Below are 54913 nucleotides of genomic sequence, written 5' to 3' on the forward strand. Positions count from 1 at the left end.
TGTTGGTTTGAGTTGCGTTGTTATCGTCATATTGAGTACCCGCCCGAGAGTTGAACAGACCAAGAGTTTTGTCGAGGTACGCAACGCCCATGCCAGCTGCCGCCAATAGCGAGCGGCTGGCGTGGGGGGTTGCGTTTTTAGCTATGCAGAGGACGTTTTCAGCGCCGACAGGCGCTTAAAAGAAGCCCAGCGGGTTGATGTCATAGCTGACCAGCAAGTTTTTGGTCTGTTGATAATGCTCGAGTGCCACTTTATGGGTCTCGCGGCCGACACCGGACTTCTTGTAACCGCCGAAGGCGGCGTGGGCGGGGTACAGGTGGTAACAGTTGGTCCACACGCGACCGGCTTTAATCGCCCGGCCCATGCGGTAGGCGCGGTTGATGTCGCGGGTCCAGAGACCGGCGCCGAGGCCGAACTCGGTATCGTTGGCAATCGCCAGGGCTTCGGCTTCGTCCTTGAAGGTGGTGACGCTGACCACCGGGCCGAAGATTTCTTCCTGAAACACGCGCATCTTGTTGTGACCCTTGAGCAGGGTCGGCTGGATGTAATAACCGCCGCCCAGGGAGCCGGCGAGTTTCTCTACGCCACCGCCGGTGAGCAGTTCGGCGCCTTCTTGCTTGGCGATTTCCAGGTAGCTGAGAATTTTGTCGAACTGCTGCTCGGAAGCCTGGGCGCCGACCATGGTCTCGGTGTCCAGCGGGTCGCCGCGCTTGATCTGATTAACCTTCTTCATCACCTCGGCCATAAAGGCCGGGTAGATAGACTCCTGCACCAAGGCGCGGGACGGGCAGGTGCACACTTCGCCCTGGTTGAAGAATGCCAGCACCAGGCCTTCGGCGGCTTTTTCGATAAAGCTTGGCTCGGCTTGCATGATGTCTTCGAAGAAGATATTCGGCGACTTGCCGCCCAGCTCGACGGTGCTCGGGATGATGTTCTCGGCGGCGCATTTAAGAATGTGCGCGCCCACCGGGGTGGAGCCGGTAAAGGCGATTTTGGCGATGCGCTTGCTGGTGGCCAGGGCTTCGCCGGCTTCCTTGCCAAAACCTTGCACCACGTTAAGTACGCCGGGCGGCAGCAGGTCACCGATCAGCTCCATCAGCACGCTGATGCCCAGCGGCGTTTGCTCGGCCGGTTTCAACACCACGCAGTTGCCGGCGGCCAAGGCCGGGGCCAGCTTCCAGGCGGCCATCAGCAGCGGGAAGTTCCACGGGATGATCTGCCCGACCACGCCCAGGGGTTCATGGATGTGATAGGCGACGGTGTTGCCATCGATCTCGGCGGCGCTGCCTTCTTGGGCGCGCAGGCAGCCGGCAAAGTAACGGAAGTGATCGGCGGCCAGGGGGATGTCGGCGTTCAGGGTTTCGCGCACGGCCTTGCCGTTGTCCCAAGTTTCGGTGATGGCCAGCAGCTCTAGGTTGGCTTCGATACGGTCGGCAATTTTCAGCAAGATGCCCGAGCGCGCTTGCACCGAGGTCTTGCCCCAGGCATCGGCGGCGGCGTGGGCGGCGTCCAGGGCTTTGTCTATATCTTCGGCCGTGGAGCGCGGGAATTCGGCAATCGGCTGGCCATTCACTGGCGAGCTGTTGGTGAAATATTGGCCTTTGACCGGCGCGACAAATTCGCCGCCGATGTAGTTGCCGTAACGAGCCTTGAAGGAAACGAGGGCGCCTTCGGTACCTGGGTGGGCGTAACGCATGCTGAGAATCTCCTGGTTTTTTGTGCTTGTTATTAGGTTGCGGAGGAGTGCGCTCGGTGGCGCTGCCTAAGCCTAGAGCAAGGGCCGGGCCAAGGTTGCAAGACGGCTGGTTTAGAGGGGGGTGGCCAATTGCTTGCGCGCTGCGCTGGGCGGCGTTGTAGCGTCTTCGATACGTGCAGGGTGACAAATTGTCACAGGTATGGCGCGAGCGACGACCGGTCAGTCAGCTGCGCATTGCAAAGCTCTGGAGGCTGGGTAATGCTGGTCGATATTTTAATTCGGCGATGTCCCCGTGATGTGTTGAACCCACCCTGCCGGAGAATCGTAGGGTGGGTTAGGCGCATGACCACGGGCTATCTGCTGATGCTTAGTCAGCTGCGCCGTAACCCACCAGATGGGGTAGGCCGATCACCGCTTGGTGGGTTACGCGGCGCATTAGTTGCGAGGTGAGGTTTTGAACCTGCATGGCGCCGCTAACCCACCCTACAAAACTGCGTGCAACACGTAACTGGGACATAGCCATTAATTAAGGCGGAGAACAATAACAATGCCTGCGAATCATTTTAGTCAGCACACCCAGCAGGTGCTCACGGTTGGGCAAGGCATCCAGCAATTGGCTGGGCCGGCGGCGGACGCATCCATCGCCCGCTCCTGGCTGCGTTGCCTGCAGGATTATCAACTCGATCCTGCGCAACGGATGGCACCCACAGTGCTGGAGCACAGCCGAGTGCTGGAGTCGCGCGAGCGCCTGCAGCAGGTGCTGGAAATCGCCGGCGGCGAGATGACCAATTTACATCAGCAACTGTCCGGCAGTGGTCATGCGGTGCTGCTCACCGATGCTCGCGGGGTGATCCTCAACAGCGTCACCGGTGACGCCGAGCGCAAGACCTTCGAGCGCGCAGGATTATGGCTCGGCGCCGACTGGAGCGAGGCCTGCGAGGGCACCAATGGCATTGGCACCTGCCTGGTTGAGCGGCAGGCCCTGACCATTCACCGCGATGAGCATTTTCGCGGGCGGCACACCGGGCTGACCTGCTCGGCCAGCCCGGTGTTCGATGCTCAGGGCGATTTGCTGGCGGTGCTGGACGTGTCTTCGGCGCGCCGCGATGTGTCGCGCCAGAGCCAGTTTCACACCATGGCGCTGGTCAATCTGTCGGCGAAGATGATCGAGAGTTGTTACTTTTTGCGCCGCTTCGAGGGTCAGTGGCTGCTGCGTTTCCACCTGCAGGCCGAGTACGTCGGTTTGTTCAGCGAGGGCCTGCTGGCCTTCGATGGCGAGGGGCGAATCAGCGCGGTCAATCAGAGCGCCATGAACCTGCTGGGGCTGACTCGCGCGGCGTTACTCGGGCAGCCAGTGGAGAGTTTTTTTGATTGTCGCCTGGATGAGTTGCTCGGCCGCGCCAGCCCGCAACCAAGCGCCAGTTGGCCGCTGCGCACCCGTAACGGCCGGGCCTTGTTCGCCATGTTGCGCGGCGTGCCGCGTGCGCTGCCGACATTCAACCGGCCCGCGCCAGTGGCGGCGCAGAGCACACAGCAGCCTTGGTGCATGGCCGATGCCGCCTTGCAAAACGACTTGCGCCGCGCCGTGCGGGTGTTCGAGCGCGACGTGCCCTTGTTGCTGAATGGCGAGACCGGCTCGGGTAAAGAGGCCTTCGCCAAGGCCGTGCATCAGGGCAGCTCGCGGGCGGCCAAGGCCTTCGTGGCGCTGAACTGCGCGGCGATCCCGGAGAACCTGATCGAGAGCGAGTTGTTCGGCTATCGCGGCGGCAGTTTTACCGGCGCGCGCAAAGACGGCATGCGCGGCAAGTTGCAACAGGCCGACGGTGGCACCCTGTTTCTGGATGAAATTGGCGACATGCCGCTGGCGCTGCAAACCCGCTTGCTGCGGGTCTTGGAGGATCGCCTGGTGGTGCCGATTGGCGGCGAACCGCAGGCCATCGATGTACGCATCATCAGCGCCACCCACAGAGCGCTGGATGAGCGAGTGACGGCCGGCAGTTTTCGTGAAGATCTGTTTTACCGCCTCAACGGCCTGGTGCTGGATTTGCCGGCGCTGCGCCAGCGCACGGACAAGCTGCAATTGCTCGAGCATTTGCTGGCGCAAGAAGCCGCCGGCCAATCGCTGCTGCTGGAGGCCAGTGCCCGTCAGGCGCTGCTGGATTACCACTGGCCCGGTAACGTGCGGCAATTACGCAACGTGCTGCGCACCCTGGCGGCGCTCTGCGACGATGGCTGCATTCGCCTTAGCGATTTGCCCGCGCCGATTCGGCAAGCCCAGGCCTTGCCGGAGCCAGTGCCCAACAGCGTCGCCGGCCCGCTGGATGATGCCGAACGCAGCGCCCTGTTGGCGGCGTTGCAGGCGCAGCATTGGCACATGACCCACACCGCCGAGCAACTGGGCATCAGCCGCAATACCCTGTATCGCAAACTTCGTAAGCATGGCATCGAGCGTGGTGAGCAGGGTTGAGATAAGGAACTGTCGCGGCTAAAGCCCCTACGGGAATGGTGTCTTGCTGCGGATTTGTGCTGGCGGGCAGCGCCTTTGTAGGAGCGGCTTTAGCCGCGAAGCGATGCTGGAAACCCTGCTGATCCCACGGTTGCTGTGGCGACTGAGCGGCCGCCATCGCGGCTAAAGCCGCTCCTACTGGTTGGTGCGTTTGCCAGCGCACCGCGCCATGCTGGCCCCGTACCAGCGCCTGCGGTAACCTGCCGGCCTAGTTTGTGCGGGCCGTGGCGCCCGTTTTTGCGCTCGGCGCAAGGCCGTTTTTTGAGGTAACCCATGCACATCCATATTCTCGGTATCTGTGGCACTTTTATGGGCTCGCTGGCGGTGCTGGCCAAGGAGTTGGGCCACCGCGTCACCGGCTCCGACGCCAATGTATATCCGCCGATGAGCACCCAGCTGCAGGCCCAAGGCATCGAGCTGATCCAGGGTTATGACCCGGCCCAGCTGGAACCGGCACCGGATCTGGTGGTGATCGGCAACGCCCTGTCGCGCGGCAATCCGGCGGTGGAGTATGTGTTGAATAAAGGCCTGGCCTACGTGTCCGGCCCGCAGTGGCTGGCCGAGCATGTGCTGCAGGGCCGCTGGGTGTTGGCGGTGGCCGGCACCCACGGCAAAACCACCACCAGCAGCATGCTGGCCTGGGTGTTGGAGCATGCCGGCATGACCCCGGGCTTTTTGATCGGCGGCGTGCCACAGAACTTCGGTATCTCGGCGCGCCTGGGCGACACGCCGTTCTTCGTGATCGAGGCCGACGAATACGACAGTGCCTTCTTCGACAAGCGCAGCAAGTTCGTCCACTACCGCCCACGCACGGCGATTCTGAATAACCTGGAGTTCGATCACGCGGATATCTTCCCGGATCTGGCCGCCATCGAGCGGCAGTTCCATCACCTGGTGCGCACCATTCCCAGCGAAGGCCTGATTATTTATCCGCAAGCCGAAGCGGCGTTGCAACGGGTAATCGAGATGGGTTGCTGGACGCCCGTGCAGACCACCGGCGAAGGCGCCCAGTGGCAGGCCAGATTGCTCAGCGCCGACGGCTCGCGCTTCGAGGTGCTGTTTGCCGGCACGGTGCAAGGCGTGGTCGACTGGCCGCTGACCGGTCAGCACAACGTCGCCAACGCCCTGGTTTGCCTGGCCGCCGCACGCCACGTGGGCGTGGTGCCGGAGCTGGGGATTGCCGGCTTGAGCGCGTTCAAGAACGTCAAACGGCGGATGGAGAAGGTCGCCGAAGTGGCCGGCGTGACCATCTATGACGACTTCGCCCACCACCCGACCGCTATCGCCACCACCCTCGACGGCTTGCGCAAAAGCGTCGGCGCGGCGCAGTTGATTGCCATCATCGAGCCGCGCTCCAACTCGATGAAGCTCGGCGCCCACCGCGCCGGCTTGCCGGAATCCGTCGCCCAGGCCGATCAGGTGTTCTGGTACGCGCCGGCCAATCTGGGTTGGGACTTGGCCGCCACGGTGGCCAGCAGCACAGTGACGACCCAGGTCTGCGAGTCCCTGGAGCAAATTATCGCCGGGGTTAAAGCCCTGGCCGCCCCCGGCACCCAGGTGGTGGTGATGAGCAACGGCGGTTTCGGCGGCTTGCACGGCAAGCTGGCCGAGGCGCTGCAATGAGCGGCCCGGAACGCGTCACCCTCGCGATGACTGGCGCATCGGGCGCGCAATACGCGTTGCGCCTGCTGGACTGCCTGGTGCGTGAAGAGCGTGAGGTGCATTTTCTGATCTCCAAGGCCGCGCAGTTGGTGCTGGCCACCGAAACCGACGTGTGCCTGCCGGCCAAAGCCCAGGCAATGCAGGCGTTCTTGACTGAATACACCGGCGCCGTGGCCGGGCAGATCCGGGTGTACGGCAAGGAAGACTGGATGGCGCCGGCGGCCTCCGGCTCCGGCGCGCCGACCGCCATGGTGGTGGTGCCGTGCTCGACGGGCACCCTGTCGGCGATCGCCACGGGGGCCTGCAACAACCTGATCGAGCGCGCCGCCGATGTGGCCATCAAGGAGCGTCGGCAGCTGATTCTGGTGCCGCGGGAGGCGCCGTTTTCCAGCATTCATTTGGAGAACATGCTCAAGCTGTCCAATCTTGGGGTGACCATTCTGCCGGCCTCGCCGGGCTTTTATCACCAGCCGCAAACCATCGATGACCTGATCGATTTTGTTGTGGCGCGGATTCTCAATTGCCTGAATATCCCCCAGGACATGCTGCCGCGTTGGGGTGAGCATCATCACAGCAGTGGCGATGAATAGCAGGCCGTTGAGAAACTACTGCGCTCGGTTATGCGGCGTTGAAATCAGCCTAGCCGTCGCTCGCTACATTTTTCAACGGCCTGCTAAGCCACTCGCGCTCGTGCTGGCGGCCTGCTTGCTGCAAGGCTGCGCCAGCGTCAGTACCCTGAATGGGGCTAAGACGGATCTGCCGATTATTTATTCAGGCACCCGCCTAGACTGGTACGCGCTGCATGGCGGCTGCTGTCCGGTGCCGCGCTTTGGCAGCGAGCCGCCGAGCTATCCGGCGCTCGACCTGCCCTTTAGTGCGCTGCTGGATACCCTGGTGCTGCCCTTCACGGTCTTGGCCGAACTGGGCATCGGTGTCGGGGTGAGCGGCGGCTTGTAAGGTGCTTGGTTGGCAAATGGTGCGGTTCGCAAGCTCACCAGCACCCTACGGCGCTAGGGCTGAGCAACAATAAATCATCGCTGCCGACAGCTAAACACCAATCCGTAGGGTGCCGGTGAGCCCCGCGAACCGCACCAACAAACCCAGCCCAAGTGTTCGCTTAGCGAGTCTTGTCGCAGCCTTCGCCAGTGTCTGGCGGCTGACTCTCGGCGGCTATTCCCCAATCCTCCGCATACAGCCCCGCGCGGACGAAGTGCCGGAAGGATGAGTAGGGCCAATCCGCCGCGCGCAGAGCGTGGCCATGCTTGACCGGATTGAAATGGATGTATTCCACGTGGCGGCGATAATCCTCATCGTCGCGAATGCGATGTTCCCAGAAGCGTCGCTGCCAAATACCGCGTTCGCCGCGTGCCCGTCGGCTGCTGCTGATGACTTCGGTTGTCGGTAACGTGCGCGAGAAGGCGGCTTTGATCAAGCTCCAGCGGGTGGCAAAGTCGCTGTCGCCGGCGGGCAGCTGCCACAGGCAATGCAGGTGGTCGGGCAGTATCACCGCGGCCGGTATGCCAAAGGGATGGCGCAATTGCACGCTGCGAAAGGCTGCACGCAGCGGGTCAATATGGCGGGTGAGTAGGTCTGTTTGGCGATCAGCTAAATTGACGGTAAAGAAGTAGCAGGCACCGTTGGCGGGTGAGCGCAGATAGCGGGGCATCCTTGCCTCCTATGGGTGTTGCAATGCGGGTGCGATGGTGCGGTTCGCGGGGCTCACCGGCACCCTACGGCGTCAGCGACCGGCGGCTAGTGCTTAGCGACCCAGCTGGCGCAGCTGCGCCGATTCGATCACCCGCGTGCCTTCTTGCTCTTCCAGCGCCAGGCGCCAGAGGGCGCGGGCCAGGGTGCAGGCTTGAATGCCGCGGTATTTGCCGGGAATCCAGCGGGCCAAGGGCGCGATCAAGCGCTCGCCAAGGCGAAATTCACGGCGCGGGCCGAGCAGCAGCGAAGGCCGGGCGATGGTCAGCTGCGGCCAGTTTTGCGCGTGCAAGGCGTTTTCCATTTCCCCTTTCACGCGGTTGAAAAACACCCCGGATTGGGCGTCGGCGCCGAGGGCGCTGATCACCAGCAAATGCCGGGCGCCGAGGGCCCGCGCACGTTCGGCGAAGGCCAGCACCAGGTCATGGTCGACGGCGCGAAAGGCCGCTTGCGAGCCGGCCTGCTTGAGGGTGGTGCCCAGGCAGCAGAAGGCGGTATCAAAGTTGCCAGACAGCTGTGGCAGCAAAACGGACAGCTCGCCGACCGGGTTGGCCAGGTGCGGGTGACCGGCCAGCGCTCGCCGCGAGGGCGCCAGAACGTGCGCCACGGTCGGCTCATTGAGCAGTCGATCAAGCAGGTGCTCGCCGGTCAGGCCACTGGCGCCGGCGAGCAAAATACGTTGCGGTGTTAGGTACATAGGTAGTGCTCCGGGTAACGACCAGTTCAGTGGCTGGTTTTGCTCTGCTCAAGGTTGATGGCGCTTAGGGCTTGTTCGGCTTGCTGGTGACGCAATTTACGCCATTGGGCGAGTACGCCTTTGGGCGCCCACATTTGTGGCTCGGAGGCTTGGAAGTCACCGGCTTTTTCCCGCTCGGCGACCTTGGCCTTGGCCATCTCGAAGGCGCGCGGCAGGTCGTCGGTTTCGGTGAGCGCCTCGCTCAGCAGGGCGCGGCCAAAGTAGGTGAAGTCGGCTTCGTCCGAGCAGCCAAAAGACACCCGGTCGGCACGGGCGGCAGTCATCACCAGGGTTTTCTCATCTTGTAGCGGCGGGATAAAACCGCCGGCGTAACAGGCGGCAATCACCACCACCTTGTTGCGGTTTTTAAGCGGTTTGAGCAGTTCGGCCAACTCGCTGGCCGGCAGGCTTTCGAGCTCAAGGCGTGGCTGCTGCAGTGACAGTTGATGGTCGCGCGAGCCATGGCTGGTCAGGTAGATAAATATTAAGTCTTCGGCATCACTGCGTTCGCTGATGGTTTGCACGGCGCGGCGCAGGTTTTCGCGGGTGGCCAGCGGCCGGTCGGTCAAATGGTCGCGGTGGTTGATCAGGCTGATCTGGCCGTGGGCGGCGAAGCGTTCGCGCAAGAGTTTGTTGGCGTAGTCGGCCTCGCGCAGAAACACGCTCTGCGAGCCGTCGCCGGCCAGCGTCAGGCTGTACAGCTCGATTGCCGGGGTGGACGGCGGGATGGCCGCCAGGGCGTGTTCGAGCAACTGTCCTTGCGCCAGCAAGCCGAGTTCCAGCGGGTCGCCAAGGCGTTGTGCCTGCTCATCGCGAACCCGCAGGCCATGTTGCCACTGGCCGCCGGTAATGCTGCCATCGGCCAGGGTGAGTTGACCTTGGCCGTGGTACTCGCCGTCGGCAAACTCACCGACGAATCGGCTGCCGTCTGCCAGTTTCAACTGCCCTTTGCCGTTAAAGCGCCAGTGACGCAGTTGGCCTTGGTAGTGGCGCCCGTCATTGCCAATAAATTCACCGGCTCCGGTTAGCGCGCCATGCTTGAACTGGCCGAGCCAGACATCGCCATCGCTGCTGGTGTAGCGGCCTTTGCCGTCAAAGCTGTCGTGTTTAAAACCGCCCACGTATTGCTCACCCTCGGCGCCTATGTAACTGCCTTCGCCCTCGAGCAAGCCATGCTTGAAGTTGCCGCTTAACAGATTGCCCTCGGCGTCTTTGCGCACCCCTTGGCCCTGGGGTTCGCCGCGTTTGAACTGGCCGTTGTAGCTGCTGCCGTCGGCCAGTTTGAGGTCGCCGAGGCCATGGTATTGGTCGGCTTTAAACTCGCCGCGGTAACTCATTTTGCCTTGCTGTAAATGGCCTTCGCCGTCCACCTGACCTTGTTTGAAATGGCCTCGATAGTGGCTGCCGTCTTTGCGGCTGAGGGTGCCTTGGCCGTCGAACTCACCTAAGCGAAATTCGCCCAGATAATGCTCGCCGTGGGCCCCTTGCCATTCACCGGCGCCGTGCGCCTGGCCATCTTTGAATTGTCCGGCGTACCAGCTGCCATTGCTGTAATCCAACCGCCCCTGGCCTTGTAGCAGGCCATTGACGACCTCGCCGCGATAGCGTCCGCCATCCGGCAAGGTAGCGTTCGCCGGGGTCAGGGGCTCGCCCTGGCCGCACGCGACCAGCAGCAAAGCAAGGCTTAAGGGGGCAAGCAAGTAGCGCATCAAAGACATCCAGATCAGCAAGGCAATGGCTGCAGTATGGCGCAAACCAATGCACGGGAGTGCGCTGTTGTTGGCGCTCTAACAGGCTGTTGAAAAACTACCTGCGTTGGCAATACTGCGTTAAAAACGGCCTCAAAATGCTCATTTACAACACGTAAACTGCGCTTTTGACTCGCTGCGCTCGCCCTGCGGGCCAGCCTAAGGCTGTTACTGCGCTTCGCTACGTTGCGGCCGTTTTTGCCTTGTCTTGCCCGCCTCGCTTACGTTTTTCAACGGCCTGCTAAACGCAAACGGGGCGCTCATGGCGCCCCGTTGCTAGTTGTGACTGTTTAAACGAAGCAGAGGGTCAGCATCTCGGCGATATAAGCCGGTTTTGCGGAGCCTTCGATCTCCAGTACGGCCTTGGCTTTGAGCAGCCATTGGCCGGGGTTTTTCTCGGTGGCGTCGATCAGGGTTAGCACCAGGCGCACGTTGGAGTTCACTTTGACCGGCTGAATAAAACGCACGCTGTCCAGGCCGTAGTTGACCGCCATCTTCAAGCCTTGCGGCATCAACATGATGCCTTCCATCAGCTTGGGCGCCAGCGACAGTGACAAAAAGCCATGGGCGATGGTGCCGCCGAACGGGGTCAGTTTGGCTTTTTCCGGGTTGACGTGGATGAATTGGTGGTCGCCGGTGCATTCGGCAAACTGGTTGATCCGCTCCTGGTCGATGTTCAGCCAGGCGGACTGGCCAAGTTCCTTGCCGATGTAATCCTGGAGTTCTACTACGGGTACGAGTGCCATAAATTATCCTTAAATTCGCGGGTGTTGTTGTTTTTAGCGGGTGTTGCTCCAAGGCCTTAGATCAACATCTGGCGCGGATTTGGTCAAGCCACAAACGCGGCGGCCAGACGTAAGTTATAGCCGATATGTCGCTGTGCTTATAATGGCGACGCGATCCTTTGGGAGACTCTCATGCTGTTACGTGGCCTGACTTGGCTGGTGCTGTTTCAACTGTGCGGCAGCGCAATAAATGTGTTGTGGCTGTCGGTGTTGCCGGGGCCGATCATCGGCATGTTGTTGCTGCTTGGCTTTTTGTTGCTGCGCGGCGAGGTGGGCGAACCCTTGAGCGTGGCCGCCACGGGGCTGCTGCGTTATCTGCCGTTGCTGCTGGTGCCGGCGGCGGTCGGGGTGATGGTGTATATGCGGGTGTTGGCGACGGATTTTTGGGCGATTGCCGGGGCCTTGACCCTGTCGTTGTTGCTGTCGCTGGCCTTCGCCGGCTGGTTGATGCAAAAGTTGATTGAGCGCCAGGCGCGCCGCGGCGGTGAGTCGTGATGGCCGCTTGGCAGGCGGTGATTCATCACCCGCTGTTTGGCGTTGGGATTACCTTGGCCGCCTATCAGCTGGCGTTGGCAGCTTATGAGAAAACCCGCTGGGTCTTCTTGCAGCCGGTGTTGTTGTCGATGCTGGCGGTGATCGGTGTGCTGCTGGCCTGTGGGCTGAGCTATGCCGAATACAAACAAAGTGCGCAATTGCTGATCGTTCTGCTCGGCCCGGCCACCGTGGCGTTGGCGGTGCCGTTGTATGTGAATTTACGCCGCATCCGCCAGTTGTTCTGGCCAACCGTGCTGACGCTGCTGGTCGGCGGGGTGCTGGCCACGCTGCTGGGCGTGTTGCTGGCGTGGCTGTTTGGCGCCGAACAGATGATCTTGATGACCATCGCGCCGAAATCGGTAACCTCACCGATTGCTATGTTGGTGGCCGAGCAAATTGGTGGTGTGGCGGCGCTGGCGGCAGTGTTTGTGCTGATCACCGGGGTGCTTGGCGCCATGTGCGGTCCAGAATTGTTACGCCTGATCGGGGTGCGCCATCCGGCGGCGGTCGGCATGGCGCTGGGCTTGACGGCGCATGCGGTGGGCACCGCGCGGGCGCTGCAAGAAGATGAAGAAAGTGGTGCCTTTGCCGCCCTGGCAATGAGTTTGATGGGCATGGCGACGGCGGTATTCTTGCCCTTGATGGTGTCTTTGCTGAGTTAAACGGGTCGACCTATGCAACTGCCGTTATTTCCCCTCGATACTGTGTTGTTCCCGGGTTGCCTGCTGGACTTGCAGATTTTCGAACCGCGTTATTTAGATATGCTCAGCCGCTGCCTTAAACAAGGCACCGGCTTTGGTGTGGTGGCGATTCTGGATGGCCAGGAGGTCGGCACGGCGCCCGACCGTTGCGCCGAGATTGGCTGTGAGGCGCGGATTGTCGATTGGCAACAGTTGCCGAATGGTTTGCTGGGGATTCGGGTGGTCGGGGCTCGGCGTTTTCGCGTCGAGCAGGCGCAGATCCAGGCCGATCAGCTGAGCCTGGCCACTGTGGCTTGGTTAAGTCAGCCGGATGAGTTACCGCTGGCCGAGCAGCATGCCGATTTACAGGCGCTGTTATTAGCGCTGGCCGAGCATCCGCGGATCGTCGCCATGGGCTTGGATGGTGAGGTCGCGGACCAGCTGGCGCTGGCCAATCAACTGGCCTATTTGCTGCCGTTTAGCTTGGCGCAAAAGCTCGAGCTGTTGGTCCTGGGCGAACCGGCGGCCTGCTTGCAGCTGATTCAGCGCTGGCTGGAGCAACTGCAAGGCGAAATGCTCGCGTAGGTCGGGTTAGCGCAGCGTAACCCGACATTTGTTAGCCACAGCGCATCCATCGCGCCGGCGGGTTACGCCGCTGCGCGGCTAACCCGCCCTACAAGTGCGGCGGTTAACCTGTGCATCGTCTTAATTAATAGCGATAGTGCAGCAAGGCCGCCGGCAGCGCCGTGCTGACAAAGCCAATAAAGAGCGCCAGGCAGGCCGGGAGTACCAGCCACCAGACGGACGCGGCCATTTCCGGCAGATGTTGACGGCGCTCGCTCAGGCTCAAGCACGCGGCGCACAGGCTGCTGGCGAGCAAGGCGCCGGCGAGAATGTCGGTTGGCCAATGCACGCCCAGATAGACCCGCGACAGGGCGATGGCGCTGGCTGGCAAGCTGGCCAGTAGCAGCCAGGTCAGGCGCCAGCGTGGCGGTTGACCGCGGCCGGCCAGCACGCCGAGCACCAGGCAGAAGGCAAAGGCCGCCGAGCTATGGCCGCTGGGCAAGCTGAAGCTGTGCAGGGGTTCCAGCAGCACCTCAGGGCGTGGGCGCGCCAGTAGCTGTTTCAAGGCACTGTTGGCCAGCGCGGTCAGCAGCAGGGTGCTGGCGGCGAACGCGCTGGCCCGCCATTTGCGCGCCAACAGCAAAAGCAGGCAGAGCAAACTGCCGGCCGCGAGTTGCGTACTGAAATCGCCGAGCCGGGTCAGTAGCACCATCAGGCTGTCCATCTCGGGGCTGCGCTGGGCTTGCACCAGGCTCATCAGGCCCTGGTCGAAATCGCTTAGGTGACGCCAGCCCAACAGCAGGCTCAGCAGCAGTAAGGCGCCCAGGCCGCTGGTCACGGCGGCGGCGCGGGGGTGTTGGCGCAGGCCGTTGTGGATGCTCAGCAGCACCAAGAGCGCCAAAGCCGCCGCGACTACTGCTGCCTGGCCCCAGAAGCCTTGGCTCAGTGGCAGGCGCATGGCCGCGCCGGTGGCCCAGCCGGGCACCAGATAAGCCACCGACCAGCCGGCACCGGCCAGCAAGCTGACGGCGCTAAAGCGCGCCAGTGGCATCTTTAGCATGCCCGCCACCATCGGCAAAAACGGTCGCAGCGGGCCGATAAAACGTCCCACTAGCAGGCTGCCGATGCCATAGCGCTGCATATAGGTTTCGGCGCCGTCCAGCCACTGTGGATGGCTGCGCAGCAGGGGCAGGCGTCGAATCCGTTGTTGAAAGCGCCGCCCGAGGGCGTAGGACAAGGCATCGCCCAGTAAGCCGCCGCTGTAGGCCAGCAGCAAGGTTTCGCCGAGGCTTAACACTCCGCCGCCGGCCAGTACGCCAACCGCAAAGAGCAAAAGGGCTCCCGGTATCAAGATGCCCACCAGGGCCAGGCATTCGCCGCAGGCCAGTAAAAATAGCGCCAGGCCCAGCCATTCGGGATGGGCGCCGAGCCAGCCGGTGAGGCTGTCGAACCAATGCAACATAAGCGTGTTCTCGGTGGGCGAGGGTGAGTCGTGCAGCTTGAGTGTTTTGATCTGCCGCGCAAGCGCGCACGGGACATTGCTCGGTGACCGTGATTACGCAAACTAAGGGTGGGATAGTTCACTGCGAGCTGTCGCCGGCGGGCGGCGCGGCATAGTCTGGCGGCCATCATAACAATAAGAGTCCAACTCATGGCTGAACGAGCGCGGGTTAGCAGTGCCCATATCTCGCCGAGTGCGCACTACACCGGCTATGTGTGGTATCGCCATCAACTGGCCGATCCGGCCTTCGCCACCGACCTGGGGCGCTGGATTCACGGCGTGCTGCGTCCGGTCACTTGGGGCGCCCGGGTTGGTTTTGGCATCGATCTGGAAAACCTGCTGCTGCAGCGCCATCTGCTGATCGATGCCCGTTTGACCCAGGCCATCGAGCAGGCTGGGGTTTGTCAGGTGGTCGAAATCGCCTGTGGTTTGTCGCCCCGTGGCCGGCGCTTTACCGCCCGCTATCCGAGCCTGCGCTATATCGAGGCCGACCTGCCGGTGATGGCTGCGCGCAAGCGCCTGCTGCTGCAGAGCCAGGGCTGGCTGAGCCAGAATCATCAGGTCAAGGCGGTGGATATTCTTGCTGGCGACGGCCGCGATACCCTGGCCAATTTGTTTGCTGGGCTCGATCACAGCTTGCCGATCTTGGTGATTACCGAAGGCTTGGTGAATTACTTCGAGTTGCCGGTGATTGAGGCGTTCTGGGCGCGCCTGGCGACGCAGTTGCAGGCGTTTCCCCAGGCGACTTATCTGACCGATCTGTACCCGAATCTGCAAGAGCATCCGCGTTACCGGCAATTGCGTTGGGGTGTGGAGCTGGTCGGGCGGCTGACCCGCGGCAGTTACCCGCTGCATTACCGCAATGCCGAGGAGATAGTCGCAGGCTTTACCCGCTGCGGCTTTAGCGCGACCGCAGTGCTCGACCCCGATCAGCACGCCCAGGCGTTAGGCTTGCCGACGCCGCGCTTGCCCGGTTTGGTGCGGGTCATCGAGGCGCGCTGCCAGGGTTTAACAGCCGCGCAGTAGTTTTTCCGTGGTCTGTTAGGCGCAGGCGGCGGTGGGCAGCATTGCCGGGCGCAGCAGTGCGGCCAATGCGGCGCTGGCGTGGGCATCGCTGTGCACAAACACGAAGGCCAAACCGTGGCTGTCGTGGCGCAGGCTGAGCAACGGGTGCTGACTCTGGTCGGCCAGCCGCAGTTGCCAGCCGCGCCCGTCAGTGGCGGGCAGTTGGCCTTGCAGTAGGCCGCCAAAAAAGCCCAGCTCAAGCAGCTCCACCGGCCACTCGCCGGCCTCGGCATGCCACAGGCTGGCACGGCGCTGCAGTGCCGGTGCGCGCGGTTCATGGCGTTTATCCAGTTGCAGCAGTTGGCTGCGGGCCAGTCGGCTGGTGCCGGGGCTGGCGATGGGCAGGGCCTCGCCACGCAAAAAAGGGCTGTACAGCTGGGCGCAGGCTTCACGGCGTTCGAATTGAGCCAGATGGTCGGCGTGGTGAATGATCACGCAGTCGGCATTGCTGCAGGCGGCGGCAAAGCGCGCATGCTCCCAGGGCTGGGTGAAGTGGTCGTGCTCACCGGCCAGCAGCAGCGTCGGGCAGCTGGGGTAGCGCTCAAAACCGTTAAAGCTCAGCAGGCGCCGGGTATTTTGCTGGTAGCGCTCGATTTCCGCTGGAGTCAGGCGCTGCATCTGTCGCAGTAGGGCTTTGCGAAACACCGGCGAAACCCCGGTGTCGTGTTGTTGCAGTGGATTGAGCAGGCCGGTCAGGGCCGCTTGAGCAAAGGCGGCGCTACGGCCCTCGGCGAGCAGCTGCAAACCTTCTTCCAATAGGCGCCGTGCGCCTTGCCGGGCCAGGGCGGTAATCCCCGACAGCAGCAAGCGCGCGCAATGCTGCGGATGGCGTGCGGCAAACAGCGCGGCCAGCGCCGAGCCGTAGGACAGGCCGATCGGCATCAGCGGCGGCAGCTGCCAGTGCTCGGCAAAGGCGGCAATCAGGTCGGCCAGTTGCGCCAGCGACAACTCGGGGGCCAGCTGCAGGTTGCCGCCCTGGCTCGGCAGGTCGAGCAGAATCACCGGGTGCTCGGCGAGCAATTCGCCGACTTCGCCGGCAAATGAGCGAAAACTCTGAAAGGCGCCGCCCAGCAGCAGTACCGGGCTGCGTGGGTCGTCGGGGTGTTGAGCAAAGGCCAGGTAATGCAGGTGCCAGCCGCCCAGTTCGAGAATCTGCGGGGCGCCGGCCAGCAGGCTGGGGTTGTAATCGGTGCGGTAGCGCATGGCGAGTACTCCGGCGGTGCTCCGCCTCTTGTGCTTCGCGCTCGGTAGGTGGCTGCCGGCGCTGGGTATGTTGGCAAGGTAAACATTCGCCACACTTTTGTTTACCTAACCTTCGGGTGGCCTCGCCGGCGCTGCCCTGTCTGAGTGTCACCGTCTCGGCGGCAGGCCCGCGGCGCGGCGCTTTGCCGGGTAACTCAGAGCCGGCGCGGGTGGCAATGTTTACCATCCGCCCGACGCTGCTGGGCTTGCGGTGGCCGGGCGGCTATAATCGGCGGCTTTACTTACTTTTGATCAATCAGACCATGACTGAGTCCGTGCTCGATTACATGACCCGCCTCGGTCGCGCCGCCCGCGCCGCCTCCCGGCAGGTCGCCCACGCCAGTACCGCCCAGAAAAACCGCGCCCTGCTGGCGACTGCCGAGGCGCTGGACGCCGCGCGCGCCGAGCTGGCGGCGGCTAATCAATTGGATCTCGCCGCAGGCCTGGCCAGTGGTTTAGAGGCGGCACTGCTGGAACGTCTGGAACTGACACCTGCGCGTATCGACGGCATGCTGGTGGGTTTGCGCCAAGTGGCGGCGCTGCCGGACCCGGTCGGCGCAATTCGCGACATGAGCTACCGGCCTTCGGGTATTCAGGTCGGCAAGATGCGCGTGCCGCTGGGCGTGATCGGCATCATCTATGAGTCGCGGCCGAATGTGACCATCGATGCCGCCAGCCTGTGTTTGAAGTCTGGCAACGCCACCATTTTGCGCGGCGGCTCCGAGGCGATTCATTCCAATCGCGCCATTGCCCTGTGCATTCAGCGCGGCCTGGCCGTGGCCGGTTTGCCAGCCGCCGCCGTGCAAGTGGTGGAAACCACCGACCGCGAGGCCGTTGGCGCGCTGATCAGCATGCCGGAGTTCGTCGATGTGATAGTGCCGCGCGGCGGCAAAGGCTTGATCGAACGCATCAGCCGCGACGCTCGCGTGCCGGTGATCAAGCACCTGGACGGCATCTGCCACGTGTATGTCGAGGCGCTGGCCGACTTGGCCAAGGCCCAGCAAATTGCCTTCAACGCCAAGTGCTACCGCTACGGTATTTGCGGCGCGATGGAGACCTTGCTGGTCGATCAGGCGATTGCGGCGGATTTCTTGCCGGCCATGGCCGCCCAGTTTCGCGCCAAGGGCGTGGAGTTGCGCGGTTGTGAGCGCACTCGCGCGCTGATCGAGGCGCTGCCGGCCACCGAGGCCGATTGGGGCACCGAGTATCTGGCGGCGATCTTGTCGATTCGCATCGTCGATGGCCTGGACCAGGCGATTGAACACATCAATCACTACGGCTCGCACCACACCGATTCGATTGTCACCGAGCACCAGGGGCAGGCCCGGCGCTTTATCGCCGAGGTCGATTCCAGCTCGGTGATGCTCAATACGCCAACCTGTTTTGCCGATGGTTTTGAGTACGGTTTGGGTGCGGAGATCGGTATTTCCACCGACAAACTGCATGCCCGTGGCCCGGTGGGGCTGGAGGGGCTGACCTGCGAAAAGTATGTGGTGATCGGTGACGGTCAGTTGCGTGGCTAGAAAAGTCGGTATCCTTGGCGGCACCTTTGATCCGATCCATATCGGTCACCTGCGCGGTGCCATCGAAGTTGCCGAGCAATTGGGCCTGGACGAGTTGCGGTTAATCCCCAGTGCCCGGCCGCCACACCGTGATACGCCGGCGGTCAGCGCGGCGGATCGGTTGGCGATGGTCGAGCTGGCGGTGGCCGGATTGCCGCAGTTGCTGGCCGATGGGCGCGAACTGCAGCGCGCGTTGCCGTCTTACAGTATCGACACCCTGGAGTCGTTACGTGGCGAGTTGGCGGCGGACGATCAGCTGTTTTTGCTGCTCGGTTGGGACGCCTTTTGCGGCTTGCCGAGCTGGCATCGCTGGCTGCAGTTGTTGAGTCATTGCCATCTGCTGGTGCTGCAACGCCCGGATGTCGGCGGCGTATTACCGCCGGTGTTGCTTGAGTTACTGGCGGCGCGGCAGGTGCGCGATATCCAGGCCTTGAGCGGGCCTGGCGGACAAATAGTATTACTTGCGCAGGCGCCGTTGGCGGTGTCTGCCAGCCACATTCGCCAGCTGCTTGGCAGCGGCAAGTCGGCACGTTTTTTAGTGCCTGACGCGGTACTGGCCTATATCCATGCGCACGGACTTTACCCTGCGTCGAACTGAACATGAGGCAAGTGAGTTATTTATGAGCAAGCAAAAAAACCAACTGAGCAGCGACGAAGTAGTCAAATTGGCAGTCGCCGCCCTCGAAGACCTCAAGGCCCAGGATATTCTCAGCATCAACGTGCGCGAGAAAACCAGCATCACCGACTACATGGTGATCGCCAGCGGCACCTCTAGCCGTCATGTTAAGTCGCTGGTCGACAACGTCCTGGAAAAAGTCAAAGAACAGGGTGTGCGCCCACTGGGCAGCGAAGGCTTGGACAGCGGCGAGTGGGCCTTGCTCGACTTGGGCGATGTGGTAGTGCACGTGATGCAGCCGTCCACCCGCCAGTTCTACGACTTGGAGAAACTCTGGCAGGGCACCGAGCAGAGCCGTTTGCAGCACAGTCATGAGCAATTCATCGCCAGCGAACACAAACCCGAACACGAATAAGGCCGCGTTGTGCGCCTGCGCCTGATCGCCGTTGGTTCGCGGATGCCCAAGTGGGTGGAAGACGGTTGGCAGGAATATGCCAAGCGTTTACCGTCCGAGTTGGCGCTGGAGCTGGTGGAAATCCCGCTCAATACCCGTGGCAAAAATGCCGACGTGGCGCGCCTGATCCGTCAGGAAGGCGATGCCATGTTGGCCAAAGTGCTGCCGGGGGAGCGGGTGGTCACGCTCGAAGTCGAAGGTAAACCCTGGAGCACCGAGCAGCTGGCGGCCGAGCTGGATCGCTGGCGCCTGGATGCGCGCACCGTCAATTTGATGGTCGGCGGCCCCGAGGGCTTGGCTCCGCAAGTGTGTGCCCGCAGCGAGCAGCGTTGGTCGTTGTCGCCGCTGACCTTACCGCATCCGCTGGTGCGGATCTTGATCGGTGAACAGATTTATCGCGCTTGGACTGTGTTGTCCGGGCACCCTTATCACAAGTGATTGCGACTGACTAAGAATGCCGTCCTTGATAGCCGCATGTTTGCCCTCACGCCAAACCCTTGTCATCAAAATGATTGCGACCGACTAAGATGCCGCCCTTGATAGCCGCATGTTTGCCCGCACGCCAAACCCTTATCATCAATGATTGCGATTGACTAAGAATGCCGCAGCCGATCCGCATTAAGGACCACGAGAGAGACGCCCGCCTAGTACGCAAACGGGTGGTGGTCGGCGCCGTGGCGATTGTTTTGTTGATCGGCGTGTTGATTGCACGGCTGTATTTCTTGCAGGTGGTTCAGTACGACTATCACTCGACGCTCTCGGAAAACAACCGCGTACACGTGCAGCCGATTCCGCCGAGTCGCGGGCTGATCTACGACCGTAACGGGGTGATCATCGCCGACAATCGACCCAGTTTTAGCCTGAGCATGACCCGCGAGCGCTCCGGCAAAGACTGGTTGCAGCTGCTGGACGTGATAGTCGAGGTGCTGGAACTCACCCCCGATGACCGACGCTTGTTCGAAAAACGCATGCGCCAAGGCCGTCGCCCGTTTGAGCCGGTGCCGATTTTGTTTGAGCTGAGTGAGGAGCAGATTGCCCGGATTGCGGTCAATCAGTTCCGCCTGCCCGGCGTCGAGGTGGTCGCGCAGCTGGTGCGCCACTACCCGCAGGGCGAGCATTTTGCCCATTCGGTCGGTTACGTCGGACGGATCAATGAGGCCGAACTGAAAAAGCTCGATCCGATCAATTACAGCGGTACTCACCATATCGGCAAGACCGGCATCGAGCGCTTTTATGAGCCGGAGTTGCATGGCTCGGTGGGCTATGAAGAGGTTGAGACCAATGCCCGTGGGCGCGTTCTGCGGGTGCTGAAACGCACCGATCCACAGCCCGGCAAAGACATTCATCTGGCCATGGATGTCGGCCTGCAGCAGGCCGCCGAGGCGGCGTTGGCCGGCAAGCGCGGGGCCATAGTGGCGCTCGATCCGGCCAATGGCGATGTGTTGGCGATGGTCAGCCTGCCCAGTTTCGATCCGAATTTGTTTGTCACCGGGATTGGCTTGAGCGCCTATGCAGAGCTACGCGATTCAATTGACCGGCCGCTGTTTAATCGAGTCTTGCGCGGTTTGTATCCGCCGGGCTCAACCATTAAACCGGCGGTGGCGGCGGCCGGTTTGGACGCTGGGGTGATCACCGGTGAGTCGCGGGTATTTGATCCGGGCTATTTCCAGCTGCCTAACTACGACCACAAGTACCGTAACTGGAACCGTACCGGCGATGGCTGGGTGAATATGGAAATGGCCATCATGCGCTCCAACGACACCTATTTTTACGAGCTGGCGCACCGGCTTGGGGTGGATCGGTTGGGCTTGTATCTGGGCCGCTTTGGCATCGGCCAGAAGGTCTCGTTGGATATGTTTGAAGAGTCGGCGGGCTTGATGCCGTCGCGCGAGTGGAAGCGTGCCCGCTACCGTCAGGCCTGGTACCCAGGTGAAACCTTGATTCTGGGGATTGGTCAGGGGTATATGCAGACCACGCCTTTGCAGTTGGCCCAGGTGGCGGCCTTGCTTGCCAACAAGGGCAAATGGAATCGGCCGCATTTGGCTAAAGATATCGATGGCGTGGCGCCCCAGGACTTGGTGCGCCCGCCCGAGTTGCAACTGCCCCGCCCGATGGCCGATATCCAATTGCGCGACCCCAAGAGTTGGCAGCAGGTCAGCAATGGCATGCAGCAGGTTATGCACGGAGCCCGGGGCACGGCGCGCAAGGTCGGCGAGTCGGCGGTTTACCGGATTGCCGGCAAGAGTGGTACGGCGCAGGTGGTGGCGATCAAGCAGGGCGAGAAGTACGATCGCTCCAAGGTTCAGGAGCGCCACCGCGACCATGCGTTGTTTATCGCCTTCGCGCCGGCGGACAACCCCAAAATTGCCGTGGCGGTGATGATCGAGAACGGTGAGTCAGGTTCCGGCGTGGCGGCCCCCATCGTGAAACAAGTGATGGATGCCTGGCTGCTGGGGCCTGACGGTCAGCTCAAGCCCGAGTTTCGTTCACCTGCGGATATGCGCAGTAAAACCATGAGTCAGCAACCATGAAGCAGCCAGCATGAGCAGCAGTTTTGATCGCAGTATCTCTGGCGATGACGTTTTGCGCCGCCGCGCCAGCTTGCTGCAGCGCCTGCACATCGACGGCCAATTACTGCTGATTCTGCTGGTCTTGATCGCCGGCGGTTTGTTTGTGTTGTATTCGGCCAGCGGTAAAAACTGGGACCTGCTGTTTAAGCAGGCCGCCTCCTTTGGCATTGGTTTGGTGGCGATGTGTGTGGTCGCGCAACTGGACCCGCGGTTTATCGCGCGCTGGGCGCCGCTGGCTTACGTGCTGGGGGTGGTGTTGCTGGTGGCGGTGGATGTCATGGGGCATAACGCCATGGGCGCCACGCGCTGGATCAATATCCCCGGGGTGATCCGTTTTCAGCCGTCGGAATTTATGAAAATCATCATGCCGGCGACCATCGCCTGGTACCTGGCCAAACGCAGTTTGCCGCCGAAAATTCAGCATGTGTTGGTGGGTTTAGGCCTGATAGGCGTACCCTTTGTGCTGATTGTGCGCCAGCCGGATCTGGGCACTGCCTTGCTGATTCTGGTTTCCGGTTTGTTTGTGATGTTTATGGCCGGTCTGCGCTGGCGCTGGATTCTGGCGGCGGTGGCGGCGGTGGTGCCGATTGCGGTGGGGATGTGGTTTTTTGTGCTGCTGCAGTATCAAAAACAGCGGGTGCTGACCTTTCTCGACCCCGAAAGCGACCCGCTGGGAACTGGTTGGAATATTATTCAGTCCAAAGCAGCTATCGGTTCTGGCGGTGTATTTGGCAAAGGTTGGCTACTGGGCACCCAGTCGCACCTGGATTTTTTGCCGGAAAGCCATACCGATTTTATTATTGCCGTGCTTGGCGAGGAATTTGGCTTGGTCGGCATCTGTGTGCTGTTGCTGGTTTATTTGTTACTAATTGCCCGCGGCTTGGTGATTACTGCCCAAGCGCAGACACTCTTCGGTAAGCTATTGGCCGGCAGCCTGACCATGACTTTCTTTGTCTATGTGTTCGTCAATATCGGCATGGTCAGTGGCTTGTTGCCGGTGGTCGGTGTGCCATTACCTTTTATTAGCTACGGCGGCACCTCGATGGTGACGTTGATGACTGCGTTTGGGATCTTGATGTCGATCCATACCCATCGTAAATGGATCGCCCAGGTTTGATAACAATGAATGATTTAACCCACCACTCCATGCCCGTGTTGCGCCGCTTGCTGGCGCGCAAACTCACCGGCTGCGCCTTGCTGGCGAGCCTGTGCGGCGCGCAAACGGCGCAGGCAGTGGACTATGACAACTCGCCTGAAGTGGCCAGTTTCGTTAGCGAAATGACCAATGCCCATGGTTTTGCCAGTGAGCAATTGAACCTGTTATTTACTCAGGTTGAGCGCAAGCAGTCGATTCTCGATGCCATCTCGCGGCCGGCAGAAAAAGTTAAGCCGTGGAGCGAATACCGGCCGATCTTTATCACCGAGGCGCGGATCTCCCGCGGGGTCGATTTTTGGCGGCAGCACGAGGCCGCTTTGCTGCGCGCCCAGCAGGAATATGGGGTTGATCCACAGGTGATAGTGGCGATCATCGGTGTCGAAACCTTCTACGGTGGCAATACTGGTAATTATCGGGTCATTGATGCGCTCACCACCTTGGGCTTTGATTACCCGCCACGGGCGCCGTTTTTTCGCCAGCAGCTGAAAGAGTTTTTACTGCTGACCCGTGAACAGCAACTCGACCCCCTCAGCGTCAAAGGTTCCTATGCCGGCGCCATGGGTTTGCCGCAGTTTATGCCGAGCAGTTACCGGGCCTTTGCGGTCGACCTGAACGGCGACGGCAAAATCAATGTCTGGAGCGACCCGGCTGACGCCATCGGTAGCGTCGCCAGTTACTTCAAACAGCATGGCTGGACTGCCGGCGGCTTGGTGGTGAGTCGCGCCGAGGTGCGTGGCGCCCATGTCGATGAGGGCCTGACTGCGGGCATTGAGCCGGTGAAAACTGTGGGTGATTTGCGTGCCCTCGGTTGGTCCAGTCATGACGCCTTGCGCGCCGATTTGCCGGTGACCGCCTTTCGTTTCGACGGTGCCGAGGGCCCGGAATACTGGCTGGGGCTGTCGAACTTTTACGCCATTACCCGCTACAACCGCAGCGCCATGTATGCCATGGCGGTGCACCAACTGTCCGAGAAGTTAGTGCAAGCGCGGGGCGTTAAATGAAGCGCGCGGCGGCCTGCAAACTCGCTGTGAATCTGGCGTTGGCATTACTGCTGGTCAGTTGTTCACACAATCGCGCGCCAAAGCCGCTGCCGACCACTGGGCCAATCTCCGGCCCGGGCAATTATGCCAAGCCGCACCGCGATGGCGCGCCTTGGTGGGATGTGGACGTGTCACGAATCGCCGATGCGGTGCCGATGCCGCATTACGGGCCGGTCAAAGCCAATCCCTACACGGTGCGGGGCATAACCTATTATCCGCAACGCAACGCCGAACGTTATCAGGCCATTGGCTTGGCTTCGTGGTACGGCACTATGTTTCACGGCGAGGCCACGGCCATTGGCGAGAAATATGACCTGTATGGCATGACCGCCGCGCATAAGACCTTGCCGCTGCCCAGCTACGTGCGTGTGACCAACGTAGAGAACGGCAAAAGCGTGATCGTGCGGGTTAACGACCGTGGGCCGTTTTATTCCGATCGGGTGATTGACCTGTCGTTTGCCGCCGCCAAGAAACTCGGCTATGCCGAAGCCGGCACCGCCCGCGTGCGGGTTGAAGGGATTGATCCGCACCAGTGGTGGGCCCAGCAGGGTCGGCCGGTGCCGCTGGTGTTGGCCGGGCCGCAGAAAGTGGCGCAAACGCCGCAGCCCTTGACCGTCGCCATGGCGGCGCCGATTGAAGAGTATTCGCCGCCGGTTAATCAACATGCTGAGGCAGTGTTGCCTATGTCAGTTTCGGAGTCGCTGTCGGCACCGCTAAAAAAAAACGCTTCCGCACCAGTCGCTGGGCTGTATCTCCAGGTGGGCGCCTTCGCCAACCCGGACGCTGCCGAGCTCCTCAAAGCCAAGCTGAGCCAGGCAGTGACTGCCCCGGTGTTTATCAGCTCGGTGGCGCTCAACCAGCAGACACTGCACCGAGTCCGCCTGGGGCCGATCAGCACTCAGGCCGAGGTTGAGCAAGTACAAGAATCTGTGCGGCAGGCCAATTTGGGTCAGCCGAGCTTGGTTCGAGCGCAATAGCGGTCGTCACCACGCATAGCGCCGCGAACCTTGTTGAGCGCGCATTCAATTTAGAACCTAGGACCCAGAGATACTGATGAATATCATCCGCTTTGCCCAACGTCTGTCATTCCTTGCTTTGCTGGTTACCGCCCCTGTTGCCGCGGTGTCTGCGGCGCAGGCCACACCGGCGCCGCCGCAGTTGGCGGCTAAGTCCTATGTGCTGCTGGATGCCGCCAGTGGCAATGTGCTGGTGGAAAACAACAGTGACCAGCGCCTGCCGCCGGCCAGCCTGACCAAGCTGATGACCGCCTATATCGCCACGTTGGAGATCCGCAAGGGCAAGATCGGTGAGCAGGACCTGGTGCCCGTCAGCGAGCACGCCTGGCGTACGGGTGGTGCCGCGTCCGGTGGTTCCACCATGTTCCTGCCGTTAAACAGCCAGGTGAAGGTCGATGACCTGCTGCACGGCATCATCATCCAGTCCGGCAACGACGCCAGCATCGCGCTGGCCGAGTACATCGCTGGCACTGAGGATGGTTTCGCCGACATGATGAACGAGACTGCCGAGCGTCTGGGCATGAAGAACTCGCACTTTATGAACGCCACCGGCCTGCCGCATCCTGAGCACTACTCCAGCGCCCGCGATATGGCTATTTTGGCGCGCGCCATCATCAACGAAGACCCGGCGCACTACGCCATCTACTCGCAAAAAGAGTTCTACTGGAACAACATCAAACAGGGTAACCGCAACCTGCTGCTGTGGCGTGACAAGACCGTCGATGGCCTGAAGACCGGCCACACCGAAGAGGCCGGTTTCTGCCTGGTGTCCTCGGCGGTGCGTGAAGGCGCGCGGATGATCACTGCGGTGTTCGGTACTGTCAGCGAGTCGGCTCGCGCGGCGGAAACCCAGAAACTGCTGACCTATGGCTTTCGCTTCTTCGAAACCAAGACCTTCTATCAGAAGGCTGTGGAACTGGGCAAGGCGCCGGTGTGGAAAGGTCTGGAACGTGAAGTCAGCGCCGGCCTGACCGAAAACTTGACCCTCACCGTGGCCAAGGATCAGGCGAAAAACCTGCAAGCCAGCATGACCTTCTTGCCGCAATTAATTGCACCTATTGCGGCCGGCGCGGTGATTGGTAAAGTTGAGGTAACGCTGGACGGCAAGGTGGTCCACAGCAGTGATCTGGTGGCCTTGCAGGCGGTTGAAGAAGCCGGTTTCCTGCGCCGGATGTGGGACGGCTTGCGCTTGTTCTTCTTCGGTATATTCAACTAACACCGCGTCCGGGCACGCCTAAAGGGCGTGCCCGGCACCGGTTGCAGAGGTCTTTGTGGATGAACACTCTCTATGAATAAGAATGATCTGCCACCACCGGTAATCGAGTTTCCTTGCCCGCTGTATCCGATCAAGGTGATTGGCGATGCCGGCGAGGGCTTTGCCGAGATGGTCATCGAGGTCATGCAGCGCCATGCGCCAGACTTCGATCCCCGCACCCTGACCCGGCGTGACAGCAGCAATGGTCGCTTTCACTCCTTTCAGGTGTTGATTACCGCCACCGGACCGCTGCAGTTGGAGGCGATCAACAGTGATTTGCGCGCTACTGGCCGTGTACATATGGTGCTCTGATGCACGCTAGCCAGGAGCCACGTACAGATGCGGCGGTGATAAACCTGCTGGGCGTGCGTGAGCTGGGCCTGCAGCCCTATCAGCCGGTTTGGCAGGCGATGCAGGACTTCACCAATAATCGCAGCCCGGACAGCGCCGATCAGCTCTGGTTATTGCAGCACGAAGCGGTGTTTACCCAGGGCCAGGCCGGCAAGGCCGAACATCTGCTGTTGCCGGGTAATATCCCGGTGGTGCAGGCCGATCGCGGCGGTCAGGTGACCTATCACGGCCCCGGCCAGCTGGTGGCCTATGTGCTGTTGGATGTGCGGCGTTTGGGCTTTGGGGTGCGTGAGCTGGTCAGTCGTATCGAGCAAAGCCTGATCGAGTTGCTGGCCAGTTATGGTATTAACGCGGCGGCCAAGGCCGATGCGCCGGGGGTGTATGTGGATGGCGCGAAGATCGCCTCCCTGGGCCTGCGGATTCGTAATGGCCGCTGCTTCCATGGCCTGGCACTGAATGTGGATATGGACCTTGAGCCGTTTGCGCGGATCAACCCCTGTGGTTATGCGGGACTGCGCATGACCCAGATGCGTGACCTGATCGGCCCGTTGGCCGGGCCGCTAGAATTGTCCGAAGTAAGTGCCCGATTGCGCGCACAGCTCGTCAAACACCTCGGCTACCTTGAGCAAACGACCCTAACGGGTGAACAGACGACCCTCTCGGGCGGAATCCAAGCATTATGAGCATTGAAACCACAGGCAGCACTGAGCTGGCAGGCAAAGCCCCGCTCAAAGTCGAAGCGGGGGTCAAACTGCGCGGCGCCGAGAAGGTGGCGCGGATCCCGGTAAAAATCATTCCCACCGATGAGTTTTTGCGCAAGCCCGACTGGATTCGCGTGCGCATTCCGCTGTCGCCGGAAGTCGATAACATCAAGCAGCTGCTGCGCAAACACAAGCTGCACAGCGTCTGCGAAGAGGCCTCCTGCCCAAACCTGGGCGAGTGTTTCTCCGGTGGTACCGCGACCTTTATGATCATGGGCGACATCTGCACCCGGCGCTGCCCGTTCTGCGACGTTGGACACGGCCGGCCGAATGCGTTGGATGCCGATGAGCCGAAGAATCTGGCGGTGGCCATTGCCGACCTGCGGCTCAAGTACGTGGTGATTACCTCGGTGGACCGCGATGACCTGCGTGACGGTGGTGCCCAGCACTTTGCCGATTGCCTGCGCGAGATTCGCCTGCTGAGCCCCGGTGTGCAGCTAGAGACCCTGGTGCCCGACTACCGTGGCCGCATGGACATCGCCCTGGCGATTACCGCCAGCGAGCCGCCGGATGTGTTCAACCACAACCTGGAAACCGTGCCGCGTCTGTACAAGGCGGCGCGTCCGGGTTCGGATTTCGAGTGGTCGCTGGACCTGCTGCAAAACTTCAAAAAGCTGGTGCCGAATGTGCCGACCAAGTCGGGCCTGATGCTCGGTTTGGGCGAGACCGACGAGGAAGTCATCGAAGTCATGCAGCGCATGCGCGAGCACGATATCGACATGCTCACCCTCGGCCAGTACCTGCAACCGACCCGCAGCCACTTGGCGGTGCAGCGCTATGTGCACCCGGATACCTTCGCCTGGTTCGCCGAAGAAGGTACCAAGATGGGCTTCAAGAATGTCGCGTCCGGCCCGCTGGTGCGCTCTTCTTACCACGCCGACAAGCAGGCCCATGAGGCGAAGAACAGCTAAGAGTTGCGTGGATAAAAAAGGCGACCAGCGGGTCGCCTTTTTTGTTTTGGTTCAGCTAGAGGGCGCTGATTAGCTTGGCGCCGTGCGTTCTCAGGCTGGCAGTCGTGGCTGTGAGTGGGTTAGCTGACCAGCCACCATACGCCGGCACTGGCGGTCCCCAAACCGGCTATTCGTACCAGTGGCGCAGCGGCCTTGGGCAGGTAGCGCACCAGGGCATACCCGCCGGCATGCAGCAGCAGTGTGGCGGCGCTAAAGCCTGCGGCATACGCCCAGGGGCTGGCGGCGCTGGGTAGCTCAAGACCATGGGCAACCCCGTGACTGAGGGCGAACAAGGCGCATAGGCCGCTAGCCACGGCCATCGGCAAGCGCGCCGCGACGGCCACCAGCAGGCCCAGGGCCAGCACCGAGGCGGCGATGGCACCTTCCAGCAAGGGCAATTGCACGCCGCTGAAGCCCAGTAAGCCACCGATCAGCATGCTCGCCACAAAACTCAGCGGTAACGCCCAGCGTGCGGTGCCCTGTTGTTGTGCTGCCCACAGGCCTACCGCCAGCATCGCCAGCAAGTGATCAAGACCAAACAGTGGGTGCGCCAAGCCCGCCAGCAGACCGCTGTGATCGTGTCCGGGGTGGGCAAACGCGGCCGCCGGGCTGAGCAACAGGCTCAGGGCGATAAGAACTTTAAAACGCTGCATAGTAGTCTCCGATGGTCAGCTATTTTGGTTGGAGTTAGGCGGCGTTGAGCATGCCGTGACGTTCGATAAAGGCGATGATTTGCGCCAGGCCCTGGCCGGTTTTTTGGTTGCTAAAGACGAAGGGTTTGTCGCCGCGCATGCGCCGCGTGTCGCTGTCCATCAGTTCGAGTGAGGCGCCCACCAAGGGGGCTAAATCGATTTTGTTGATGACTAATAAGTCCGACTTGCAGATGCCGGGGCCGCCTTTGCGCGGTAGTTTGTCGCCGGCGGAAACGTCGATCACGTACAGGGTTAAATCGGACAGTTCTGGGCTAAAGGTGGCCGACAAGTTATCGCCGCCGGACTCGACAATAATTAAATCGAGCCCCGGAAAACGCCGATTGAGTTGCTCAATTGCCTCCAAATTAATCGAGGCGTCTTCGCGGATGGCGGTGTGCGGGCAGCCGCCGGTTTCCACGCCGATAATCCGCTCTGGGGCCAGTGCGGCGTTGCGCACCAAAAACTGCGCATCCTCTTGGGTGTAGATGTCGTTGGTGACCACGGCGAGGTTGTAACGCTCGCGCAGGGCCAGGCATAAGGCCAGGGTGAGGGCGGTTTTGCCGGAGCCGACGGGGCCGCCGATGCCGATTCGCAGGGGTTGGCTGTGCATCTGTGAGTCTCCTGATTAAGAGCGAAATAAGCGGCTGTACTGGCGCTCGTGCGCCATGCTAGCCAGGCCTAGGCCAAACGCGGCGCTGCCCCAGTGGGCCGGTGGCAGGTTGCTGGCGTGCTGCTGGGCGTCGCTTAACCGCGGTAATAACTCTGAGGTTAAGCGCTGGGCCGCTTGCTGGCCGAGGGGCAGGGTTTTCATCAGCACTGCCAATTGGTTCTCCAGCCAACCCCAGAGCCAGGCGCTGAGTGCATCGGCCGGGCTAATGCCCCATGCGCGGGCGGCCAGCGCCCACGCCAGCATTAGGCTGGGTTGGTTGAGGCGGGTCAGGCAGTCGCGACCGGGCTGGTCTAACTCGGGTAATTGCTCCAGCAGTTGCTGCAGCGAGTAGCCCATTTGCCGGCTCTCTTGCTGCAGTTCACGGCTTTCGCGGCTGGCGCGTTGGCGTTCGGCCAGGTGCAGCAGTGTGTCCCAGTCTGCATTGTTAGCGGCCACGCAATGGGCCAACAGCAGGGGGGCGTCAAAGCGTGCGAGGTTGAGCAGCAACTGATCGCTAATCCACTGCTGAGCGCTGGCCGAGTCGCAGACTAAACCTTGTTCGACGGCCATCTCCAAACCCTGCGAATAGCTGTAACCGCCAATCGGCAGTTGCGGGCTGGCGAGGCGTAGCAGCGCCCAGACGCTGGGGTTCACGTGCGCACGGCCATGGGTGCTGGCGTCCCCGCGCGGGAGGCCAACGAGCGGCAATGGGCCTTCATGTGCGTGCGCCAAACTGATGCAGGCGTGGCGCGTAGCTGAACTCGGCATCACCGGCATGTGAGTGGTGATGCCCACCGCCATAGGCGCCATGTTCCGGTTGGTAGGGCGCGTTTAGCAAGGTCACGCTGGCGCCTAACTGCTCAAGCATGGTTTTGAGCACGTAGTCGTCGGGCAGGCGCAGCCAACCATCACCCAGTTGCAGGGCTACGTGCCTATTACCGAGGTGATAGGCCGCGCGGGTGAGCTCAAACGCACTCGCGCAGGTTACATGCAACAGCGCTTCTGGCCGCGCGCAAACACGCACGATCCGGCCGTCTTGGGCCTGCAGGCAGTCGCCGTCTTGCAGCGGCGGCTGACCGCGTTCGAGGAACAGGCCGACATCTTCGCCCTGGGTGGTAAAGCAGCGCAGGCGACTCTTGCTGCGCGCCTCAAAACTCAAGAGCAACTCGGCGTCCCAGTGCGCGTTGGGTGCAATACGGTGGTGGATGACCAACATGGCGGTTTCCGGCAAATTGAATACGGCTAACAAAGCAAGGGTGGTGCCAAAACGCTGGGGGAGTTGGCTTTAGTGCTAAGAAAATCAGGCCTGATTAAAATTGTCTGTTTAGACAGATTTACTTGGTGCACTGCAACTTGGCGCGCACTGATCTGGTGCTGATTAGGCTTTGCCCCGCCCGCCGCAGTCTTGCAAGCTGTCGAGTCTGGGCGCCGTCCATGGCGCAGTGACTGGGGGCGTGGCTCCTGACCTATTACTGCGCTGCGGCCTCAGAACAGAAAATAGCGCTGCGCCAGGGGCAGCACCTCGGCCGGTTCGCACCAGAGTAATTGGCCGTCGGCCTTGACTTGGTAGTTCTGCGGGTCGACCTCGATGTTGGGCAGGTAGTCGTTGTGGATTAGGTCGGTTTTCTGCACCTCGCGACAGCCCTTCACGACGCCTATTTGCTTCTTCAGTCCTAGCTGTTCGGGCACGCCAGCCGCCAGCGCCGCTTGGCTGATAAAGGTCAGGCAGGTGGCGTGGCGTGAGCCTGCGTAGCTGGCGAACATCGGCCGGTAGTGCACCGGCTGCGGGGTGGGGATCGAGGCGTTGGCATCGCCCATCAGGCTGGCGGCAATCGCCCCACCCTTCAAAATCAAACTCGGTTTCACCCCGAAAAACGCCGGGCGCCAGAGCACCAGGTCGGCCCACTTGCCCACTTCGATGGAGCCGACTTCATGGCTGATGCCGTGGGTGATCGCCGGGTTGATGGTGTATTTGGCGATGTAGCGTTTAATCCGAAAGTTATCGTTGTCTGCGCCGTCGCCAGGCAGAGCGCCGCGTTGTTTTTTCATCTTGTCGGCGGTTTGCCAGGTGCGGGTAATCACCTCGCCAACGCGGCCCATGGCTTGGCTGTCGGAGCTGATCATGCTGAAGGCGCCGAGGTCGTGCAGGATATCTTCGGCGGCGATGGTTTCGCGGCGAATGCGCGACTCGGCAAAGGCCACATCCTCGGCAATGCTTGGGTCGAGGTGATGGCAGACCATCAGCATGTCCAGGTGTTCGTCGATGGTGTTCTTGGTGAAGGGCCGGGTTGGATTGGTCGAGCTGGGCAGTACATTGGCAAAGCCGCAGGCCTTGATGATGTCTGGCGCGTGACCGCCGCCGGCACCCTCGGTGTGGTAGGTGTGAATGGTGCGGCCTTTAAAAGCGGCGAGGGTGGTTTCGACAAAGCCGGACTCATTCAGGGTGTCGGTGTGGATCGCCACCTGCACATCGTATTGGTCGGCCACGCTCAGGCAATTGTCGATGGCCGCCGGGGTGGTGCCCCAGTCTTCGTGCAACTTCAGGCCGATGGCGCCGGCTTTGACTTGTTCAATCAACGGCTCCGGCAGGCTGGCGTTGCCCTTGCCGGTAAAGCCCATGTTCATCGGGAAGGCGTCGGCGGCTTGCAGCATGCGCGCCAGATGCCAAGGCCCAGAGGTGCAGGTGGTAGCGTTGGTGCCGGTGGCCGGCCCGGTGCCGCCGCCGATCATGGTGGTCACGCCGCTCATGAGCGCCTCTTCAATCTGTTGTGGGCAGATGAAGTGGATGTGGGTGTCGATGCCGCCGGCGGTGAGCAGCATGCCTTCGCCGGCGATCACCTCGGTGCCGGCGCCGATGGCGATGCTCACATTGGGTTGGATGTCGGGGTTGCCGGCCTTGCCGATGGCTTTGATGCGGCCGTCTTTCAAGCCGACGTCGGCTTTGACTATGCCCCAGTGGTCGATGATCAGCGCGTTGGTAATCACCGTATCGACTACGTCTTTAGCGCAGAGTTGGCTCTGGCCCATGCCATCGCGAATCACCTTGCCGCCGCCGAATTTCACTTCTTCGCCGTAGGTGGTGAAGTCCTTTTCCACTTCAAGCCACAGTTCGGTATCGGCCAGGCGCACCTTGTCGCCAACGGTGGGGCCGAACATGTCGGCGTAGGCTTGTCTGCTGATTTTCATCGATCAATTTCCTTGCTGCGCGATGGCTTGCGCGTGATTGGCTAACGGCGTGGCGAGGGTTGTTGCGGTTTTTGTAGGAGGGGCTTTAGCCGCGATAGCGTTATCGCGGCTAAAGCCCCTCCTACAGGGTTCAGCTCAATCCAGGTTGCCCATCACTCGACCGGCGAAGCCGAACACCCGGCGCAGGCCGGCCAGTTCCACCAGTTCAACATCGCGCGATTGTCCCGGTTCGAAACGCACGGCGGTGCCGGCCGGGATATTCAGGCGCATACCGAGGCTGCTGGCGCGGTCAAAGCTCAGGGCGTCGTTGCTCTCGAAGAAGTGGTAGTGCGAGCCGACCTGGATTGGCCGGTCGCCGCTGTTGGCCACCGTCAGGCGAAGGGTGCGGCGGCCGACGTTGAGTTCGATCACGCCGGGTTGGATCTGGTATTCGCCGGGAATCATGGTTGGGGCCTCGACAGGGTTTTGTAATAGATGGCGTTTGCCCGGTACTGCCCATCAGGGCCGCAGGCATAGTCGGGCAGGCCGCCTATGTAGCGGTACCCGAGCGCGTGGTAGAACTGTTCGGCCGGGCTGTCGGCTGCGGTATCCAGGTAGAGCAGGCCGCGCTGCCGCTCGCCAGTGGCGCCTTCGAGGCGCTGCAGTAGCTGGCGGGCGATGCCGCGGCGGCGCGCGCTGGCGAGCACCAGTAGCTTCTGCACTTCGGCGCGGTTGAGGCCGTTGCGCTTCTGGCACAGGCCCAGTTGCACGCTGCCGAGCACGCGCCCCTGCTCGAGGGCGACCCAGAGCAACAGCGAGCCATTGCGCAGACCGGTCAACACCTGGTCGAAGTAGGCGCTGGCTTCCTGCTGGTCGAGATCGTCAAGAAAGCCCACCGAGGCGCCGTACTGCACCGCATGCCGTACTGCACCGCATCTAGCAACAGCTCGATCAAACCTGGCCGATACGGTTCGAAGTTCTCCGCTGCGAGGCACTCGATGTGTGGGGCGGGAATCATGGGGGCTCCTTTTAGTCGCAGTTATAAGCTTCAAGCCGCAAGTGAAAAGCGCAGCCGAGCTGCTCTTACTTGCAGCTTATGGCTTGCCGCTTGTGGCTGCTTTTAAGCAATCGGCTGATGAACGGTCACCAGCTTGGTGCCGTCGGGGAAGGTGGCTTCGACTTGGATGTCCGGGATCATTTCCGGGATGCCTGTCATCACCTGTTCGCGGCTCAGCAGGGTGGTGCCGTAGTGCATCAGCTCGGCGACGGTCTGCCCGTCGCGGGCGCCTTCCAGCAGGGCGGCGCTGATATAGGCGATGGCTTCCGGGTAGTTGAGTTTCAGGCCGCGGGCCAGGCGCCGCTCGGCCACTAAGCCGGCGGTGAAAATCAGTAATTTGTCTTTTTCGCGAGGGGTTAAATCCATGGTTCAGGTGCTCCAAATGCGGGGAGGGACGGCGTCGCGGCCGAGTAGTTCAGGGCGCAGCAGGCGCCAGAGTTCGATCAGCCAGGCGCGCGCATGCAAGGCCTCGCCAGCCAGGCAACGGGCGACTAATAAGCCGGGCAGTTGGCTGAGATCGCCGCGCACTTGCCCCGAGGTGACGGCGGGCAATGCGCGGCAACGCTCCAAGAGTTCGGCGTCGATTTCGCCGCTGATCAGCAGGGTGGCGAACACCGGTTGCCCGGCCAGGCCGATGGCTGAGTCGAGCAAGCCATCATTGCCGACGATGCGCTGGCGTTCGTGCCAGAGCAGCTGGTCGTCGCGATAGATGTCCAGGTGCGCCTGGAAGTGGCCGTTGTCGAAACGCTCGCCACTGGCCGGACGGCCCAGGGCAATGATGTCCCAGTAGCACAGCCGCGCGTCGCCTTCGAGGTCGATACGGGTGCTCAGTTCGGCCTGGGCGCCGGCGTAGACGATGCTCTCCTGCGGCAGCCATTCCAGAGTAGCGCCCGCAGCGACCTTGAGCTTGAGCTGTTGATAGGCCGGGCCATTGGCGCGATACCACTTGGCGGCGCCTGGGCTGGTCAGTTGCGCCCACGCATCGGTGCCGACCGCGGCGGATATATGCAAACGATCACCGCCGGCAATCCCACCCGGCGGATGCACAATGATGTGCTGACACACCTGCGGGCCGTCGCCATACAGATGCTTTTGCACCCGCAGCGGGCCGAGATGGCGGCGCAGGGTCGGCCGCGTACTGGCGCCAAAGCGGCCATAACCAAGCTCCAGCTCGGCATGCCAGCTGGGGGTGAACAGGGGAGTGGCGACAGGTGCGTTCATGGGCTCGGGCTATCCGTACGGGTGAAATTCGCGCGGCCAATGGCGGGTTTCACCCGCCCTACGCCAAGGCTCAAATCGCCACCAAGCCGCGCACGCCGTCCGCGTGCATGCTGCTGCCACGGCCCTGCTGGACGATCTCGCCGCGGCTCATCACCAGGTACTGGTCGGCCAGTTCGGCGGCAAAGTCATAGAACTGCTCGACCAGCAAAATGGCCATGTCGCCGCGCTCGGCGAGCTTTTTAATCACCACACCAATCTCCTTGATCACCGAGGGTTGGATGCCTTCGGTGGGCTCGTCGAGGATTAACAAGCGCGGCTGACTGGCCAGTGCACGACCGATGGCCAGCTGTTGCTGCTGGCCGCCGGACAAGTCGCCGCCGCGGCGTTGTTTCATTTCGCGCAGCACCGGGAACAACTCATAAATAAACTCGGGCACCTGCTTGGCTTGGCTGCCGGGAAAACGCGACAGCCCCATCAGCAGATTCTCCTCCACGGTCAGGCGGGCGAATATTTCCCGGCCCTGCGGTACATAGGCGATGCCGGCGTGCACGCGCTGGTGCGGTTTGAGCGCGGTGATCGACTGACCTTCCCAGCTGACCGTGCCGTCTTTGGCTGCGATTAAGCCCATCAGGCATTTCAGTAGGGTGGTTTTACCCACGCCGTTACGGCCGAGCAGGCAGGTCACTTCGCCAACCTTGGCCTCGAACGACAGGCCTCGCAGGATGTGGCTGCCACCGTAATATTGATGCAGTTGTTGAACGTGCAGCATGTTGATGTCCTTGTGTGTGCGATGGCTGGATAAACCTCATCCCGCGACGAATAGTCAGCGGCCCAAATACACCTCAATCACCCGCTCATCGGCCTGCACCTGTGCCAGCGAACCTTCGGCCAGCACGCTGCCTTGGTGCAGCACGGTGACGTGGTCGGCGATGGCGCCAACAAAGCCCATGTCGTGCTCAACCACCATCAGCGAATGCTGGCGCGCCAGCGACTTGAACAGCTCGGCGGTGAACTCGGTTTCGGCGTCGGTCATGCCGGCCACGGGTTCGTCCAGCAGCAACAACTGCGGTTCTTGTACCAGCAGCATGCCGATCTCCAAGAACTGCTTCTGCCCGTGGGACAACAGGCCGGCCGGGCGATTGCGCGAGCTTTGCAGGCGAATGGTGTTGAGCACTGCGTCGATCCGATCACGCTGCTGGCCAGACAGCTTGGCGCGCAGGCTGGCCCACACGGACTTATCGGTTTTTAGCGCCAGTTCGAGATTTTCGAACACGCTTAGGGCCTCGAATACCGTTGGCTTTTGGAACTTGCGGCCGATGCCGGACTGGGCAATATCAACTTCACTCATGCGGGTTAGATCGAGCGTTTCACCGAAAAACGCCTTGCCCTGATCGGGTCGGGTTTTGCCGGTGATCACATCCATCATGGTGGTCTTGCCGGCGCCATTGGGGCCGATGATGCAGCGCAGTTCGCCGACGCCGATATACAGCGTGAGGTTATTTAGCGCCTTGAAACCATCGAAGCTAACGCTGATGTCTTCTAGCGTCAGGATGGTGCCGTGGCGCACATCCAGGCCCGCGCTGGCGGCGCTGCCTAAACCTATGGCTTCGCGGCTGCTGCTGGCGTCGGTGTTGGGGTCGTAGCTTGGGTCGAGCATAAGTTCAGGCACTGGGGCGGCTCTCATTGGTCCTTCCTCCGTAGCAGGCCGATCACGCCTTGCGGCAGATACAGAGTGACGACGATAAACAGCGTGCCCAAGGCAAACAGCCAATACTCCGGCAGCGCCACGGTGAACCAACTCTTCATGCCATTCACCAACCCTGCGCCCAGCAGAGGGCCGATCAGCGTGCCGCGCCCACCAAGGGCGACCCAGACGGCGGCCTCGATGGAGTTGGTCGGCGACATCTCGCTGGGGTTGATAATGCCCACCAGCGGCACATAGAGGGCGCCGGCCAGACCACAAAGCACCGCGCTCAGCACCCAGATAAAGAGCTTGTAGCCACGCGGGTCGTAGCCGCAAAACATCAGGCGGTTTTCGGCGTCGCGCAGCGCCGTGAGCACCCGGCCAAACTTGCTCTTGGCCAGCCGCCAACCGAGCAGCAAGCTGCCCGCCAGCAACAGTACCGTGGCCACAAACAGCGTGGCGCGGGTGCTCGGGGCGGTGATGTCGAAACCCAAGATGCGGCGAAAATTGGTAAAGCCGTTATTGCCGCCGAAGCCGGTTTCATTACGGAAAAACAACAGCATGCCGGCGAAGGTCAGTGCCTGGGTCATGATCGAGAAGTACACGCCTTTGATCCGTGAACGAAAGGCAAAAAAACCAAACACCAGCGCCAGCAAGCCCGGCGCTAACACCACCAAGCACAGGGCCCAGAGAAAATGTTGGGTGCCCGTCCAGTACCACGGCAGCTCAGTCCAGGACAAAAAGGTCATAAACGCCGGCAGCTGATCGCCTGCGCTTTCCCGCATCAGGTACATGCCCATGGCGTAGCCGCCCAAGGCAAAGAACAGACCGTGACCGAGCGACAACAAGCCGGCGTAGCCCCAGACCAAGTCCAGCGCCAAGGCCACCACCGCGTAGCAGAGAATTTTGCCCACCAGCGTTAGGCTGTAGGCCGAGACGTGCAGAGAATGCTCGGCGGGCAGCAGGTGCAGCAGCGGCATGGCCAGCAGCAGGGCCAACACCAGCAGAGCCAACACCAGGCTGGTTTGCGGGCCGAGCTTGGCGCTGGCGCGGGCCAGCAACGACTTGTTTGGCGGCATGGGATTGAGTGGCATAGTCATCAGTCGATCACCCGGCCCTTGAGGGCGAAGAGGCCTTGTGGGCGTTTTTGGATAAACAAAATGATCAGCCCGAGGATGAGGATTTTGCCCAGTACGGCGCCAATTTGCGGTTCAAGAATTTTGTTCGCCACACCCAAGCCAAAGGCCGCCAGCACGCTGCCGGCCAACTGACCAACGCCGCCGAGCACCACCACCAAAAACGAGTCAATGATGTAGCTCTGGCCAAGGTCAGGGCCGACGTTACCGATTTGGCTCAGGGCCACGCCGCCGAGACCGGCAATGCCCGAGCCCAAACCGAAGGCCAGCATATCTACGCGGCCGGTGGGCACGCCGCAGCAGGCGGCCATGTTGCGGTTTTGGGTGACAGCGCGCACGTTCAGACCCAGACGCGTTTTGTTCAGCAGCAACCAAGTGAGGGCCACCACAAACAGTGCAAAGCCGATGATGACCATGCGGCTGTACGGCAACACCAAGTTGGGCAGCACTTGCACGCCGCCCGATAGCCAGGCTGGGTTGGCCACTTCGACGTTCTGCGCGCCGAACAACATCCGCACCAACTGAATCAAAATCAGGCTGATGCCCCAGGTGGCCAGCAGGGTTTCCAGCGGGCGGCCATAGAGGTGGCGAATCACCGTGCGTTCCAGCGCCATGCCAATGCAGGCAGTGACCAAGAAGGCAATCGGCAGGGCGATCAGCGGGTAGAGAACCAGATAGTCCGGGGCGAGTTTCTGCAAGGCAATCTGCACCATATAGGTGCTGTAGGCGCCAAGCATCAGCATCTCGCCGTGGGCCATATTGATCACCCCGAGCAGGCCGAAGGTGATGGCCAGGCCGAGGGCCGCCAGCAGCAAAATCGAACCCAGCGATAAGCCACTAAAAGCTTGGCCGAGTAGCTCACCGAGCAATAAGCGGCGCTTAACTTGCGCCAGACTGGTTTGCGCGGCAGTGCGCACGTCAGCGTCGGTCTCGCTGTTGGCGTCCAATAGCGCTTCAAGGCGGGTGCGCGCCAGTGGTTCGCCGGTGTCGCCGAGCAAGCGTACCGCTTGCAGGCGTACGACCGGGTTGCTGTCGACCAGTTGTAGGTTGGCCAAGGCCAGCGCCAGCGCGGTTTTAACCGTCTCATCGGTTTCACCGGAAACCCGGGCATTGAGTAGTTGCCACTGCGCGGGTTTGGCGTTTTTTTGCAATTGCTGGGCGGCCGCTAAGCGCACGCTCGGATCGCTGGCGAGCAATTTCTGGCTGGCTTGCACGGCGGCTAAGAGGCCGCGCAGGCGGTTATTCAGTTGCAGTTTTTTCGGCGGGCTGGCCGGTTGCAGGGCACCTTCAACGGCGATGAACTGGTCAGCGGTTTGGATAAACGCCTGCTTGCTGCTGTCTTGGGCCAGGCGGCCTTGTTGCAAGGCATCGAGCAGTGGTTGGCGGGCGGGATCGGGTTGGGCGGCCCAGGTTTCCAGCAGTTTGGCCTGCTGGCTGGGGTTGGCTGCGACGAAGTCGGTAGCGTCGCCGGCGTGGGCGCTGATCGGCAGCAGAAGCGCCAATGACAGGAGCATTCGGTATAGGGCAGCAGGCATAGGTATGTCCTGAAAGAGGAGCTCGGTAGGCGCGAGCTTGCTCGCGATCGCGGTTGACCAGGACCACCGCGTCGCTTCGATCGCCAGCCAGCTGGCTCCTACAGAGTGAGTGGGGTCAGGCCCCGACGGATCAGTTCGACTTCATAGCAACGTCCGGCTTCTTGGCGTTGCCAGAAATGTACGGGCTCCAAGGCTGGGCGCGCACTGGGCCGTCGGTTTGCCAGACCACATTGAACTGACCGTCGCCTTGCACTTCGCCAATCATCACGGGCTTGTGCAGGTGGTGGTTGGTCTTGTCCATGGTCAGGGTGTAACCGCTTGGCGCGGTGTAGGTTTGCCCGGCCATGGCGTCACGGACCTTATCGACGTTGGTGGTGCCGGCCTTAGTGACCGCCTGCGCCCACATATTGATGCCCACGTAGGTGGCTTCCATCGGGTCGTTGGTCACCGCAGTTGGGTAGCTCGGCAGGTTCTTAGCTTTGGCGTAGGCCTTCCAGGCCCCGACGAACTTCTGGTTGACCGGGTTATCCAGTGACTCGAAGTAGTTCCAGGCCGCCAGTTGGCCCACCAGCGGTTTGGTGTCGATGCCGCGCAGTTCTTCTTCGCCGACCGAAAAGGCCACCACTGGCACATCGGTAGCTTCGATGCCCTGGTTGCCCAGTTCTTTGTAGAACGGCACGTTGGAGTCGCCGTTAACGGTGGAGATCACCGCCGTTTTACCGCCTGCGGAGAATTTTTTGATATTGGCCACGATGGTTTGATAATCGCTATGGCCGAACGGGGTGTAGACCTCTTCGATGTCCTTGTCGGCCACGCCTTTGGTTTTCAGGAGGGCCCGCAGAATTTTGTTGGTGGTGCGTGGGTAGACGTAGTCGGTGCCGAGCAAGAAGAAGCGCTTGGCGGCGCCGCCGTCTTCGCTCATCAGGTACTCGACCGCCGGGATGGCTTGCTGGTTAGGCGCGGCGCCGGTGTAGAACACGTTTGGCGACATCTCTTCACCCTCGTATTGCACCGGGTAGAACAGCAGGCCATTTAACTCTTCAAACACCGGCAGTACCGATTTACGCGACACGCTGGTCCAGCAGCCGAACACCACATCGACCTTGTCTTGGGTCAGCAGTTGGCGGCCCTTCTCGGCGAATAGCGGCCAGTTGGACGCCGGGTCGACGACCACAGGTTCTAACTGCTTACCGAGCACGCCACCCTTGGCGTTAATCTCGGCGATGGTCATCAGCGCCATGTCTTTCAGCGAGGTTTCCGAAATGGCCATGGTGCCGGACAGCGAATGCAAAATGCCGACCTTGATGGTTTCGGCAGCCTGCGCGCTGAACGGGAACAGGCCAGTCAGTAGCAGGGCACTGGCGAGGGTAGCTTGCAATAGAGGACGGCGTTTCATCGTATTAAGGCTCCATGCACAACGGGGAATGGACCAAAGGGGTCATTACCGCTATCGCAGAAAACGTGCCAAAACCGGCAAAAGCCCGTGCGCCAATGGTTGTCTGGGTGATCAGGTTTGTCGTGTTAATGCTGCTGCGCAATACGGGTGCGCACTAAGCGCTCACTGGGCGGGAGGTTGCACTGTTTGCGGGCGCATATTGCGCTGCTGTTTGCTGCCGTTGGCTCGTTGGAGGCGTCAACCTGCCCGGCCGGGCAAACGGAGGTCTGTGTGGTCAGTTGTTTTTGTGCGCCCGGCGGCAAGGATGAAGTCGGCGCGCTATTCGACAACGTCAGCCTGTTGGCGGCGGCCGGCTTGAAAACCTGGCTGCAGCATTCCGCTGAATATCCGTGCGCAACTCGAACCTTAGCCGAGCCGCCCAAGCCAGTACGCTAAGCGCGGGGTGCAGGGCCATGCTTTGTCCTGCGCTAAGCACACAACGCGCGCACAATGCGCTTTACTGGGCGGATCGCGCCGCATCGACCCGGCGGCTAGTGTCATGCGAGCAGAGATCGCCTGGGATGTTCTTCGGCTTATTTACAGCGTGCTGATAAGTTTTTGCAACAGCGCCTGATTGGGGTAACCGTCAGCCGGCCAGCCGAGGCTTTGTTGATAGCTGCGGATGGCTTTGCGGCTGTTGGCGCCGATAATGCCGTCGACGCCGCCGGGGTTGAAGCCTTTGCTGCTCAGCTGCTCCTGCAACACTATGCGTTGCGCGCGGCTCAGTGGCAGGTCGTCGCGGGGCCATTTGGCCAGCACTTGACCACCGTTTAACAAGCGCTCCGAGAGCAGGCCAACCGCCAGGGCGTAGGAAGTCGAGTTGTTGTATTTGAGAATGGCGCGAAAGTTATCCAGCACCAAAAACGCCGGGCCACGGTAGCCGGCCGGCAGCAGCAAAGAGGCGCGGGCTTGGGCAAAATCCGGCGGCAGGTTTTTAACCCCCAGCGCGCGCCACTCATTCAGGGGTTTGCGGATATCGGCATCGGCGAGGGCGTAATCAAAACTCTCCGGCAGTGTTACTTCCACGCCCCAGGGCTGGCCCTGTTGCCAGCCGGAGCTGCGTAGGTAGTTGGCGGCCGAGGCTAAGGCGTCGGCGGGACTGGTCCAGATGTTACGGCGGCCATCGCCATCGAAGTCGACCGCGTAATGGTTATAGGTGCTGGGGATAAACTGGGTTTGGCCCATGGCGCCGGCCCAGGATCCGAGCAGTTGGCTGCTGGGCACGTCGCCGTGTTGCAAAATCTGCAGGGCGGCCAGCAATTGGGTTTGCGCAAAGGCTGGGCGGCGGCCTTCGTAGGCGAGGCTGGCCAGTGAGCGAATCACCGATTTGTCGCCGGTAAACTGGCCAAAGCTGCTTTCCATGCCCCAGATCGCCACCAAGGCTTGGCGGTCTACGCCGTAAGCTTGCTCGATGGCGGCGAGGGTGGTGGCATGCTCGTTGAGCATGGCCTGGCCACGGCGCACGCGCGCGGCGGAGATGGCGCCATCCAGGTACTCCCACACCGGGCGGGTAAATTCGGGCTGGCTATTGTCGGCTTTGACCACCGCCTCGTCGGGGCTGACGCCGGCAAAGGCCTGATCGAAAATAGCCGGTTGAATGCCGGCGTCCAGGGCTTGCTGACGGAACTGCGCCAGCCATTGGGCGAAGCTCTGGGCGGGTGCCACGTCTGCGTTGCTGGGCTTGCTGGCGGTGGCAGCGGTGCTTGGCGCAGGGGTTGCGCTGGCGGCGGTATTTTGTTGGTTGGCTTGCTGGTCGGCGCAGGCGCTGAGCAGGCAGAGGCTCAAGCAGATCAGGCTATGGCGAAGGGGTACTGGGTAAAGCATGCGGGTCTCTCGGCGCGGTTCAGATAGGCGCAAACCTTAACATGGGTGGGGCTACTGTGCGGCGCGGCAGCGTTTTTAGGCGGCCAGAAACAGAGAAGCCTCCCCGTGGTTAGACGGGAAGGCTTCGCGGCGGTAGCTGCCTTTGCCTTTGGCCGGTCGCTCTTGGCGACAACGAAACAGTGGCTGGGCAATGATCGATTTGGCCTTGTTCGGGCCGGGCTGGTTTTGGTTGGTTTTGCTGGATTTGGCCATGGGCGCTCCTGGGGGCTGCCGAGCCAGTCTCGGCGTGGGCATCTTCACCGCCGAGGGGTAAAAACGCCAGTGCTGCTGGTCGCGTCTAAGCCTGCGATTATTCCGCCGGCAAGCTCAGGCGCTGGCCGGCCATCAGCAGCGCTAGGCGGCTAAGGCCATTCCAGGGATCGCCGGCGGCCTGGCCTTTGATTTGGGCGTCGATGCGCTGGGCGTCTTGCAATAAACGATTCCAGCCGCTGGCGCTGTGCCGTTGCAGGGCTTTGCTGATCAGCGGGCGACGCTTGTCCCAGACCGGTGGCCGCGCTTGGCTGAAGGCTTTATCCAGCGGCAAGCCGCTATTGACCTGCTGGGCGATGGTTGCCAGCAGCCGCAGTTCGCGGGCCAGAGCCCAGAGAATCACCGGGCTTTCGACCCCTTCGCCGCGCAAACCTTCGAGCATCCGCTGGCTGTGCGCCGCCTCGCCGTTGAGCGCCGCATCGATCAAGCCAAACACGTCGAAGCGGGCGCTGTCGGCCACCGCCGCTTGCACGGTAGTGACATCGATCTGGCCGTTCTCGGCGAGTAGTTTGAGTTTTTCGATTTCTTGCGCGGCGGCCAGCAAGTTGCCTTCAACCCGCGCGGCGATCAATTCGATGGCTTCGGGGCTGGCGGCTAGACCGGCTTGGGCCAGACGCTGGCGAATCCATTGTGGCAATTGCCCGGCTTCGACCGGCCAGATTTGCACAAATTGGCTATGGGCACTGTCAATCAGCGCCTTGGCCCACTTGGTCTTTTGCGTGCTGCCATCGAGCTTGGGCAGGCTGAGCAACAGCAGCGTGTCTTCGGGCGGGCGCGCCAGGTAATCCAGCAGGGCGCTGGCACCCTTGTCTCCAGGTTTGCCGCTGCTGATGCGCAGCTCAATCAGGCGCTTGTCGGCAAACAGTGAGAGGCTGGCGGCGGCTTGGTAGAGCAGGCCCCAGTCGAAGCTTTTGTCGACATCGAACACTTCGCGCTCGCTAAAGCCCTGACTGCGTGCCGCGCTACGAATGCTGTCGGCGGCTTCCTGGCACAGCAAATGCTCATCGCCGCTGAGCACATACACGGGTGCCAAGTTGCCTTGCAGATGCTTGCTGAGTTGGGCTGGATTGAGCTTCATGGCGCTGCGCTGCGATTGGGCCGCCGGGGCGGCCCAATCGACTTGCTCGGTGGGGAATTGAATCGGAGCCCCTCGCTTGTGATCCTTGCTGCGGTCGAGGCTCCCATGCCGGCCTTACTCAGTCGGGATCTGGATCGGCGACTGTTGCGGCAAATCGCGCTCGGCTTTGCGTGCGGCAGCCAGTGCGTCGGCGTCGGCCTTGGCCTTGGCTTGGGCGGTTTGCTGCAGCTGCTCAAGCTGTTGCGGGGTAACCATCTGCAGGTTTTGCGCGAGCTTTTGCACCAGGTTGCGGCGCATTTCCTGAGCCAGCTGCACGGCTTCCTGACCGGAACCGGTGATGTTGTTCTGGTCCTGGTTGTAGATGCTTTGCACTTCGAGCTGATTCTGCAGCAGCAATAAATTGTTGGCGCCACGAATCTCGTAATCCAGGGTGTTGGTCAGCTCAATCTCGGCGCTGCGTGAGTTACTGGTATAGCTGGCGGTGCGCTGGCGGCTGTCTTCACGCGTCAGGATCAGGTGATAAGGCGCGCTGCCGTATACCTTGACCTTATTGTTCTCCAGCACTAGGCGCACTTGCTTGACGGTTTCGCCGTAGGCATTGCGTGCGCTAACGTCGAGCTCGGTGAGGGCGAAGTGCGTATCGCCGGTGCCGCGCAGTTGGAAGCCACAGGCGCTTAGTAGCGCGGCGAGGCCGATGACCATCAGGTTACGTTTCATCATCTTTAGTATCCCTTTGCAAACAATTCCATTGAACAGCCGCGCCAGCATAAGGCTGACGGCAGCGTTACTTAGCTGGCGACAATATTAACCAGTTTGCCCGGCACCACTATGACCTTGCGAATGCTCAGGCCTTCGGTGAAACGCAGCACGCTTTCGTTGCTGCGCGCCGCCGCTTCGACTTCTTCGCGGCTGGCGGTCGCAGACATTTCGATCTGGCCACGCAGTTTGCCGTTGACCTGAATCACCAGGATCAGACTGTCTTGCACCAGCGCCGACTCATCTACCTGTGGCCAATGGGCGTCGATAATTGCGTCGTTGTGGCCCAGGCACCGCCAGATTTCGTGGCTGATATGTGGGGTAATCGGCGCCAGCAACAGGACCACGGCTTGCAGACCTTCCTGCAGCAGGGCACGGTCGTGTTCGGTGGCAGTCGCGGCTTTTTCCAGCACGTTCATCAGGGTCATCACCTGGGCGATGGCGGTGTTGAACTTGTGGTGCAGGCCGATATCTTGGCTGGCGTTTTTAATCGCTAGGTGGATAGCGCGGCGGACGGCTTTCTGACTGTCGTTCAGGTCGTGCTTACCCAAGCTGGCGGGTAGGCCGGCGCTGACATGGCTGTGAGCCAGGCGCCAGACGCGGCGCAGAAAGCGGTTCGCGCCCTCGACGCCGGCGTCGGACCATTCGCAGCTCATGTCGGGTGGCGAGGCGAACATCATAAACAAGCGGCAGGTGTCGGCGCCGTACACGTCGATCATCGCTTGCGGGTCGACGCCGTTGTTCTTCGACTTGGACATCTTCTCGGTGCCGCCGATTTCTACCGGCAAGCCGTCGGACTTCAGTTTGGCGCCGATCACCTTGGCTTTGGCGTCCAGCTCGACGTTGACGTCGGCTGGGTTGAACCAGTCCTTGCCGCCGTTTTCCAGGGTGCGGTAGTAGGTGTCAGCAATCACCATGCCCTGGGTCAGCAGGTTCTTGAACGGCTCGTTCGAGCTGACCAGCCCTTCGTCGCGCATCAGCTTGTGGAAGAAGCGCGCGTACAGCAGGTGCAGGATCGCGTGTTCGATACCGCCGATGTACTGGTCCACCGGCAGCCAGTGGTTGGCCGCCACTGGGTCAACCAGGCCTTCGCTGTAATGCGGCGAGGCGTAGCGGGCGTAGTACCACGACGACTCGACGAAGGTGTCCATGGTGTCGGTTTCACGCTTGGCGTCTGCACCGCATTTCGGGCACTTGCATTGATAGAACTCAGGCATGCGCGCCAATGGACTGCCGGCGCCGTCCGGCACCACGTCCTCGGGCAGGATCACCGGCAGCTGGTCTTCCGGCACCGGCACATCGCCACAGGCGTCGCAGTGGATAATCGGGATCGGGCAGCCCCAGTAACGCTGACGGCTGATGCCCCAGTCGCGCAGGCGGAACTGGGTCTTGCGGGCGCCGTGGGCGCAGGCTTCGAGGTCGGCGACTATGGCGTCGAAAGCGGCAGTAAAATCGAGGTTGTCGTATTTGCCCGAGTTGACGCAGCTCACTGCGGCCTTGTCGCCGTACCAGGCTTGCCATTCGGTCGCCGAGAAGTCTTTGTCCGCGGCGGCATACACCTGCTTGATCGGCAGGCCGTACTTGTTGGCGAACTCGAAATCACGCTCGTCATGGGCAGGCACCGCCATTACGGCGCCTTCGCCATAGCCCCAGAGCACGTAGTTGGCGACGAATACCGGCAGCTTGGCGCCGCTCAGCGGATGAATGACGAACTGGCCGGTGGCCACGCCTTTCTTCTCCATGGTGGCCATGTCGGCCTCGGCCACGGAGCCGCCTTTGCATTCGGCGATAAAGGCGCTGACGACCGGGTTGCTTGTCGCGGCGCGCTGTGCCAGCGGGTGCTCGGCGGCCACGGCCACGTAGGTGGCACCCATCAGGGTGTCGGGGCGGGTGGTGTAGACCTTCAGCTGGCCGTCGATGCCGACGCTGGCGAGGTCGTAGTCGAACACCACGTCGGCACCGAAGCTTTTGCCGATCCAGTTGCGCTGCATAGTCTTGACCTGTTCCGGCCAGCCATCCAACTCATCCAGGCCGCTCAGCAACTCATCGGCGTAAGCGGTGATCTTGAAGTAGTACATCGGGATTTCGCGTTTCTCGACCAGGGCGCCGGAGCGCCAGCCGCGACCGTCGATCACCTGCTCGTTGGCCAGTACGGTCTGGTCCACCGGGTCCCAGTTGACGCTGCCGTTCTTGCGGTAGATCACGCCTTTTTCGAACAGACGAGTGAACAGCCATTGTTCCCAGCGGTAGTAATCCGGTTTGCAGGTGGTCACTTCGCGGGTCCAGTCCACCGCCAATCCCAGGCTTTGCAGCTGGGTTTTCATGTAGGCGATGTTTTCGTAGGTCCACTTGGCCGGCGCGACGTTGTTCTTCATCGCGGCGTTTTCCGCCGGCATGCCGAAGGCGTCCCAGCCCATCGGCTGCAGCACGTTCTTGCCCTGCATGCGCTGATAGCGGGCGATCACGTCACCGATGGTGTAGTTGCGCACGTGACCCATGTGCAGCTTGCCGCTTGGGTAGGGGAACATCGACAGGCAATAGAAAGTCTCCTTGCCTGGCTGTTCGGTCACTACAAAGGATTTCTGCGCGTCCCACAGGGACTGGGCGGCGGCTTCGATTTCACGGGGCTGATAGAGTTCGTGCATGGCTACTTGGCTTGGCTGCTTGTGCTTGAAATAGGGGCTTAACAGGCCGTTGAAGAACTAATGCGCTCGGCTAGGCGGCGTTGAAATCAGCCTCAAAATGCTCATGCACAGCGCGTGCACTGCGCTTTTTCGGCTGATTTCGCCTTGCCTAGCCGTCGCTCGCTACATTCTCAACGGCCTGTTTGAGCTAACGCGCTAGCATACAGGACGCCGCTTGGCTGAGGGAAACGCTGATTGAGGCGTGGCTGTTTGGCCTGTCCGCCGTTGGTCGCAGTAAGCGCTTGGCCGCGACCCGAGCGCTAGACTTGGAGCGAAGGGGCAGTAGGTTTTGCGCTGGCTGAGAGGTGTTCAGATGGTCGAATCACGCCACACCGAGGGGCCAGAAGGGCTTTATGGGCGGTTGTTACAGCGGCTGGCATTGGCGCTGGATGAGGCCGAAAGCATCAGTCGCAAGCCTGCCAATAGCAGTCATGAGCATGAGTTGGAGTTAAGCGGTTTAAGCCCCGCCGAGTTGCAGTTGGTGCGGGCCTATCTGGATCAGGACTTGAGCTGGCTGCAGGGCTGGCACGCGGCTGCGCAAGAGTTGGCGCTGCTTGAACGGCAAAGTGCGCCTGTGGCCAAGCCTGGGTGCGGCAATATTCGGCCGCTGCACAAAGCCCCGGTGCGGCTCAATCCATTGCTTAAGCGGCGCCAGCAGCTCTGTTGCGCGCTCTGTGGTACTGCCGCCGACTGGTTGCACGGCCAGGGTGTGCAGGCTTGTGGCTCCTGCGGTTCGCAATTGTTTCGCGCGGGCAGTCCGTTGCTCTGATCGGGTGTTTTTTCGGGCTGCGCGCTTGGCACGCAACCCTGTTAGGCACGCAGCCGGTTACAGCGTCTTGGCCATCCGGCTGGCTAGCAAGGCCCAGCCAAACAGTAAGAAGCAAACAATCGCCAGTGGCCATGAGCGCCAGCGCAGGTAAGGCGTGAGGTCTTGCATCGGCACCACCTCGCCATAGAGTACGCCTTCCTCGAACTGCGGCAATTGCGCGTTGATTTGGCCGAATGGGTCAATCACCACGGTCATACCGTTATTGGTGGCGCGGATCATCCATCGCCCCGCTTCGAGGGCGCGCATTTGCGCCATCTGCAGGTGTTGCAACGGCCCGATGGAGCTGCCGAACCAGGCGTCGTTGCTGACCGTCAGGAGGATATTGCTCTGTGCCGCGAGGGCGGCGGCAAAGTCTGGATAGACCACTTCGTAGCAAATGTAAGCGGCAATGCTGTAACCCTTGGCTTGCAGCAATGGCTGGGCGGCCGGGCCGCGGGCGAAGTCCGACATCGGCAAGTCGAAGAAGCGGATCAAGCCGCGCAGTTGGTCTTGCAGCGGCACGTACTCGCCAAAGGGCACCAGCTTTTGCTTGAGATAAGTGCCCTGGCCTTGGCCTACCACTGTGATGCCGTTGTAGTAGCGCTTCTCGCCCTGCTCATTCAGTTGGCGGATGGGGACGCCGGTAATCAGTGCGCTTTGCCGGCCTTCGGCGAAGGCGGCCATGCCGGCCAGGTAGTCCTCTGCATACTCTTTCAGCACCGGTACCGCGGTTTCCGGCCAGACAATCAGGTCGGTGGCTTTGGCGCTGCGGCTCATGTCGCGGTACAGGTCGAGCTGCGCGCGCAGTTGCGCCGGGTCCCATTTCAGGCTTTGTGCCACGTTGCCTTGCAGCAGCGCCACGCTCAAGGGGGCGCCGGCCGGGCGGGTCCAGGCGTGACCGTTAAGGGCGAAGCCGGCCAGCCAGGGCGCGCTCAGCAGCGCCAAACCGGTGACGAGAAAGGCCGGGCGGCTGCGCAGGCGTGGCAGGTTGATCAGCAGTGCGGCGCTCAGGGCCAGTACAAAGGAGATCAGCCACATGCCGCCGACGGGTGCCAGACCGCTGAGCGGGCCGTCGAGCTGGCTATAGCCGGCATACAGCCAGGGGAAACCGGTCAGGAGCCAGCCGCGAAACGCCTCCTGCGCCAACCACAGGGCAGCGAAGGCCAGGGCGTCGGCCAGCGGCGCCTCGTTACGCCGCAGCCAGCGCGCCCACAGCCAGGCCGGCAAACCAAAGAAAAACGCCAGGGTGATGCAAAAAGCCAGCATCAAGCCGCCCGCCAACGCTGGCGAGGCGCCGCCGTGGTCGTGAATGCTGACGTAAATCCAGCCGATACCGGCCAGGTACAGGCCCAGGCCGTAGCACCAGCCGCGCCAGAGTGCGGCTTTCGGAGCCAGGTCGCGCAAGCCCAGATAGAACAGCGCCAGCGACAGCAGCGACAGCGGCCAGAAATCGAAAGGGGCCAGTGCCAGGGGGGTGAGTGCGCCCGCCAGCAGGGCAAGCAAATTGCCCGGCGGGCCTGGGCGAGTGATCCAGTTCATAGGGGTCCGTGGGAAGTAGGGAGTTGGGAGTTGGGAGTGGAGAGTGGGAAGTGGGAAGTGGGCCGACTCCCTACTTCCCACTCCCTACTCCCCACCAGCCAGTTAGCGCGATTCAGGTGTCAGGCGCAGCAAGTGGATGCGCCGACTGTCGGCGCTGAGTACGCGAAAGCGGTAGCTGCCCAGTTCCGTCACTTCGTTGCGCTTGGGTAGATGACCAAAGGAGCTCATCACCAAGCCGCCGATGGTGTCGAATTCGTCGTCCGAGAAGCCGCTGTCGAAGAACTCGTTGAAGCGCTCGACCGGGGTCAGGGCCTTGATCAAAAAATCGCCGCTGGGCAGCGGCTTGATAAAGCTGTCTTCCTCGATGTCGTGCTCGTCTTCGATTTCGCCGACGATCTGCTCCAGCACGTCTTCGATGGTCACCAGGCCGGCAACGCCGCCGTACTCATCGATGACCACGGCCATATGATTGTGGTTGGCGCGGAACTCGCGCAGTAGCACGTTGAGGCGCTTGGACTCGGGCACGAAGGTGGCCGGGCGCAGCAGGTTTTTGATGTCCATCTCGGCTTGCGGGTCTTGCAGCACCAGTGGCAGCAGGTCTTTGGCTAGCAGGATGCCGATCACGTCATCGAGGTTTTCGCCGATTACCGGGTAGCGCGAGTGGGCGGAGTCGAGAATCGCTGGTAGGAACTCGCGCGGGCTCTGGCAGGCTTTGATGCTGACCATCTGTGAGCGCGGCACCATGATGTCGCGGACTTGCAGGTCGGCGACCTGGATGGCGCCCTCAACTATGGCCAGCGCCTCGCTGTCGAGCAGCTTGTTTTGATGTGCTTCACGCAGTAGCTGCAGCAGCTCCTGGCGGTTTTTCGGTTCGTGGGTAAAAGCCTGGGTGATTTTGCCCAGCCAGGTCTTTTGCCCACTGCTTGATCGGTCTTCGCTCATGCGTGTGTACTCACGGCTCCTTATTAATGATTAAAAGTGTGCGGGTAAATAAGGTCGACTTATTGCTCGTCGCCTGCTGTTTCGGTTTGATAGGGGTCGGGATAACCGAGTTCGGCCAGCAGCTTACGCTCTAAATCTTCCATTTCGATGGCTTCATCGTCATCGATATGGTCGTAACCAAGCAAATGCAGGCAGCCGTGGATGACCAGATGTGCCCAGTGCGCGGCAAGATCCTTGCCTTGCTCAGCGGCCTCATGCTCAACCACCGGCACGCAGATCACCAGATCGCCCAACAGTGGGATGTCGAGCAAACCGTCGGGAATGTCGGCCGGAAAGGACAATACATTGGTGGCGTAGTCCTTGTGCCGCCAAGTGTTGTTCAGCTCGCGGGCCTCGGCGTCGTCGACTAAACGGATGGTCAGCTCGGAGTCGGCGCTGCGCGGGCTGAGGCCCTTGGCGCACCACAACTGCAGTTGTTCAAGGCTGGGCGCGGCGCCTTCGCTGGCAATTTGCAGGTCCAGTTCAATCATGTTTGCGGCCCTTGCTGTTGTGCTGGGCGGATTTGCCCGGATGGCTCAGCTCATGGCGTTCGTATGCTTCGACAAGGCTGGGCGCCGAGCCTTCATGGGCAATTTGCAGGCCTGATTCAAGCTCAATCATGTTTGTGGCCCTTATTGCCGTGCTGCTGGGACTGTTCCTGGTGGCTCAGTTCGTAGCGCTCGTAAGCTTCGACTATCCGTTGCACCAGCGGATGACGCACCACGTCCTTGGATTGAAAGTGGGTGAAGGCGATGCCGGGCACTCCGTGCAGCACTTCCATTACATGATTCAAGCCGGACTTGGTGCCGCGTGGCAGGTCGACCTGGGTAATGTCGCCGGTAATCACCGCAGTGGAGCCAAAACCGATGCGGGTGAGGAACATTTTCATCTGTTCCACCGTGGTGTTCTGGCTCTCGTCGAGAATGATAAAGCTGTTGTTCAGGGTGCGACCGCGCATATAGGCCAGGGGCGCGACTTCAATCACCTGCTTCTCGATCAGCTTGTTGACCTGCTCGAAGCCGAGCATTTCATACAGGGCGTCATAGAGTGGGCGCAGGTACGGGTCGATTTTTTGTGCCAGGTCGCCGGGCAGGAAACCGAGTTTCTCGCCGGCTTCCACCGCCGGGCGCACCAGTAGGATGCGGCGGATCTGTTCGCGCTCCAGGGCGTCTACCGCGCAGGCCACGGCCAGGTAGGTTTTGCCGGTGCCGGCCGGGCCGATGCCAAAGTTGATGTCGTGGTCGAGAATGGCTTTAACGTAGCGCTGCTGATTCATCCCGCGCGGGCGAATCATGCCCTTGCGGGTGCGCAGGGCGATGCTCGATTCGGTATTGCTGCTGTTCGATGGCAGTAGCTCGGCGGCCTGTTCTTGCAAAAACAAGTGCACCACATCCGGAGACAGTTCATGGGCCACGGTTTCGCGGTACAGCCGCAGGATCAGCAGCTCGGCGGCGTGGATGGTCGGCAAGCTGCCGAGCAGTTCAAATTGGTTGCCACGGTTGCGGATTTCGATGCCCATGCGCTGCTCGATCAGCCGCAGGTGCTCATCCAGTGCGCCGCAGAGGTTGGCAAAACGCTGTTGCTCGAAAGGTTCGAGGGTGAAGTTATGCACTTCAATCGGGGCGTTCAAAATGGCGGTATTCAAGGTCGCGGTGGCCCTTAGTCGCAGTGGTTGTTGGTCTGAGGATAACCCCGAGGCGGCGCCGGTGAAAGCGCGCCGCCGTGTGGCGATTATTCGACCAGGGTGCCGATCAATGAGTTGGGCCGCGCTTCGTCGATGTGCACGTTGACGAACTGACCAATCAGGCTCGGGTCGTTAGAGCGAAAGTTGACGATGCGATTGGCTTCGCTGCGGCCTTGCAGCTGGCCGGGATCTTTTTTCGAGTAATCGCGGACCAGGATGCGTTGCACGCTGCCAACCATCCGTCGGCTGTTCTCGAAGCCCTGTTGGCTGAGCTTGTGCTGCAGGCGGGCCAAACGCTCGCGCTTGGTTTCGGTCGAGGTGGCGTCGGCCAAGTCGGCCGCTGGCGTGCCGGGGCGGGCGCTGTAGACGAAGGAGTAGGAGAAATCGAAGCCGACGTCCTCGACCAGCTGCATGGTCTGCTCGAAGTCTTTGTCGGTCTCGCCGGGGAAGCCGACGATAAAGTCCGAGCTGATGACGATGTCTGGCACCGCTAAGCGCAGTTTGCGAATCCGCGACTTGTATTCCAGTGCGGTGTGGCCGCGCTTCATCGCCGCCAGGATGCGGTCCGAGCCCGATTGCACCGGCAAGTGCAGCTGTTTAACCAGCTCCGGCACCTGGGCATGGGCCTCGATCAACGCGTCGGAGAACTCCAGCGGGTGCGAGGTGGTGTAGCGGATGCGGTCGATGCCGTCGATGGCGGCCACGGCGCGAATCAGCTCGGCCAAGTCAGCCATGCGCTCGTCGCCGTCTGGGAGGGCGCCACGGTACCCGTTGACGTTCTGACCTAATAAGGTGACTTCGCGCACGCCGTGTTCGGCCAGGTGCAGCACCTCGGCGAGCACGTCGTTAAACGGCCGGCTGACTTCTTCGCCACGGGTGTAGGGCACCACGCAGAAGGTGCAATACTTGCTGCAACCTTCCATCACCGATACGTAAGCCGCCGGACCGTCAACGCGCGGCTCGGGCAGGCGGTCGAATTTTTCGATTTCCGGGAAGGAAATATCCACCTGTGGAGTGCCGGTGCTGCGTGCGGCGTCGAGCATCTCGGGCAGGCGGTGCAGGGTTTGCGGGCCGAACACCACGTCCACATAGGGCGCGCGATCTAGAATCGCCGCGCCTTCCTGGCTGGCCACGCAGCCGCCGACACCGATTACCAGGTTGGGATTTTCCAGCTTCAGCTCACGCCAGCGGCCCAGTTGCGAGAACACCCGGTCTTGGGCGCGCTCACGAATCGAGCAGGTATTGAGCAGGATCACGTCGGCCTCTTCGGCACGGTCGGTCAGTTCGATCGGCTGCTGTTCGCCCAGCAGGTCGACCATGCGCGAGCTGTCGTACTCGTTCATCTGGCAACCGTGGGTTTCGATATAAAGCTTCTTGGTCATGCGGGCTCAAAGGCTGGCTTGTACGACCGCGCATTATAGGGGCCGCAGTCGAGTCCTCCTAGCGTTCTGCGTCGGATGCCTGTGCTATGCTTGGCGACCCCCGATCTGCTGGCGTTGTTGGCTATCCATGAGCAAGCGTGAACCTATCTACAAGGTGATTTTCCTTAACCAGGGCCAGGTATACGAAATGTATGCCAAGCAGATCTTTCAAAGCGATCTGTGGGGCTTTCTGGAAGTCGAGGAATTCGTTTTCGGCGAGCGCAGCCAGTTGGTGGTCGACCCGAGCGAAGAGAAACTCAAAGCCCAGTTTGATGGCGTGGTGCGCAGCTTTGTGCCGATGCACTCGATAGTGCGCATCGATGAGGTCGAGCGCCTGGGCACGCCGAAGATCAGCGAAGCTCGCGGCATGAGCAATGTCATGCCCTTTCCGATGCCGATGCCGGATAAGTAGGGGTAAGCGGCAAGCTCTAAGCTGCAAGCTAAGCGTATCGCTCGACCAAGCGCGGACAAGCTGTTACTTGAAGCTTATGGCTTGCAGCTTGCGACTGCTGCCTCCGGCAGCTACGGCAGCGGGGCGAACAGCGAGTTGCTGCCCTGCAGTTGCAGCAGGTATTCGCGAAAGATCTGCCCCAGCACCTGAGTGGCTTGTTGTAACTCCTCGTTGCGCATCTGCGCCGCGACGATATCGGCGCTATCGAGCGCATCTTCGGCGCCATTCACGGCGGCCATCTTCAGCACCACATAAGCCTGCACATTATTAGCGGGCACGCCTTCACCACGGAAAAACATCATGCCCAGGCGCTGCTGTGCTTGGGCATGGCCTTGCAGTGAGGCTAGTTCGAACCATTTCAGCGCCAGCGCCAGGTCGCGCTCGGCTAATTGGCCGTCGTAATAAAAGCTGCCGAGTTCGAATTGGGCTTGTGGGTTGCCGCTGGCGGCCACTTGTTCGCAGGTCGCCAGAGCTTCCGGTAAGTACTCAGGCAGGCTTTGCAGTGAGCAGCGCGCGCTGCTGGAGATAATCAGGGAGTTGCTGTCGGCCGTCGCGCTGAGCGGCAGGGTTAGCAACAGGCAGCCAATCAGCAGGCTGCGGCCGGAGCGATTCATGAAAAAATGCGTGCCTCAGGGAGCAAAACAGGCTTT

At 61.4% G+C, this 54913-nt stretch carries 55 protein-coding genes and 2 pseudogenes (1 of these 57 running past the window's edge); 23 read left to right on the forward strand and 34 right to left on the reverse strand.

The window, feature by feature from the left end:
- Window positions 1–30, reverse strand: the beginning of a protein-coding gene (gene eat / locus Q8R10_RS02190) for an ethanolamine permease (RefSeq protein WP_305650592.1). Its footprint begins 1341 nt before the window's first position; the window shows 30 of its 1371 coding nt (coding positions 1–30); its start codon is at window positions 28–30; its stop codon lies off the left edge, out of view.
- A 145-nt stretch (window positions 31–175) separates the two neighbouring features.
- Window positions 176–1696 carry an aldehyde dehydrogenase family protein gene (locus Q8R10_RS02195; protein ID WP_305650594.1) on the reverse strand — a complete coding sequence of 507 codons (1521 nt, stop codon included), beginning with the start codon at window positions 1694–1696 and terminating at the stop codon, window positions 176–178.
- Window positions 1697–2243: 547 nt separating this feature from the next.
- Between Q8R10_RS02195 and Q8R10_RS02200 the strand changes: the two genes are divergently transcribed.
- The 4 genes from Q8R10_RS02200 to Q8R10_RS02215 all read left to right on the forward strand — a co-directional run bounded on the left by Q8R10_RS02200 (window position 2244) and on the right by Q8R10_RS02215 (window position 6821).
- On the forward strand, window positions 2244–4163 hold the full coding sequence (locus Q8R10_RS02200; RefSeq protein WP_305650596.1) for a sigma-54-dependent Fis family transcriptional regulator: 1920 nt from the start codon (window positions 2244–2246) through the stop codon (window positions 4161–4163).
- Between the two features lie 312 nt (window positions 4164–4475).
- On the forward strand, window positions 4476–5825 hold the full coding sequence (mpl, locus tag Q8R10_RS02205; protein WP_305650597.1) for a UDP-N-acetylmuramate:L-alanyl-gamma-D-glutamyl-meso-diaminopimelate ligase: 1350 nt from the start codon (window positions 4476–4478) through the stop codon (window positions 5823–5825).
- Complete coding sequence (gene ubiX, locus Q8R10_RS02210; RefSeq protein ID WP_305650599.1) at window positions 5822–6454, forward strand: flavin prenyltransferase UbiX; 633 nt, start codon at window positions 5822–5824, stop codon at window positions 6452–6454. Before mpl ends, ubiX begins: the two co-directional genes overlap by 4 nt.
- A gap of 115 nt (window positions 6455–6569) precedes the next feature.
- Window positions 6570–6821 carry a YceK/YidQ family lipoprotein gene (locus Q8R10_RS02215; RefSeq protein WP_305650601.1) on the forward strand — a complete coding sequence of 84 codons (252 nt, stop codon included), beginning with the start codon at window positions 6570–6572 and terminating at the stop codon, window positions 6819–6821.
- Between the two features lie 160 nt (window positions 6822–6981).
- Here the strand turns inward: Q8R10_RS02215 and Q8R10_RS02220 are convergent, their stop codons facing one another.
- The 4 genes from Q8R10_RS02220 to Q8R10_RS02235 form a co-directional block, all read right to left on the reverse strand.
- Complete coding sequence (locus tag Q8R10_RS02220) at window positions 6982–7530, reverse strand: transposase (protein WP_305650603.1); 549 nt, start codon at window positions 7528–7530, stop codon at window positions 6982–6984.
- A gap of 93 nt (window positions 7531–7623) precedes the next feature.
- Window positions 7624–8265 (reverse strand): oxidoreductase, encoded by a 642-nt coding sequence (locus tag Q8R10_RS02225; RefSeq protein ID WP_305650605.1) that lies wholly within the window; start codon window positions 8263–8265, stop codon window positions 7624–7626.
- 26 nt (window positions 8266–8291) lie between these two features.
- Window positions 8292–10022 (reverse strand): C13 family peptidase, encoded by a 1731-nt coding sequence (locus tag Q8R10_RS02230; RefSeq protein WP_371133284.1) that lies wholly within the window; start codon window positions 10020–10022, stop codon window positions 8292–8294.
- 320 nt (window positions 10023–10342) lie between these two features.
- Window positions 10343–10798 (reverse strand): MaoC family dehydratase, encoded by a 456-nt coding sequence (locus Q8R10_RS02235; RefSeq protein ID WP_305650608.1) that lies wholly within the window; start codon window positions 10796–10798, stop codon window positions 10343–10345.
- Between the two features lie 171 nt (window positions 10799–10969).
- Between Q8R10_RS02235 and Q8R10_RS02240 the strand changes: the two genes are divergently transcribed.
- Genes Q8R10_RS02240 through Q8R10_RS02250 form a run of 3 tightly spaced genes read left to right on the forward strand, consistent with a single transcriptional unit; the run spans window position 10970 to window position 12636 of the window.
- Window positions 10970–11332, forward strand: a complete 363-nt coding sequence (locus Q8R10_RS02240; RefSeq protein WP_305650610.1) for a CidA/LrgA family protein — start codon at window positions 10970–10972, stop codon at window positions 11330–11332.
- On the forward strand, window positions 11332–12033 hold the full coding sequence (locus tag Q8R10_RS02245) for an LrgB family protein (protein WP_305650612.1): 702 nt from the start codon (window positions 11332–11334) through the stop codon (window positions 12031–12033). Before Q8R10_RS02240 ends, Q8R10_RS02245 begins: the two co-directional genes overlap by 1 nt.
- 12 nt (window positions 12034–12045) lie before the next feature.
- Complete coding sequence (locus Q8R10_RS02250) at window positions 12046–12636, forward strand: LON peptidase substrate-binding domain-containing protein (protein WP_305650614.1); 591 nt, start codon at window positions 12046–12048, stop codon at window positions 12634–12636.
- Window positions 12637–12760: 124 nt separating this feature from the next.
- Here Q8R10_RS02250 and Q8R10_RS02255 read toward each other — a convergent pair whose 3' ends face one another.
- Window positions 12761–14077: a bifunctional DedA family/phosphatase PAP2 family protein gene (locus Q8R10_RS02255; protein ID WP_305650616.1), complete on the reverse strand. Its 1317-nt coding sequence runs from the start codon at window positions 14075–14077 to the stop codon at window positions 12761–12763.
- 189 nt (window positions 14078–14266) lie between these two features.
- Between Q8R10_RS02255 and Q8R10_RS02260 the strand changes: the two genes are divergently transcribed.
- Window positions 14267–15142 carry a class I SAM-dependent methyltransferase gene (locus tag Q8R10_RS02260; RefSeq protein WP_305650618.1) on the forward strand — a complete coding sequence of 292 codons (876 nt, stop codon included), beginning with the start codon at window positions 14267–14269 and terminating at the stop codon, window positions 15140–15142.
- 15 nt (window positions 15143–15157) lie between these two features.
- Here Q8R10_RS02260 and Q8R10_RS02265 read toward each other — a convergent pair whose 3' ends face one another.
- The gene (locus tag Q8R10_RS02265) at window positions 15158–16384 is read right to left on the reverse strand and encodes an alpha/beta fold hydrolase (RefSeq protein ID WP_305650620.1); all 1227 of its coding nucleotides are present in this window, start codon (window positions 16382–16384) and stop codon (window positions 15158–15160) included.
- Window positions 16385–16686: 302 nt separating this feature from the next.
- Between Q8R10_RS02265 and Q8R10_RS02270 the strand changes: the two genes are divergently transcribed.
- The 12 genes and pseudogenes from Q8R10_RS02270 to lipA all read left to right on the forward strand — a co-directional run bounded on the left by Q8R10_RS02270 (window position 16687) and on the right by lipA (window position 28115).
- Window positions 16687–17946: a glutamate-5-semialdehyde dehydrogenase gene (locus Q8R10_RS02270; RefSeq protein WP_305650621.1), complete on the forward strand. Its 1260-nt coding sequence runs from the start codon at window positions 16687–16689 to the stop codon at window positions 17944–17946.
- Window positions 17939–18583, forward strand: a complete 645-nt coding sequence (gene nadD, locus Q8R10_RS02275) for a nicotinate-nucleotide adenylyltransferase (RefSeq protein ID WP_305650622.1) — start codon at window positions 17939–17941, stop codon at window positions 18581–18583. Before Q8R10_RS02270 ends, nadD begins: the two co-directional genes overlap by 8 nt.
- Window positions 18584–18605: 22 nt before the next feature.
- Entirely contained in the window at window positions 18606–19016 is a 411-nt protein-coding gene (rsfS, locus tag Q8R10_RS02280; protein ID WP_371133282.1) for a ribosome silencing factor, read from the forward strand.
- A gap of 9 nt (window positions 19017–19025) precedes the next feature.
- Window positions 19026–19493: a 23S rRNA (pseudouridine(1915)-N(3))-methyltransferase RlmH gene (rlmH, locus tag Q8R10_RS02285; RefSeq protein WP_305650624.1), complete on the forward strand. Its 468-nt coding sequence runs from the start codon at window positions 19026–19028 to the stop codon at window positions 19491–19493.
- Window positions 19494–19654: 161 nt separating this feature from the next.
- Window positions 19655–21586 carry a penicillin-binding protein 2 gene (gene mrdA, locus Q8R10_RS02290; RefSeq protein WP_305650626.1) on the forward strand — a complete coding sequence of 644 codons (1932 nt, stop codon included), beginning with the start codon at window positions 19655–19657 and terminating at the stop codon, window positions 21584–21586.
- A 52-nt stretch (window positions 21587–21638) separates the two neighbouring features.
- Window positions 21639–22742, forward strand: coding sequence for a rod shape-determining protein RodA (gene rodA / locus Q8R10_RS02295; protein ID WP_305650817.1), 1104 nt, complete (start codon window positions 21639–21641; stop codon window positions 22740–22742).
- Between the two features lie 101 nt (window positions 22743–22843).
- Window positions 22844–23782, forward strand: a pseudogene (gene mltB / locus Q8R10_RS02300) (lytic murein transglycosylase B); the annotation flags it as partial.
- A complete protein-coding gene (locus Q8R10_RS02305) occupies window positions 23779–24798 on the forward strand; it encodes a septal ring lytic transglycosylase RlpA family protein (RefSeq protein WP_305650628.1) in 1020 nt (339 codons plus the stop codon). The pseudogene mltB and the gene Q8R10_RS02305, both read left to right, overlap by 4 nt.
- 76 nt (window positions 24799–24874) lie before the next feature.
- The gene (locus Q8R10_RS02310) at window positions 24875–26053 is read left to right on the forward strand and encodes a D-alanyl-D-alanine carboxypeptidase family protein (RefSeq protein WP_305650629.1); all 1179 of its coding nucleotides are present in this window, start codon (window positions 24875–24877) and stop codon (window positions 26051–26053) included.
- A gap of 72 nt (window positions 26054–26125) precedes the next feature.
- Window positions 26126–26404 (forward strand): DUF493 domain-containing protein, encoded by a 279-nt coding sequence (locus Q8R10_RS02315; protein ID WP_305650630.1) that lies wholly within the window; start codon window positions 26126–26128, stop codon window positions 26402–26404.
- Entirely contained in the window at window positions 26404–27126 is a 723-nt protein-coding gene (lipB, locus tag Q8R10_RS02320; protein ID WP_371133283.1) for a lipoyl(octanoyl) transferase LipB, read from the forward strand. The genes Q8R10_RS02315 and lipB overlap by 1 nt, the downstream gene beginning before the upstream one ends.
- On the forward strand, window positions 27123–28115 hold the full coding sequence (gene lipA / locus Q8R10_RS02325) for a lipoyl synthase (protein WP_305650632.1): 993 nt from the start codon (window positions 27123–27125) through the stop codon (window positions 28113–28115). Before lipB ends, lipA begins: the two co-directional genes overlap by 4 nt.
- A gap of 119 nt (window positions 28116–28234) precedes the next feature.
- On the opposite strand, the gene Q8R10_RS02330 is transcribed toward lipA, so the two are convergent.
- The 14 genes and pseudogenes from Q8R10_RS02330 to urtA all read right to left on the reverse strand — a co-directional run bounded on the left by Q8R10_RS02330 (window position 28235) and on the right by urtA (window position 40689).
- Window positions 28235–28807 (reverse strand): HupE/UreJ family protein, encoded by a 573-nt coding sequence (locus Q8R10_RS02330; protein ID WP_305650634.1) that lies wholly within the window; start codon window positions 28805–28807, stop codon window positions 28235–28237.
- 34 nt (window positions 28808–28841) lie between these two features.
- Complete coding sequence (ureG, locus tag Q8R10_RS02335; RefSeq protein WP_305650636.1) at window positions 28842–29456, reverse strand: urease accessory protein UreG; 615 nt, start codon at window positions 29454–29456, stop codon at window positions 28842–28844.
- 15 nt (window positions 29457–29471) lie between these two features.
- Window positions 29472–30149 (reverse strand): urease accessory protein UreF, encoded by a 678-nt coding sequence (locus tag Q8R10_RS02340; RefSeq protein WP_305650638.1) that lies wholly within the window; start codon window positions 30147–30149, stop codon window positions 29472–29474.
- Window positions 30150–30210: 61 nt separating this feature from the next.
- Window positions 30211–30711, reverse strand: a complete 501-nt coding sequence (ureE, locus tag Q8R10_RS02345; protein ID WP_305650640.1) for an urease accessory protein UreE — start codon at window positions 30709–30711, stop codon at window positions 30211–30213.
- Between the two features lie 269 nt (window positions 30712–30980).
- The gene (ureC, locus tag Q8R10_RS02350; RefSeq protein ID WP_305650642.1) at window positions 30981–32681 is read right to left on the reverse strand and encodes an urease subunit alpha; all 1701 of its coding nucleotides are present in this window, start codon (window positions 32679–32681) and stop codon (window positions 30981–30983) included.
- Between the two features lie 135 nt (window positions 32682–32816).
- On the reverse strand, window positions 32817–33125 hold the full coding sequence (locus Q8R10_RS02355; protein ID WP_305650644.1) for an urease subunit beta: 309 nt from the start codon (window positions 33123–33125) through the stop codon (window positions 32817–32819).
- Window positions 33122–33675 (reverse strand): annotated as a pseudogene (locus Q8R10_RS02360) (N-acetyltransferase family protein). Before Q8R10_RS02360 ends, Q8R10_RS02355 begins: the two are co-directional and overlap by 4 nt.
- Window positions 33676–33780: 105 nt before the next feature.
- On the reverse strand, window positions 33781–34083 hold the full coding sequence (locus tag Q8R10_RS02365; protein ID WP_305650646.1) for an urease subunit gamma: 303 nt from the start codon (window positions 34081–34083) through the stop codon (window positions 33781–33783).
- A gap of 3 nt (window positions 34084–34086) precedes the next feature.
- On the reverse strand, window positions 34087–34938 hold the full coding sequence (locus Q8R10_RS02370; RefSeq protein WP_305650648.1) for an urease accessory protein UreD: 852 nt from the start codon (window positions 34936–34938) through the stop codon (window positions 34087–34089).
- Between the two features lie 70 nt (window positions 34939–35008).
- On the reverse strand, window positions 35009–35707 hold the full coding sequence (urtE, locus tag Q8R10_RS02375; protein WP_305650649.1) for an urea ABC transporter ATP-binding subunit UrtE: 699 nt from the start codon (window positions 35705–35707) through the stop codon (window positions 35009–35011).
- A gap of 54 nt (window positions 35708–35761) precedes the next feature.
- The gene (gene urtD, locus Q8R10_RS02380) at window positions 35762–36622 is read right to left on the reverse strand and encodes an urea ABC transporter ATP-binding protein UrtD (protein ID WP_305650651.1); all 861 of its coding nucleotides are present in this window, start codon (window positions 36620–36622) and stop codon (window positions 35762–35764) included.
- Window positions 36619–37722, reverse strand: coding sequence for an urea ABC transporter permease subunit UrtC (gene urtC / locus Q8R10_RS02385; protein WP_305650653.1), 1104 nt, complete (start codon window positions 37720–37722; stop codon window positions 36619–36621). Before urtC ends, urtD begins: the two co-directional genes overlap by 4 nt.
- Window positions 37722–39293: an urea ABC transporter permease subunit UrtB gene (urtB, locus tag Q8R10_RS02390; RefSeq protein WP_305650655.1), complete on the reverse strand. Its 1572-nt coding sequence runs from the start codon at window positions 39291–39293 to the stop codon at window positions 37722–37724. Before urtB ends, urtC begins: the two co-directional genes overlap by 1 nt.
- Window positions 39294–39423: 130 nt before the next feature.
- Window positions 39424–40689: an urea ABC transporter substrate-binding protein gene (gene urtA, locus Q8R10_RS02395; protein ID WP_305650657.1), complete on the reverse strand. Its 1266-nt coding sequence runs from the start codon at window positions 40687–40689 to the stop codon at window positions 39424–39426.
- Between the two features lie 270 nt (window positions 40690–40959).
- On the opposite strand from urtA, the gene Q8R10_RS02400 reads away from it, so the two are divergent.
- The gene (locus Q8R10_RS02400; RefSeq protein ID WP_305650658.1) at window positions 40960–41124 is read left to right on the forward strand and encodes a hypothetical protein; all 165 of its coding nucleotides are present in this window, start codon (window positions 40960–40962) and stop codon (window positions 41122–41124) included.
- 141 nt (window positions 41125–41265) lie between these two features.
- Here Q8R10_RS02400 and Q8R10_RS02405 read toward each other — a convergent pair whose 3' ends face one another.
- The 5 genes from Q8R10_RS02405 to leuS form a co-directional block, all read right to left on the reverse strand.
- Window positions 41266–42552, reverse strand: a complete 1287-nt coding sequence (locus tag Q8R10_RS02405) for a lytic murein transglycosylase (RefSeq protein ID WP_305650660.1) — start codon at window positions 42550–42552, stop codon at window positions 41266–41268.
- Window positions 42553–42627: 75 nt separating this feature from the next.
- A complete protein-coding gene (arfA, locus tag Q8R10_RS02410) occupies window positions 42628–42804 on the reverse strand; it encodes an alternative ribosome rescue factor ArfA (RefSeq protein WP_305650662.1) in 177 nt (58 codons plus the stop codon).
- A 97-nt stretch (window positions 42805–42901) separates the two neighbouring features.
- Window positions 42902–43939, reverse strand: coding sequence for a DNA polymerase III subunit delta (holA, locus tag Q8R10_RS02415; protein WP_305650664.1), 1038 nt, complete (start codon window positions 43937–43939; stop codon window positions 42902–42904).
- A 114-nt stretch (window positions 43940–44053) separates the two neighbouring features.
- Window positions 44054–44659 (reverse strand): LPS assembly lipoprotein LptE, encoded by a 606-nt coding sequence (gene lptE, locus Q8R10_RS02420; RefSeq protein ID WP_305650666.1) that lies wholly within the window; start codon window positions 44657–44659, stop codon window positions 44054–44056.
- Window positions 44660–44727: 68 nt separating this feature from the next.
- On the reverse strand, window positions 44728–47340 hold the full coding sequence (gene leuS, locus Q8R10_RS02425; RefSeq protein WP_305650668.1) for a leucine--tRNA ligase: 2613 nt from the start codon (window positions 47338–47340) through the stop codon (window positions 44728–44730).
- Window positions 47341–47692: 352 nt separating this feature from the next.
- Between leuS and Q8R10_RS02430 the strand changes: the two genes are divergently transcribed.
- On the forward strand, window positions 47693–48148 hold the full coding sequence (locus Q8R10_RS02430; protein ID WP_305650669.1) for a hypothetical protein: 456 nt from the start codon (window positions 47693–47695) through the stop codon (window positions 48146–48148).
- 57 nt (window positions 48149–48205) lie between these two features.
- On the opposite strand, the gene lnt is transcribed toward Q8R10_RS02430, so the two are convergent.
- From lnt to miaB, 6 genes are all read right to left on the reverse strand, one after another.
- On the reverse strand, window positions 48206–49726 hold the full coding sequence (gene lnt / locus Q8R10_RS02435; protein WP_305650670.1) for an apolipoprotein N-acyltransferase: 1521 nt from the start codon (window positions 49724–49726) through the stop codon (window positions 48206–48208).
- 102 nt (window positions 49727–49828) lie between these two features.
- Window positions 49829–50668 carry an HlyC/CorC family transporter gene (locus tag Q8R10_RS02440; RefSeq protein WP_305650672.1) on the reverse strand — a complete coding sequence of 280 codons (840 nt, stop codon included), beginning with the start codon at window positions 50666–50668 and terminating at the stop codon, window positions 49829–49831.
- A 59-nt stretch (window positions 50669–50727) separates the two neighbouring features.
- Complete coding sequence (ybeY, locus tag Q8R10_RS02445; RefSeq protein ID WP_305650674.1) at window positions 50728–51198, reverse strand: rRNA maturation RNase YbeY; 471 nt, start codon at window positions 51196–51198, stop codon at window positions 50728–50730.
- A complete protein-coding gene (locus Q8R10_RS02450; protein WP_305650676.1) occupies window positions 51191–51328 on the reverse strand; it encodes a hypothetical protein in 138 nt (45 codons plus the stop codon). Before Q8R10_RS02450 ends, ybeY begins: the two co-directional genes overlap by 8 nt.
- Window positions 51321–52337 (reverse strand): PhoH family protein, encoded by a 1017-nt coding sequence (locus Q8R10_RS02455; protein ID WP_305650822.1) that lies wholly within the window; start codon window positions 52335–52337, stop codon window positions 51321–51323. Before Q8R10_RS02455 ends, Q8R10_RS02450 begins: the two co-directional genes overlap by 8 nt.
- Before the next feature lie 101 nt (window positions 52338–52438).
- Window positions 52439–53773, reverse strand: coding sequence for a tRNA (N6-isopentenyl adenosine(37)-C2)-methylthiotransferase MiaB (miaB, locus tag Q8R10_RS02460; protein WP_305650678.1), 1335 nt, complete (start codon window positions 53771–53773; stop codon window positions 52439–52441).
- A gap of 127 nt (window positions 53774–53900) precedes the next feature.
- On the opposite strand from miaB, the gene Q8R10_RS02465 reads away from it, so the two are divergent.
- Window positions 53901–54224: a DUF1820 family protein gene (locus Q8R10_RS02465; protein ID WP_305650680.1), complete on the forward strand. Its 324-nt coding sequence runs from the start codon at window positions 53901–53903 to the stop codon at window positions 54222–54224.
- Window positions 54225–54334: 110 nt separating this feature from the next.
- Here the strand turns inward: Q8R10_RS02465 and Q8R10_RS02470 are convergent, their stop codons facing one another.
- Window positions 54335–54877, reverse strand: a complete 543-nt coding sequence (locus Q8R10_RS02470) for a tetratricopeptide repeat protein (RefSeq protein ID WP_305650682.1) — start codon at window positions 54875–54877, stop codon at window positions 54335–54337.
- Between the last annotated feature and the right edge of the window lie 36 nt (window positions 54878–54913).

This window comes from Pseudomonas sp. (genome assembly GCF_030698175.1).
In the GTDB taxonomy this organism is placed as follows: Bacteria; Pseudomonadota; Gammaproteobacteria; order Pseudomonadales; family Pseudomonadaceae; genus Aquipseudomonas.

What these genes read in the sequence shown, in the direction of transcription:
- ureE (WP_305650640.1), bottom strand. Translation starts at nt 30,711, where the DNA reads ATGTTGGTCATCCACCACCGTATTGCACCCAACGCGCACTGGGACGCC.
- ubiX (WP_305650599.1), top strand. Translation starts at nt 5,822, where the DNA reads ATGAGCGGCCCGGAACGCGTCACCCTCGCGATGACTGGCGCATCGGGC.
- Q8R10_RS02240 (WP_305650610.1), top strand. Translation starts at nt 10,970, where the DNA reads ATGCTGTTACGTGGCCTGACTTGGCTGGTGCTGTTTCAACTGTGCGGC.
- Q8R10_RS02465 (WP_305650680.1), top strand. Translation starts at nt 53,901, where the DNA reads ATGAGCAAGCGTGAACCTATCTACAAGGTGATTTTCCTTAACCAGGGC.
- Q8R10_RS02260 (WP_305650618.1), top strand. Translation starts at nt 14,267, where the DNA reads ATGGCTGAACGAGCGCGGGTTAGCAGTGCCCATATCTCGCCGAGTGCG.
- holA (WP_305650664.1), bottom strand. Translation starts at nt 43,939, where the DNA reads ATGAAGCTCAATCCAGCCCAACTCAGCAAGCATCTGCAAGGCAACTTG.
- arfA (WP_305650662.1), bottom strand. Translation starts at nt 42,804, where the DNA reads ATGGCCAAATCCAGCAAAACCAACCAAAACCAGCCCGGCCCGAACAAG.
- leuS (WP_305650668.1), bottom strand. Translation starts at nt 47,340, where the DNA reads ATGCACGAACTCTATCAGCCCCGTGAAATCGAAGCCGCCGCCCAGTCC.
- Q8R10_RS02370 (WP_305650648.1), bottom strand. Translation starts at nt 34,938, where the DNA reads ATGAACGCACCTGTCGCCACTCCCCTGTTCACCCCCAGCTGGCATGCC.
- Q8R10_RS02265 (WP_305650620.1), bottom strand. Translation starts at nt 16,384, where the DNA reads ATGCGCTACCGCACCGATTACAACCCCAGCCTGCTGGCCGGCGCCCCG.
- Q8R10_RS02270 (WP_305650621.1), top strand. Translation starts at nt 16,687, where the DNA reads ATGACTGAGTCCGTGCTCGATTACATGACCCGCCTCGGTCGCGCCGCC.
- Q8R10_RS02330 (WP_305650634.1), bottom strand. Translation starts at nt 28,807, where the DNA reads ATGCAGCGTTTTAAAGTTCTTATCGCCCTGAGCCTGTTGCTCAGCCCG.
- Q8R10_RS02365 (WP_305650646.1), bottom strand. Translation starts at nt 34,083, where the DNA reads ATGGATTTAACCCCTCGCGAAAAAGACAAATTACTGATTTTCACCGCC.
- Q8R10_RS02305 (WP_305650628.1), top strand. Translation starts at nt 23,779, where the DNA reads ATGAAGCGCGCGGCGGCCTGCAAACTCGCTGTGAATCTGGCGTTGGCA.
- Q8R10_RS02220 (WP_305650603.1), bottom strand. Translation starts at nt 7,530, where the DNA reads ATGCCCCGCTATCTGCGCTCACCCGCCAACGGTGCCTGCTACTTCTTT.
- urtE (WP_305650649.1), bottom strand. Translation starts at nt 35,707, where the DNA reads ATGCTGCACGTTCAACAACTGCATCAATATTACGGTGGCAGCCACATC.
- lnt (WP_305650670.1), bottom strand. Translation starts at nt 49,726, where the DNA reads ATGAACTGGATCACTCGCCCAGGCCCGCCGGGCAATTTGCTTGCCCTG.
- Q8R10_RS02470 (WP_305650682.1), bottom strand. Translation starts at nt 54,877, where the DNA reads ATGAATCGCTCCGGCCGCAGCCTGCTGATTGGCTGCCTGTTGCTAACC.
- miaB (WP_305650678.1), bottom strand. Translation starts at nt 53,773, where the DNA reads ATGACCAAGAAGCTTTATATCGAAACCCACGGTTGCCAGATGAACGAG.
- Q8R10_RS02225 (WP_305650605.1), bottom strand. Translation starts at nt 8,265, where the DNA reads ATGTACCTAACACCGCAACGTATTTTGCTCGCCGGCGCCAGTGGCCTG.
- Q8R10_RS02430 (WP_305650669.1), top strand. Translation starts at nt 47,693, where the DNA reads ATGGTCGAATCACGCCACACCGAGGGGCCAGAAGGGCTTTATGGGCGG.
- Q8R10_RS02450 (WP_305650676.1), bottom strand. Translation starts at nt 51,328, where the DNA reads ATGATTGAGCTTGAATCAGGCCTGCAAATTGCCCATGAAGGCTCGGCG.
- ureG (WP_305650636.1), bottom strand. Translation starts at nt 29,456, where the DNA reads ATGCACAGCCAACCCCTGCGAATCGGCATCGGCGGCCCCGTCGGCTCC.
- lipA (WP_305650632.1), top strand. Translation starts at nt 27,123, where the DNA reads ATGAGCATTGAAACCACAGGCAGCACTGAGCTGGCAGGCAAAGCCCCG.
- Q8R10_RS02310 (WP_305650629.1), top strand. Translation starts at nt 24,875, where the DNA reads ATGAATATCATCCGCTTTGCCCAACGTCTGTCATTCCTTGCTTTGCTG.
- mrdA (WP_305650626.1), top strand. Translation starts at nt 19,655, where the DNA reads ATGCCGCAGCCGATCCGCATTAAGGACCACGAGAGAGACGCCCGCCTA.
- Q8R10_RS02315 (WP_305650630.1), top strand. Translation starts at nt 26,126, where the DNA reads ATGAATAAGAATGATCTGCCACCACCGGTAATCGAGTTTCCTTGCCCG.
- Q8R10_RS02200 (WP_305650596.1), top strand. Translation starts at nt 2,244, where the DNA reads ATGCCTGCGAATCATTTTAGTCAGCACACCCAGCAGGTGCTCACGGTT.
- ybeY (WP_305650674.1), bottom strand. Translation starts at nt 51,198, where the DNA reads ATGATTGAACTGGACCTGCAAATTGCCAGCGAAGGCGCCGCGCCCAGC.
- urtA (WP_305650657.1), bottom strand. Translation starts at nt 40,689, where the DNA reads ATGAAACGCCGTCCTCTATTGCAAGCTACCCTCGCCAGTGCCCTGCTA.
- Q8R10_RS02355 (WP_305650644.1), bottom strand. Translation starts at nt 33,125, where the DNA reads ATGATTCCCGGCGAATACCAGATCCAACCCGGCGTGATCGAACTCAAC.
- Q8R10_RS02230 (WP_371133284.1), bottom strand. Translation starts at nt 10,022, where the DNA reads ATGTCTTTGATGCGCTACTTGCTTGCCCCCTTAAGCCTTGCTTTGCTG.
- lipB (WP_371133283.1), top strand. Translation starts at nt 26,404, where the DNA reads ATGCACGCTAGCCAGGAGCCACGTACAGATGCGGCGGTGATAAACCTG.
- urtB (WP_305650655.1), bottom strand. Translation starts at nt 39,293, where the DNA reads ATGCCTGCTGCCCTATACCGAATGCTCCTGTCATTGGCGCTTCTGCTG.
- mpl (WP_305650597.1), top strand. Translation starts at nt 4,476, where the DNA reads ATGCACATCCATATTCTCGGTATCTGTGGCACTTTTATGGGCTCGCTG.
- Q8R10_RS02440 (WP_305650672.1), bottom strand. Translation starts at nt 50,668, where the DNA reads ATGAGCGAAGACCGATCAAGCAGTGGGCAAAAGACCTGGCTGGGCAAA.
- urtC (WP_305650653.1), bottom strand. Translation starts at nt 37,722, where the DNA reads ATGACTATGCCACTCAATCCCATGCCGCCAAACAAGTCGTTGCTGGCC.
- Q8R10_RS02235 (WP_305650608.1), bottom strand. Translation starts at nt 10,798, where the DNA reads ATGGCACTCGTACCCGTAGTAGAACTCCAGGATTACATCGGCAAGGAA.
- lptE (WP_305650666.1), bottom strand. Translation starts at nt 44,659, where the DNA reads ATGATGAAACGTAACCTGATGGTCATCGGCCTCGCCGCGCTACTAAGC.
- Q8R10_RS02255 (WP_305650616.1), bottom strand. Translation starts at nt 14,077, where the DNA reads ATGTTGCATTGGTTCGACAGCCTCACCGGCTGGCTCGGCGCCCATCCC.
- Q8R10_RS02250 (WP_305650614.1), top strand. Translation starts at nt 12,046, where the DNA reads ATGCAACTGCCGTTATTTCCCCTCGATACTGTGTTGTTCCCGGGTTGC.
- Q8R10_RS02405 (WP_305650660.1), bottom strand. Translation starts at nt 42,552, where the DNA reads ATGCTTTACCCAGTACCCCTTCGCCATAGCCTGATCTGCTTGAGCCTC.
- Q8R10_RS02245 (WP_305650612.1), top strand. Translation starts at nt 11,332, where the DNA reads ATGGCCGCTTGGCAGGCGGTGATTCATCACCCGCTGTTTGGCGTTGGG.
- urtD (WP_305650651.1), bottom strand. Translation starts at nt 36,622, where the DNA reads ATGAGAGCCGCCCCAGTGCCTGAACTTATGCTCGACCCAAGCTACGAC.
- ureC (WP_305650642.1), bottom strand. Translation starts at nt 32,681, where the DNA reads ATGAAAATCAGCAGACAAGCCTACGCCGACATGTTCGGCCCCACCGTT.
- Q8R10_RS02195 (WP_305650594.1), bottom strand. Translation starts at nt 1,696, where the DNA reads ATGCGTTACGCCCACCCAGGTACCGAAGGCGCCCTCGTTTCCTTCAAG.
- rsfS (WP_371133282.1), top strand. Translation starts at nt 18,606, where the DNA reads ATGAGCAAGCAAAAAAACCAACTGAGCAGCGACGAAGTAGTCAAATTG.